Source organism: Marinobacterium ramblicola (assembly GCF_019084545.1).
Taxonomy (GTDB): domain Bacteria; phylum Pseudomonadota; class Gammaproteobacteria; order Pseudomonadales; family Balneatricaceae; genus Marinobacterium_D; species Marinobacterium_D ramblicola.
This window is the reverse complement of sequence record NZ_JAHREP010000018.1, coordinates 62,369-107,355: the sequence shown is the minus strand read 5'-3', so window position 1 is coordinate 107,355 and position 44,987 is coordinate 62,369. Positions and strand designations below refer to the sequence as shown.

At 60.4% G+C, this 44,987-nt stretch carries 36 protein-coding genes and 1 pseudogene; 20 read left to right on the top strand and 17 right to left on the bottom strand.

Annotated features, from left to right (window positions below):
• Positions 1-174: 174 nt before the first annotated feature.
• From KQ940_RS14825 to KQ940_RS22755, 5 genes and pseudogenes are all read left to right on the top strand, one after another.
• Entirely contained in the window at positions 175-1,611 is a 1,437-nt protein-coding gene (locus KQ940_RS14825; RefSeq protein WP_217414514.1) for a Mu transposase C-terminal domain-containing protein, read from the top strand.
• Positions 1,604-2,584, top strand: coding sequence for a TniB family NTP-binding protein (locus KQ940_RS14820; protein WP_217414513.1), 981 nt, complete (start codon positions 1,604-1,606; stop codon positions 2,582-2,584). Before KQ940_RS14825 ends, KQ940_RS14820 begins: the two co-directional genes overlap by 8 nt.
• Positions 2,575-3,504, top strand: a complete 930-nt coding sequence (locus tag KQ940_RS14815) for a TniQ family protein (protein WP_217414512.1) — start codon at positions 2,575-2,577, stop codon at positions 3,502-3,504. The genes KQ940_RS14820 and KQ940_RS14815 overlap by 10 nt, the downstream gene beginning before the upstream one ends.
• Positions 3,491-3,880: pseudogene (locus KQ940_RS23270) on the top strand (TniQ family protein); the annotation flags it as partial. The gene KQ940_RS14815 and the pseudogene KQ940_RS23270, both read left to right, overlap by 14 nt.
• A gap of 303 nt (positions 3,881-4,183) precedes the next feature.
• The gene (locus KQ940_RS22755) at positions 4,184-5,320 is read left to right on the top strand and encodes a MerR family transcriptional regulator (protein WP_246590089.1); all 1,137 of its coding nucleotides are present in this window, start codon (positions 4,184-4,186) and stop codon (positions 5,318-5,320) included.
• Here KQ940_RS22755 and KQ940_RS14805 read toward each other — a convergent pair.
• Positions 5,297-6,202: a DUF6216 family protein gene (locus tag KQ940_RS14805; RefSeq protein ID WP_217414510.1), complete on the bottom strand. Its 906-nt coding sequence runs from the start codon at positions 6,200-6,202 to the stop codon at positions 5,297-5,299. The two genes, KQ940_RS22755 and KQ940_RS14805, sit on opposite strands and share 24 nt — an antisense overlap.
• Before the next feature lie 808 nt (positions 6,203-7,010).
• Here KQ940_RS14805 and KQ940_RS14800 point away from each other — a divergent pair.
• The 4 genes from KQ940_RS14800 (at position 7,011) to KQ940_RS14785 (ending at position 13,208) form a co-directional block, all read left to right on the top strand.
• Positions 7,011-8,675: a transporter substrate-binding domain-containing protein gene (locus KQ940_RS14800; protein ID WP_217414509.1), complete on the top strand. Its 1,665-nt coding sequence runs from the start codon at positions 7,011-7,013 to the stop codon at positions 8,673-8,675.
• The gene (locus KQ940_RS14795) at positions 8,672-10,093 is read left to right on the top strand and encodes a sigma-54-dependent transcriptional regulator (RefSeq protein ID WP_217414508.1); all 1,422 of its coding nucleotides are present in this window, start codon (positions 8,672-8,674) and stop codon (positions 10,091-10,093) included. Before KQ940_RS14800 ends, KQ940_RS14795 begins: the two co-directional genes overlap by 4 nt.
• A 291-nt stretch (positions 10,094-10,384) precedes the next feature.
• On the top strand, positions 10,385-11,875 hold the full coding sequence (locus tag KQ940_RS14790; RefSeq protein ID WP_217414507.1) for an aspartate ammonia-lyase: 1,491 nt from the start codon (positions 10,385-10,387) through the stop codon (positions 11,873-11,875).
• 49 nt (positions 11,876-11,924) lie between these two features.
• On the top strand, positions 11,925-13,208 hold the full coding sequence (locus tag KQ940_RS14785; protein WP_217414506.1) for a dicarboxylate/amino acid:cation symporter: 1,284 nt from the start codon (positions 11,925-11,927) through the stop codon (positions 13,206-13,208).
• A gap of 398 nt (positions 13,209-13,606) precedes the next feature.
• Here the strand turns inward: KQ940_RS14785 and glyS are convergent, their stop codons facing one another.
• The gene (gene glyS, locus KQ940_RS14780; RefSeq protein ID WP_217414505.1) at positions 13,607-15,676 is read right to left on the bottom strand and encodes a glycine--tRNA ligase subunit beta; all 2,070 of its coding nucleotides are present in this window, start codon (positions 15,674-15,676) and stop codon (positions 13,607-13,609) included.
• Positions 15,676-16,650: a glycine--tRNA ligase subunit alpha gene (gene glyQ, locus KQ940_RS14775; RefSeq protein ID WP_217414504.1), complete on the bottom strand. Its 975-nt coding sequence runs from the start codon at positions 16,648-16,650 to the stop codon at positions 15,676-15,678. The genes glyS and glyQ overlap by 1 nt, the downstream gene beginning before the upstream one ends.
• A gap of 187 nt (positions 16,651-16,837) precedes the next feature.
• Between glyQ and KQ940_RS14770 the strand changes: the two genes are divergently transcribed.
• The gene (locus tag KQ940_RS14770; RefSeq protein ID WP_217414503.1) at positions 16,838-17,743 is read left to right on the top strand and encodes a lysophospholipid acyltransferase family protein; all 906 of its coding nucleotides are present in this window, start codon (positions 16,838-16,840) and stop codon (positions 17,741-17,743) included.
• A gap of 19 nt (positions 17,744-17,762) precedes the next feature.
• On the opposite strand, the gene KQ940_RS14765 is transcribed toward KQ940_RS14770, so the two are convergent.
• The 5 genes from KQ940_RS14765 to def form a co-directional block, all read right to left on the bottom strand.
• Positions 17,763-19,211 (bottom strand): TrkH family potassium uptake protein, encoded by a 1,449-nt coding sequence (locus tag KQ940_RS14765; RefSeq protein WP_217414502.1) that lies wholly within the window; start codon positions 19,209-19,211, stop codon positions 17,763-17,765.
• 34 nt (positions 19,212-19,245) lie between these two features.
• On the bottom strand, positions 19,246-20,622 hold the full coding sequence (trkA, locus tag KQ940_RS14760; RefSeq protein WP_217414501.1) for a Trk system potassium transporter TrkA: 1,377 nt from the start codon (positions 20,620-20,622) through the stop codon (positions 19,246-19,248).
• A 34-nt stretch (positions 20,623-20,656) separates the two neighbouring features.
• Positions 20,657-21,958, bottom strand: coding sequence for a 16S rRNA (cytosine(967)-C(5))-methyltransferase RsmB (gene rsmB, locus KQ940_RS14755; protein WP_217414500.1), 1,302 nt, complete (start codon positions 21,956-21,958; stop codon positions 20,657-20,659).
• A gap of 4 nt (positions 21,959-21,962) precedes the next feature.
• Positions 21,963-22,910 (bottom strand): methionyl-tRNA formyltransferase, encoded by a 948-nt coding sequence (gene fmt / locus KQ940_RS14750; RefSeq protein ID WP_217414499.1) that lies wholly within the window; start codon positions 22,908-22,910, stop codon positions 21,963-21,965.
• 129 nt (positions 22,911-23,039) lie between these two features.
• A complete protein-coding gene (gene def / locus KQ940_RS14745) occupies positions 23,040-23,555 on the bottom strand; it encodes a peptide deformylase (RefSeq protein ID WP_217414498.1) in 516 nt (171 codons plus the stop codon).
• A 164-nt stretch (positions 23,556-23,719) separates the two neighbouring features.
• On the opposite strand from def, the gene KQ940_RS14740 reads away from it, so the two are divergent.
• The 6 genes from KQ940_RS14740 (at position 23,720) to KQ940_RS14715 (ending at position 30,789) form a co-directional block, all read left to right on the top strand.
• Complete coding sequence (locus KQ940_RS14740; protein WP_217414497.1) at positions 23,720-24,760, top strand: LysM peptidoglycan-binding domain-containing protein; 1,041 nt, start codon at positions 23,720-23,722, stop codon at positions 24,758-24,760.
• Positions 24,761-24,790: 30 nt separating this feature from the next.
• The gene (gene dprA, locus KQ940_RS14735; RefSeq protein WP_217414496.1) at positions 24,791-25,891 is read left to right on the top strand and encodes a DNA-processing protein DprA; all 1,101 of its coding nucleotides are present in this window, start codon (positions 24,791-24,793) and stop codon (positions 25,889-25,891) included.
• A gap of 86 nt (positions 25,892-25,977) precedes the next feature.
• Complete coding sequence (gene tsaC / locus KQ940_RS14730; protein WP_217414495.1) at positions 25,978-26,535, top strand: L-threonylcarbamoyladenylate synthase type 1 TsaC; 558 nt, start codon at positions 25,978-25,980, stop codon at positions 26,533-26,535.
• A gap of 25 nt (positions 26,536-26,560) precedes the next feature.
• Complete coding sequence (hemF, locus tag KQ940_RS14725; RefSeq protein ID WP_217414494.1) at positions 26,561-27,475, top strand: oxygen-dependent coproporphyrinogen oxidase; 915 nt, start codon at positions 26,561-26,563, stop codon at positions 27,473-27,475.
• 14 nt (positions 27,476-27,489) lie between these two features.
• Positions 27,490-28,323: a shikimate dehydrogenase gene (gene aroE / locus KQ940_RS14720; RefSeq protein ID WP_217414493.1), complete on the top strand. Its 834-nt coding sequence runs from the start codon at positions 27,490-27,492 to the stop codon at positions 28,321-28,323.
• A gap of 96 nt (positions 28,324-28,419) precedes the next feature.
• Positions 28,420-30,789: a Lon protease family protein gene (locus KQ940_RS14715; protein WP_217414492.1), complete on the top strand. Its 2,370-nt coding sequence runs from the start codon at positions 28,420-28,422 to the stop codon at positions 30,787-30,789.
• Positions 30,790-30,945: 156 nt separating this feature from the next.
• Here KQ940_RS14715 and KQ940_RS14710 read toward each other — a convergent pair whose 3' ends face one another.
• The 5 genes from KQ940_RS14710 to KQ940_RS14690 all read right to left on the bottom strand — a co-directional run bounded on the left by KQ940_RS14710 (position 30,946) and on the right by KQ940_RS14690 (position 36,691).
• Positions 30,946-32,055 carry a DUF1513 domain-containing protein gene (locus KQ940_RS14710; protein WP_217414518.1) on the bottom strand — a complete coding sequence of 370 codons (1,110 nt, stop codon included), beginning with the start codon at positions 32,053-32,055 and terminating at the stop codon, positions 30,946-30,948.
• Positions 32,045-33,157 (bottom strand): imelysin family protein, encoded by a 1,113-nt coding sequence (locus KQ940_RS14705; protein ID WP_217414491.1) that lies wholly within the window; start codon positions 33,155-33,157, stop codon positions 32,045-32,047. Before KQ940_RS14705 ends, KQ940_RS14710 begins: the two co-directional genes overlap by 11 nt.
• Positions 33,154-34,617 carry a di-heme oxidoreductase family protein gene (locus tag KQ940_RS14700; RefSeq protein WP_217414490.1) on the bottom strand — a complete coding sequence of 488 codons (1,464 nt, stop codon included), beginning with the start codon at positions 34,615-34,617 and terminating at the stop codon, positions 33,154-33,156. The genes KQ940_RS14705 and KQ940_RS14700 overlap by 4 nt, the downstream gene beginning before the upstream one ends.
• 4 nt (positions 34,618-34,621) lie before the next feature.
• Positions 34,622-35,920 (bottom strand): imelysin family protein, encoded by a 1,299-nt coding sequence (locus KQ940_RS14695; RefSeq protein WP_217414489.1) that lies wholly within the window; start codon positions 35,918-35,920, stop codon positions 34,622-34,624.
• Positions 35,921-36,142: 222 nt separating this feature from the next.
• Positions 36,143-36,691, bottom strand: a complete 549-nt coding sequence (locus KQ940_RS14690) for a gamma carbonic anhydrase family protein (protein WP_217414488.1) — start codon at positions 36,689-36,691, stop codon at positions 36,143-36,145.
• 116 nt (positions 36,692-36,807) lie between these two features.
• Here KQ940_RS14690 and prlC point away from each other — a divergent pair, with 116 nt between their 5' ends.
• From prlC to KQ940_RS14675, 3 genes are read left to right on the top strand one after another with little or no spacing between them, the layout of a single operon-like run.
• Positions 36,808-38,841, top strand: a complete 2,034-nt coding sequence (prlC, locus tag KQ940_RS14685; protein WP_217414487.1) for an oligopeptidase A — start codon at positions 36,808-36,810, stop codon at positions 38,839-38,841.
• Between the two features lie 53 nt (positions 38,842-38,894).
• Entirely contained in the window at positions 38,895-39,893 is a 999-nt protein-coding gene (locus KQ940_RS14680) for an alpha/beta hydrolase family protein (RefSeq protein WP_217414486.1), read from the top strand.
• An 18-nt stretch (positions 39,894-39,911) separates the two neighbouring features.
• Entirely contained in the window at positions 39,912-40,196 is a 285-nt protein-coding gene (locus KQ940_RS14675) for a YheV family putative zinc ribbon protein (RefSeq protein ID WP_217414485.1), read from the top strand.
• A gap of 106 nt (positions 40,197-40,302) precedes the next feature.
• Here the strand turns inward: KQ940_RS14675 and KQ940_RS14670 are convergent, their stop codons facing one another.
• The 4 genes from KQ940_RS14670 to KQ940_RS14655 are packed head-to-tail and all read right to left on the bottom strand — an operon-like array spanning position 40,303 to position 43,736.
• Positions 40,303-41,652 (bottom strand): MATE family efflux transporter, encoded by a 1,350-nt coding sequence (locus tag KQ940_RS14670; protein ID WP_217414484.1) that lies wholly within the window; start codon positions 41,650-41,652, stop codon positions 40,303-40,305.
• Positions 41,653-41,661: 9 nt separating this feature from the next.
• Positions 41,662-42,456 carry a zinc ABC transporter permease subunit ZnuB gene (gene znuB / locus KQ940_RS14665; RefSeq protein ID WP_217414483.1) on the bottom strand — a complete coding sequence of 265 codons (795 nt, stop codon included), beginning with the start codon at positions 42,454-42,456 and terminating at the stop codon, positions 41,662-41,664.
• On the bottom strand, positions 42,449-43,246 hold the full coding sequence (znuC, locus tag KQ940_RS14660; RefSeq protein WP_217414482.1) for a zinc ABC transporter ATP-binding protein ZnuC: 798 nt from the start codon (positions 43,244-43,246) through the stop codon (positions 42,449-42,451). The genes znuB and znuC overlap by 8 nt, the downstream gene beginning before the upstream one ends.
• Positions 43,233-43,736 (bottom strand): Fur family transcriptional regulator, encoded by a 504-nt coding sequence (locus KQ940_RS14655; RefSeq protein WP_217414481.1) that lies wholly within the window; start codon positions 43,734-43,736, stop codon positions 43,233-43,235. The genes znuC and KQ940_RS14655 overlap by 14 nt, the downstream gene beginning before the upstream one ends.
• Before the next feature lie 110 nt (positions 43,737-43,846).
• Between KQ940_RS14655 and znuA the strand changes: the two genes are divergently transcribed.
• Complete coding sequence (gene znuA, locus KQ940_RS14650) at positions 43,847-44,842, top strand: zinc ABC transporter substrate-binding protein ZnuA (protein ID WP_217414480.1); 996 nt, start codon at positions 43,847-43,849, stop codon at positions 44,840-44,842.
• Positions 44,843-44,987 lie beyond the last annotated feature (145 nt).

Sequence of the window (44,987 nt, the reverse complement as noted above, 5' to 3'; positions counted from 1 at the left end):
AAGTCGGTTTATTGATGCCTCGGTGGAGGGGACATCTCAAGTTGCGATTTTGGGGACTTTAGCAACCGGCACTGACATTGGTGGAGGCGGTGGCTAGAATCCGGCCAAGACCTGATGTGTTTGGTCCCCCAATACCAAAAGCCTTCTCCTCAAAGAAAATTCTCCAAAGACCTGATGGATGAACTACATGCAATCGTTGAGCGCTTATGGTTCTCCAGGGAAAAGCTACCGATACAGGCTGTCTATGACGCCTTTCGCCACCGTATCAACGAGCTTAATGCTGAGCGGCTCAAGCCCTTAAAGATTCCGAGCCGCGCCCAGTTCTACCGAATCGTAGATCAGATCGATAAATACGATGCCATGGCCGCCAGGGAGGGAAAGCGTGTTGCCGAGAAGCATTTTCGGGCAACCGGCGCCGGTGCAGTGACACACCACATCCTAGAGCGGGTTGAAGTCGATCATACCCCTCTGGATGTGATCGTTGTTAACGAGCGGACAGGCCTCGCGGATGGGCGGCCCACGTTGACCCTCCTGTTGTGCCGCCATTCGCGTATGGTGTTGGGCTTTTCCATCGGGTTTGAGCCACCCTCTGAACTTTCGGTGATGAGGGCCTTACGTCACGCGATTCTGTCCAAAGCCTACGTCAAAGAGCAGTACCCGGATATTCACCATGAATGGCCAGCGTACGGGATTCCCCACACGCTGATCTGCGATAACGGCCTGGAGTTTCATTCCCATCAGCTGCGGCGCGTCTGCGCGGAGCTCAATATTGAGCTTCAGTTCTGCCCCAAACAGCAACCCCACTACAAAGGGGCCGTGGAACGCTTTCTGGGCACGTTAAACCGTGCGGTCTGCCACCGTATTCCCGGCACTACATTCTCCAACATCGCGCATCGTGGTGACTACAACTCCGCCGACATGGCGCGGATCACCCTGGCTGATCTGAAATCGCTTATCCATGAGTGGGTTATCGATATCTACCATCAGGAAGTGCATAGAACCACGCATCGAATGCCAACAGCGATGTGGAAGGATGGACTCGGTATGGTGGAGCCACTGCTGCCTGAGAGCCTGATGCAGCTGAGTTTGATCCTCACGAAGGAAACGACCCGCCGACTTTCCCACCAGGGCGTGCAGGTTCATCACCTGTTCTATAACTCGGCGGAGCTTGGGCTTTTGCGCATACGCTCGACCGCTCGCTATGACGTGTCGGTGCGTTACGACCCGAAGGATATGGGTGCGGTATGGGTCTACGACGAGCTGCAGGGTGATTACATTCATGTGCCCTGTACCAATCCTGACTACGCGCAAGGCCTGACGCTACGTCAACACGACCAGATCCTAAAGGACACCAAGCAGCGAGGATTGGACGAACAGGACGAGGAGGAGCTGCTGGAGAGCAAGGCCAGGTTCCAGCAGAAGATCGAGGATCTGAGCCGTAACAAGCTGATCCGCGAACGCAAGAAAGCCGCCAGGGACGCTATGCCTGTTCCTCCTTCCTGGAGCTCAAACCCGGCGCTGGAACGACCCAAGGAGCCTGACACGACCGCTGAGTCGCTATTTGAGCCCCTGAACTTCAAGGTGGTGACGAGGGGGCAAGGCGATGACTGACAGCCTAAGTATCCATCAAAAAATCGCTGAGCTCCGCAAAGTCGTGATCTTCCACCCTCAATGCCAGGTGGCTTTCGATGCTATTCGGGATGCCTACCAGATGAGTGCCCAGGTCGGCCTTCCTCAGCACCTGTTGTGCGTTGGTCAGTCCGGTACCGGTAAATCGACGTTGAAGTCTCTGATATTCGATGAATATCCACCGGAACCCCTGTCAGACCGTGAGCTACTGCCCGTGCTATGCGTAGATACTCCTTCACAGCCAACCATCCGCAATATGGCTGAGGCGATGCTGGTTCAGCTCGGGGAGCCCTGTTTTATGCGGGGTTCCGCCATCGACAAGACCAACCGGATTCTCAACCTGATCAAAGAGAAGCAGGTGCGCCTGATCATCGTGGATGAACTCCAGCACTTCATCGACCGCGGCCGCCGCAGAGCGCCTTTGGAGGTTTCTGATTGGCTGAAGACACTGATCGACCAATCGAAGGTTTCGACGGTGCTGATGGGCCTGCCGCGCTGTGAACAGATCCTCCAGGTGAACGAGCAACTGAGGCGGCGCTACGGGAGGCGCCTGGAGTTGAATCCGTTCTCCATCGAATCGCCGCATGAACAGTCGATTTTCGCCGGTGTGATTACTCACTTCGATCATAAGCTAGGTTTAAAAAGGCCGTTGCAGCTGGATGGCGACCTGTTGAGGCGTTTTCATTTCGCCACTAACGGGATTATCGATTATGTCGTTCGATTGATGACGGGGAGCTACGCCTGGGCTACTCAGCACTCGGTGCCGGCCATCGATCGCTCCGTACTTGGAAGGGCATTTGTCGATTGGGTATGGCACGAAGGCAAGGACGCTCTGAACCCCTTCAATGAGGGGTTCCGCTGGAAACGGCTCGATAGCCCCGGAATGCCATTCAATCTGTTTGAGCCTGCTTCTGCTGTGCGGGCTTCCAAGTCAGGAGGAGAGTCATGGAGTTGATCAAACCACCGCTGCATCCAGATCGCTTCCCGGACGAACTGCCTTATGGCTATTTGAAGCGTCTGGCGGAACTGAATCAGTACGAAAGCCCAGCCTGGTTATTTCGGAATCTTTCGTCTCGAAGCTCGCTTCAAACTCCTGCGCTTTCCATTGCTGTGCTATCAGCCGCTGAGTGGGCGGGCAATCAGCCAACAGCCAGTGCAGTGGGTGCGAATACCCTGCACCTCAGATATTGTCCGCTCTGTATCGCGGAGAGAGGCTATTGGCGTAGCGCCTGGCAAAGCTGGGTGTCCTGTGCCTGCACCAAGCATCAAATCTGGCTGGTTGATCGGTGCCCAAGCTGCCATTCTCGGCTCCCGTTGGCATCAACGAATCTATCGCACTGTGCCTGTGGTGCGCGGTTAGCAGACGCGCCTGTGGAGATTATCGATAGTCCCGTTGAGCAGATGCAGATGTTCCTGGATGAAGGGAGTGTGCCGGAAGGGTATTCCATACTCCCCAGAGAACACGGTCTGGAGGACTCGGCTCGGGCAGCGCTGATTAGCTTGTTGTGTAACTGGTTGGACTACCCGAAGCTCACCGTGCATAACTTCAATCGCGAGCTTAAGCAGTGCGGCACGGCGCGGATTCACTTGGTGAATGCTGCTGAACTGCTGTTTCAGCCTGAGGGGTTGGATACCTTTCTGTTCCGTTTGTCTCAACGAGATAGTCCCGAGTTTTACACGTCGCTGGTCCTGAAATTTGTTCTGCGGCTGAATATCGACTTTCCACAACCGTGCTTCGACACCCTGAAGCACCAGGCTCTCAGCTACTGGGTGCACCTGAGAAAAGCCTTAGACCAGGAACAAGGCCAGTCATCTGATATCGCCGACCTATGGGAGTACGCCGAGTGGCAGGTGCTGCCGCATGACCCGAAGTAAGGGCCAGGAGGGTATGCGGGCGCCCGTCAGAAGTCACGACTGTGCGCTGATATACCCTCCGATCCATCCTGCCAGCTGCCCAGACGAGTCACCGATAGGCTATTTGGTTCGCTTGGCGGAGCTGAATAGCTATGGCTCTACCTGCTGGATGTGCGCAGTGGGGCAACTACCGCGACTATCTGAGATGCATTTGTACCAGGACCTGCTCGCAGGGGCCGATTGGACCGGTTGGCGTACGGAAACAGCATCGATCTCGACAGCGGTCTGTTTGCTCGATCAGAGCAGCCGCCTGGGTCGCTTACGTTATTGCCCGGCCTGTATCAGGGAAACGCAACGCTGGAAGGCTGCGTGGCATCTGAAAGCGTCAGTGGTGTGTGCTGAACATGGAGGCTGGCTTAGAGATACCTGTCCGGCCTGTGACAGCCCGATTCCGTTCAAGGCTCGCAGCACCAGGTTGTGTAATTGTGGTGCCGATCTATCTGAATCAGCCCTGTGCCTGGCACCTGATACGGTAAGGCGGCAGCAAGAATGGTTGGAGCGAGGCTTTGTGTCGGGGTCGTTGATAGCCGCAGGGCACAACCTGGATCTCCAAATTCGATCAGAGCTCATTCTGTTGTTTGCTCGTTTTGTCGGTCGCGATGGCATAGGTAAAACCGGCATCGATACGCGGGTGCTTCAGATGGATACGACAGCCAGCGTAATGACCCTCGTAGCAGATGCAGTGTTTGGTGGGGCCGAGGGCTTTACCAGGTTCCTCGGTACGTCTTTTTCGGTGGGCGCCTCTGAGCAGGGAGAGCGGCGGCTGAATCGATTCTATAAAGCGTTCTACAGGGTTTTTGAGGATGGCTGCTTCGACCCCTACAAGCACCTGCTGGAACAGTACCTCAATCAACACTGGCCAGAGGCGTTGAGCCGCCGGAACTCACTTTTCAAGGACCGAACCATCCAGTCCCACCCATGGTTAGCGTTGCAAGCTGCTTGCCGGAAGTTCGCAGTTCCCAAATCTCACATAAGGACTGCTATCGCGGGCGATGACGTACGCAGTATGTCGGTACAGGGGCCAAAGCGAGAATCGGTACTGGTGTGGAAGCCTGACGTGTTGAGGCTTAAGGAGAGGTTGGCGGACTCGCTGACAGCTAAAGATGCGGCCGACTATCTCGGTGTTACCAAGAAGCAGTTTGGGCAGCTACGCCAGAGTGGATATTTCAGACACCAGAGGGCTCCGGGATCGGCATCCAGGTGCGTGTGGGCATTCTCAAAGGATGAGCTGTCCAGGTTTCTGACGTCGCTTGTTCACAGCAGCTCAGCACCTCCCGAGGCTATGACCCTGAGCCAAGTTCTGAGACGGTTTCGAGCAGGGGTAAAAGAGCCGTTAGTGATCATCATCGAGGCGATCAAACAGGGCTCGTTGGGTGCATATGCGTCGAGCCCAAAACCAACAATCCGGGAGCTGGTTTTCGATAGTCACCAGTTCGAGGATTGGTATCGGGAGCGATCTTCCGATTCTGAGCTCTTTTCGATAACCGAAGCCGCGAAGCATCTGGGGATTCACCAGGAGTTTGCTTACCAACTCGTCAATGCTGGTCTCCTTGAGACGGACCATAACGATACCCAGCTTGGGCGCCTCGTCAGCCAGCATGCGATAGACAAGTTCCGCTCGGAGTATGTCTTGCTGCGTGATCTGGCCCGAGAAGCCGGTAGGAGCTCAGCCAGTGTAATGAGCGACCTGGCTTCTCGGGGGATTTCGCCGGTTGATGCTGATTGGAATCAGCAGCTGCGGCAGAAGGTGTACCTAGCTAGCGAGATCCTCCTGTAGTTGAGAAAACTCGTTGTCAGTATCTTCTGAGTCCACAGCTTGATCCCGTGATGCTTTGTCTCCGAGTTTCTTCTTTAAGTAAGTCTTGGCGTGGTGCGCAGAGCTCGTTCGTAGAGCGGAGTTAAAGGCGTAGAGACCGATCAAAAGCAAGCCCAATGCAAGCCACATGAATGACTTCTGGCTGTTGATTATTTCATCAACATGTTGGATGTCTTTTGGGTTTGTGAAGGATTTGCAGATATTCAAGATATTTGCAGGCTTCAGCTTGGCCTGCTCAGCAAGTGAATCTGTGTCCAATGGTGTTTGGGAACAGGTATCTGCTGTCAGTCGCCAGTCTTGACCTTGGTTACGGGTTGGGTTGAACGTTGCACTGTATGCAGCATCATGGTTCAACCACATCCACTGTGTTTCGTCATTGAATTTGACCAAGGCGGCATCTTTCAGCGCTAGCCCTACTAGATAGAGAGAAAATACACTCAGTACAAACGCGACGGCTAAGAAGAAAGTGGTGGCTAGGCGGTACCAGCCTTTCTTGACCTCCCTTTTTTCCATATCAAAGAGGGCATTCAACCTAGCAAGCTTCCGGAGGTCTAAGTTATTTCTTTCAACCCACTTTATAAATAGGTTCACTTCTTTGAGTGACTTGGCTCTGGTATTGAACAGCGCATTGAAACGCTCAACGTCTTTCCGTTCATTCCAGAAATCTGTGACAGAATGATCATGGAACTCCCTGCCGCCGATCATTATGGCATAGAGCCTGTTTAGCAACCCGTAAGATGTTCCGGTTCTGAGGCGAAACCAGATCACGGTGGATAGAGTCAAAAGGACAAATGATAGCCAGGGTGATATATCGGCTAGTAGCTTTAAGGTTTCGACTTCCATGGCGGTTAATCCTTGTATGGAGATTAGATTCTAAGGGCTGCTAGCTTATCCGGGAGAGGCAATTTGCGGAATCCCGCGTACTCGACTTAACAAAAGAGGCTTGAAGGTGAGCTACCAGCGTCTAACAGAGCAAGAAATAGAAGACCTCAGGAATGAGATGAAGCAGGCAGGCCAATGGATGAAAGAGGAACTCAGGCGCCGGAGGCAGAGTAAAGATTCAGATTTTGATGAACCGAGCTCTCCAGCTGATCTGAAACCTCAGCGGGAAAAGCCATGACCTCCTTGGAATTGCTCAAGTCACTAGGCGTGTTCATAACTGACTGAAACTTAAGGCGTTTCATGAGTTATGAGATTTCGTGAGATTCATTGCAACATCGATGAGATTTTTCGTGCGCACGAAGGCCGATAAGTAGCTGTTTTTATTGAGTGGTGATTCTCAGAGGGAGTGAGATCCGACAATCTCGGTTAGTGCGACAGATAAGAGCGGCCCAATGGGCTGCTCGGGATATAGACGAACCCCGGTCTTTTTGATCGGGGTTTTGTTTTTCTCGAGAGGAGGAGCTGATCGACTCAGCATCGGCTCCCCTCGATAGTCGATACAAGCCGCGCTCCGAGCAGACAGGTGATGAGCTTGTTCCACGTGAAACCATTCAGGAATGGCACGTCCGCTCAACTGCTGGTATATCTGCTCTGTTGTACAAACCCAGGGTCTCTTTCATCTCATAACGTGGTGCGCATGTCTCATATCGGTAGATGGCAGTGCATGTTCAGGTGCGGGCGGAAATCGTTGCGGTGGGTGCCTGTGCTTATGCTGGTGCTAATGTCAGGGTTCGTCTCGGCCGCGCCCAGAGGGCAGGCGACGGATCATTCCAATGTCATCGTCGTGGCCGGTGACCACAACTACCCGCCCTATGAGTTCATCAACGAGGATGGCGAGCCGGATGGCTACAACACCGAGCTGACCCGCGCGATCGCACAGGTGATGGGAATCAAGGTCGAGATACGCCTGGGTAGTTGGTCGGAGATGCGTGACGCGCTGGAGGCCGGTGAGGTGGGTGTGCTGCAGGGGATGTCGTATTCGGCGGAGCGTGCCGAGCACTACCTGTTTTCGCCGCCGCACGCGCTGATCCATCAGTCGATTTTCGCGCGCAAGGGGGCCGAGGAGATCGATGACCTGAGCGAGCTGCGCGGCAAGGAGGTGATCGTGCAGAACGAAGGGATCATGCATGATCTGCTGCTCAGGAGTAATGTCGGCGCTACGTTGATAACGGTGGATACCCATGCCGATGCGCTCCGCCTGCTGGCCTCGGGCAAACATGACTATGCCTTGGTGGCGAACCTGCCGGGGCTGTACCTGGGGCGGGAGCTGTCGCTGCTTAACCTGGTCCCGATCGGCAAGCCCTATGCGACCCAGCGCTACGGTTACGCGGTGGTGAAGGGGGATGAGGAGCTGCTGGCTCAGTTCAGCGAAGGGTTGGCGATTCTGAAGAACACCGGGCGCCAGCAGGCGATCTATGACAAGTGGTTCGGGCCGCTGGAGAACTCGGGGTTTCCCTGGAAGGAGGTGGGCAAGGTCGCCGCCGTACTGTCCGCACTGCTGACACTGGTGCTGGGCGCGATCATGGTCTGGAACCGGATGCTGACCCGGGAGGTGGGGCGACGCACCGAGGAGCTGCAGCTGCAGCAACAGAAACTGATCCAGGCCGACAAGATGACCTCGCTCGGTATCCTGGTGTCGGGGGTGGCACATGAGATCAACAACCCCTGCAGCCTGCTGATGATGAACCTGTCGGTGCTCCGAGGGCTGCTGCAGGACAGTGAGGAGGTATACGAGACCTACTATCGCGAGCATGGCGAGTTCGAACTCGGACGGCTGCCGTACAGCCGGATGAAGGAGGAGATCCCGCGCATGCTTGAGGATATGGATGACGGTGCGCAGCGCATACGGCGTATCGTCGACGATCTTCGCGACTTCGCGCGTCAGGGCGTGGTGGAGTTGAACGAGAGGGTGGACCTGAACGAGGTGCTGGCCACGGCGATCCGGCTGACCGACAGCAGCCTGCGCGAGGCGACGGATAGGTTCAAGGTCGACTACCAGCAGCCGATGCCGCCGGTCAAGGGTAGCCTGCAGAAGCTGGAGCAGGTGGTGATCAACCTGCTTATCAACGCCTGCCAGGCGTTGCCCGATCGCGAGCGGGGGATCTCGGTGGAGACCCGGGTCGATCCGCAGGGTAAGCGTGTGCAGCTGGTGGTCGAGGACCAGGGCTGCGGTATCGAGCGGGAGAACCTGGCCCAACTGAGCGATCCGTTTTTTACCACCAAGCGAGAACTGGGCGGCATGGGGCTCGGACTTGCCGTATCCTATGGCATCGTGCGCGAGCACGGCGGCACCCTGGAGTATGAATCGGAACCGGGACAGGGCACGCGCGCGATTCTGTCGATACCGGTCTGCAGCGATACAGGTCAAGCATGAAACAAGCACTCTATCCCAATTTCGGTGTCCTGTTGGTCGACGACGAGGCCTCCTTTCTGCGCTCCTTCAGCCTGATGCTGGAGACGCGCGCCGGTATCAACAACCTGTTTCAGTGCCAGGACGGTCGCGAGGCGATGTCGATCATCGAGCGCGAGCCGATAGGGCTGGTACTGCTCGATCTGACCATGCCGCACCAGTCGGGCGAAGTGCTGCTGCGCCGGATAGTCGAAGAGCACCCCGAGATCGGCGTGATCATCGTCAGCGGCCTGAACCAGTTGGAGACCGCGGTCAACTGTATCCGTCAGGGCGCGTTCGACTACTTCATCAAGACCACCGAGGAGGATCGGCTGATCGACGGTATCCGCCGTGCGATACGGATGCTGGAGATGCGGCGCGAGAACCTGGAGATGCGCCGACGCTTCATGACCGACACGCTGGAGCGGCCCGAACTGTTCGAGTCGATCGTTACGGCGGACAAGGGGATGCGCTCGGTATTCCAGTATCTGGAGGCGATCGCCGGCAGCAGTCAGCCGGTACTGATAACCGGCGAGAGCGGCACCGGCAAGGAGCTGATCGCCAGGGCTATCCACGACCTGAGCGGGCGTACGGGGCCGATGGTCAGCGTCAATGTGGCGGGGCTGGATGACAACATCTTTGCCGATACGCTGTTCGGACACCAGCGTGGCGCCTTTACCGGAGCCGACAAGGGGCGTGCCGGGATGATCGAGCAGGCCGGCGCCGGCACGCTGTTTCTGGATGAGATCGGCGATCTGAGTCAGGGCTCCCAGGTCAAGCTGCTGCGTCTGCTGCAGGAGGGCGAGTACTACCCCCTGGGCAGTGACCGTGCCAAGCGGTGCCGAGCACGGGTGCTGGTGGCGACGCACCAGGATTTGGAGCGGAAGCAGCGCGATGGCAGCTTCCGCAAGGACCTGTACTACCGACTGCGTACCCATCAGGTCGAGTTGCCGCCGCTGCGTCGACGTCGGGAGGATATCGGCCTGCTGCTCGAGCACTTCCTCGCCGAGGCGGCCGAGGAGTTGGGGCGGGCGAAGCCGACGGTGCCTCGCGAGCTGCCGACGCTGCTGATGAACTACGCCTTTCCCGGCAACGTGCGCGAGCTGCGTGCGCTCTGTTACGACGCCCTGGGCCAGCATCGTGGCGGCGTGCTATCGATGGAGGTGTTCAGGCGTGCCGTGGTACAGAGCGGCGCATCGGCCACACCCGAGCCTGCAGCCGACGCGAGTGCGCCTCTGTTTGCCTCGGACCAGCAGCTGCCGACACTGCAGCAGGCGGCCGATCTGCTGGTGGCTGAGGCGATGCGCCGAGCACAGGGCAACCAGTCGCTGGCGTCTCGGCTGCTGGGTATCTCGCAACCGGCGCTGAGCAAGCGGCTGAAGCGGTCGTCGCAGCCGGAGTAGAGCCGCCGACCCCTATAACCGGGGTTATAGTTCGACAAAGGTTATAGACTCGCTAACTCATTGTTTTTAATAGAATGGTTTTCTGCCGATCGACCGGGCTATAAGTTCCGTTATAGTCCCGGCTGCGCCTCCTTCCGTGCTGCCCATCAGACTAAAAGCTTGTTGCTTCAAGCACTTGGGAGGCGTTTTCCGCCTCTGGCACCCTCCTTGCTCTATATCACTCAGCGATGACCCCTCCACTTGCCGGATGGTGGTCGCCGTATCCCACGACCCATAACAAGAGTGCAAGCAATGGAACAGAGTTCATCGAAACAGGTGCCGAGCGGGCGGAGACGAGAAAAGGATCTGCTGGGCGAGGCCTGGGTACCGGCCGAAGCCTACTACGGCATCCAGACGCAACGGGCACGGGAAAACTTCGATCTCAGCGGCGTGCGGCTGAGCCTGTTCTCGCAGTTGATCAAGGCGCTGGCGCTGGTCAAGATGGCCTGTGCCAAGGCCAATAATCGGTTGGGGCTGCTGGACGACAGCAAGGCCGATGCGATCGAGGCTGCCGGCAGGATGCTTCTCGACGGCCGCTACCATGATCAGTTCATCGTCGACATGATACAGGGCGGGGCCGGTACTTCGACCAACATGAACGCCAACGAGGTGCTGGCCAACATCGGGCTGGAATATCTGGGCTATCAGCGGGGCGAGTATGCCCACCTGCACCCCAACAACGACGTCAATATGTCGCAGTCGACCAATGACGCCTATCCCACGGCGGTACGCCTGGCGATCGTGCTCAAGCATGGCGAGCTGGTGCAGGCGCTGGCCTCGCTTCGGGATGCCTTCGCGGCCAAGAGCGAAGAGTTCGCCGACATCATCAAGATGGGCCGTACCCAGCTGCAGGACGCGGTACCGATGACGCTGGGCCAGGAGTTTCGCTCCTTCGCCAGCACACTGGGCGAGGATATCGAACGCATCGCCGGGCTGTCCGATCTGCTCAAGGAGGTAAATCTTGGCGGTACCGCCATCGGTACCGGGATCAATACCGATCCCGAATACGCCCAGCTGGCGGTGGGCTACCTTTCGCAACTGAGCGGCTTCGAGTTCAAACGCGCTTCGGACCTGGTCGAGGCCAGCTCCGATATGGGCGCGTTCGTGCTCTTCTCCGGCATGCTTAAGCGGCTGGCGGTGAAGCTGTCCAAGATCGCCAATGACCTGCGCATGCTCAGCATGGGGCCGCGCTGCGGATTGAACGAGATCAACCTGCCACCGCAGCAGCCCGGCAGCTCGATCATGCCCGGCAAGATCAACCCGGTGATTCCCGAAGCGGTCAATCAGGTCGCCTACCAGGTGATCGGCAACGACATCGCCATCACCCTGGCGGCGGAAGCCGGGCAGCTCCAGCTCAACGCCATGGAGCCGTTGATCGCCTACAACGTGCTGGAGTCGATCCGCATGCTGACCCAGGCGATGGATATGTTCAGGAACCGCTGTGTGCGCGGTATCACTGCCAACGCCGAAGTCTGTCAGGCGATGGTGGATCGCAGCATCGGCATCATCACCGCCGTGAACCCCTATATTGGCTACGAGAACGCTACCCGCATCGCCAAGCAGGCGTTGGAGAGCGGACGGGGCGTGCTCGAGCTGATACGTGAGGAGGGGCTGATGAGCGAGGCGGAACTCAACGAAGTGCTGAAGCCCGCCAACATGATTCGCCCGCGGCGCCGCACGACGGCATCGCCGGTCCCATCCGTTCCGGAGCCTGTTCAGGATCTCGTGCCCGCAGGGCAATAGACCGTTGGAAGGCTTCAACACCGCAGATAACAACAAAGAGGAGAAATAAATGCTGGATACGACCCTGGAACAAAAACGCGCCGGTTTCTGGCGCGGACTGTCGTTGTGGAAAAAGATCCTGATCGGCATGGGGTTGGGGATGCTGGTCGGCCTGATGCTGGGGCCCGAGGCCGAACTGCTGAAGCCGATCGGCACGCTGTTCGTCAATGCGATCAAGATGCTGATCGTGCCGCTGGTGTTCTGTTCGCTGGTGGTGGGCGTCACCTCGATGCAGGACACCCGGAAGCTGGGCCGGATCGGCCTGAAGTCACTGGTGCTCTACCTGGGTACCACAGCGGTGGCGATCAGCATTGGCCTCGGTATGGGTATCCTGTTCACGCCGGGTGACGGCATCGGCATGGTGGCCGGCGACAGCGCCGCCGTTGCCAAGGAGGCACCGACCCTGGTGCAGACGCTGCTGAACATGATTCCGAAGAATCCGATCGATGCCCTGGCGGCCGGTAATATTCTGCAGATCATCGTGTTCGCGCTGGGATTGGGGATTGCGCTGAACCTCAGCGGCGACAAGGCCAGGCCTGCGGTGGCGATGTTCGAGAGCCTGGCCGAGGCGATGTACAAGATGACCGAACTGGTGATGAAGCTGGCGCCCTACGGCGTGTTCGGGCTGATGGCCTGGGTGGCGGGCAAGTATGGCATCGATATCCTGCTGCCGCTGATCAAGGTGATTGCCGTGGTCTATATCGGCTGCCTGATCCATGTCGTGGTCGTCTACTCCGGACTGATCAGTACCCTGGGGCGTCTCAATCCGGCGCGTTATCTGAAGGGGCTGGCCAATCCGGCGGCAGTGGCCTTCACCACCACCAGCAGCTCCGGCACTCTGCCGGCGACGATGAAGGCGGCGCAGCAGGAGCTGGGCGTTTCCAAGGGGATCTCCAGCTTCGTGCTGCCGCTGGGTGCGACCATCAACATGGATGGTACCGCGCTCTATCAGGGCGTCTGTGCGCTGTTTATCGCGCAGGCGTTCGGTATCGATCTCGCCTTCTCGGATTACCTGCTGATCATCATGACCTCGACCCTGGCCTCCATCGGTACCGCCGGTGTGCCGGGCGCGGGGCTGATCATGCTGTCGCTGGTGTTGACCACCGTCGGCCTGCCGATGGAAGGCCTGGCGATCGTCGCGGGGATCGATCGTATCCTCGATATGGCACGTACCAGCGTAAATGTGTGCGGTGACCTGATGGTCTCGGTGCTGGTCGCCAAGAGCGAAAACGAGTTGGACGAGTCTGCATACAATTGCCCCAGCTACAACGGTAGTCGGGCAGACCTGGCCTAACTGTTACGCGACAAGGCCCAGCGGCCGGCTATCGATGAAGCCGGTCGTCTGGGCCTTTCCCCTCACCGCCTACCATTGAAGTGGTTAGCCCCCGCATCCCTGTTACCCTATAGGCAGCGCGTGGCCGAATATGTTTCACGTGGAACCTGAGTGAGCTGCCGGTTTCAGCCTGTGCGGGTAAGAGATAAAGCAGTGTGATGTTTCACGTGGAACAACGTCGTTCCTGCGCATGGCCGTCATGGATGACGGAATCCTGCGTTTGCGGGTGTAAGCGGCTGGGACCGTACATCCTGCACATGGCCGCTCTTGTGCATCCATGCACTCGCGGCATACCGTACTTCCCGTACATAAAAAAGGCTCCCGTGGGAGCCTTTGTCTTTTGCGGAGGCTTCTGCCTGTCAGGCGGCGAGTACCGAGATATCGGCGACGCCGAGGAACAGATTGCGCAGACGCTGCAGCAGTGCGAGGCGGTTGTTACGCACCGCGTTGTCGTCCGCCATCACCATGACATCCTCGAAGAAGCGGTCGACCGGCGCCTGCAGTCCCGCCAGCGCTTCGAGTGCCTGTTCGTACTGGCCGGACTGGAACAGTGGCAGCAGCTGCTCTTCCAGCGCTGTTACCTGCCGAGCCAGTGCCTTCTCGGAATCGCCGGACAGCAGCGCCTCGTCGACATCGGTGCCCACCTGCTCAGCCTTGCCGAGAATATTGCCGACGCGCTTGTTGGCTGCTGCCAGCGAGGCCGCCTCCGGCAGAGTGCGGAAATGGGCCACAGCGCGTACGCGTCGATCGAAGTCGAGCGGTTTGCTCGGCTTTAGCGCATGTACGGCCAGATAGTTGTCGACGCTGATCCCTTTCTCTTCGTACCAGGCGCGGAAGCGCTCCAGCATGAACTCGAGTACCTGCTCGGCAGCACTGTCCTGGGCCGGCAGGCCGCTGTACTGGGCCGTGGCGGCTTCCAGCAAGCTGCGCAGGTCGAGATCCAGCTCGCGCTCGACGATGATGCGAAGCACGCCCAAGGTGGCGCGGCGCAGTGCGAACGGGTCCTTGGAGCCTGTGGGCGGCTGGTTGATGGCGAATAGGCCGATCAGCGTGTCGATACGGTCGGCGATCGCGACCGCGATGCCGGTGCGGCTCTGCGGCAGCTCGTCGCCGTGGAAGCGCGGCATGTAGTGCTCGTTCTGCGCCAGTGCCACCTCTTCCGGTTCGCCGTCGTTCTGCGCGTAGTGGTAGCCCATCAAGCCCTGAAGCTCGGGGAACTCGAGCACCATCTCGGAGACCAGATCGGTCTTGCACAGTAGTCCGGCACGCTCGGCCTGGGCGGCGTCACCGCCGATCTGCGTGGCGACCAGAGCGGCCAGCTTGCCGATGCGAACAGACTTCTCGTAAATGGTACCGAGCTCCTTCTGGAACACGATCTTCTTCAGCGCATCGACGCGGGACTCGAGGCTGCGCTTCTTGTCGGTCTCGAAGAAGAACGCGGCGTCGGACAGGCGCGGGCGGATCACCTTCTCGTTGCCTTCGATCACCTGCTGCGGATCGCGGGATTCGATATTGGCCACGGTGATGAAGTACGGCATCAAGTTGCCGGCGTCGTCGAGCAGGTGGAAATACTTCTGGTTGTCGGCCATGGTGGAGATCAACGCTTGGGCCGGCACCTCGAGGAAGCGCTCCTCGAACCGTCCGGTCAGTGCCACCGGCCACTCGTTGAGAGCGGTCACTTCGTCCAGAAGAGCCTCATCGATGACTACCTGGCCGCCGACCCGGGTCGCTTCGCCAAGCAGCTGGGAGCGGATCAGTTCGCGGCGCTCGGCGAAGTCGGCCAGTACCTTGCCCTTCTCCTTCAGCACCGCGACGTACTCGCGGCCGGCGAACAGCTCGATCGGCTCGTTGTAGTGGAAGCGGTGGCCGCGGCTGTGGCGGTCGGCCTTGTGGCCGAGAATCTCGCACGGCACGACCTCGTCGCCGAACAGCATGACTACCCATTTTACCGGGCGTACGAACTCGGCGCGGGAGGCGCCCCAGCGCATCCGCTTCGGAATCGGCAGCTTGTCGAGCGCCTGAGTGACGATCTCCGGCAGCAGCGGCGCGACCGGCTGGGCCGGATTGACCTGCTCGAAGCTGATCTTGCCGTTGACTTCGGTGAGCTGATCCAGGCTTGCGCCGCACTTGCGGGCGAAGCCCTCCAGTGCCTTGCTCGGGTTGCCGTCCTTGTCGTAGGCGATGTTGGCGGGCGGGCCCTGGACCAGGGTGCGGCTCTCGGCGACCTCGGTGGCGAGGTCGGTCACCAGCAGCGCCAGGCGACGCGGTGCGGCGTATGAGGTGAAGACGGACTGCTTCAGCGTTTCCTCGCCCAGTAGCGCGGCGAGCCCCGCACGGACTTCGCTTTCCAGGGCGTCGGACAGTGTCTTCAGCGCCTTCGGCGGCAGCTCTTCGGTGCCGAGCTCAAACAGAAAATCCTTGGCGGACATCAGTGCTTCTCCTCCTGGCTTGCGGCAATCACCTCGTCACGCAGTTCGGGGTCTGCGAGCGGGAATCCGAGCTTTTTACGGGCGTTAAAATAAGCGTGGGCCACGTCACGGGCCAGGGTGCGTACGCGCAGTATGTAGCGCTGGCGCTCGGTAACCGAGATGGCGTGGCGAGCATCGAGCAGATTGAAAGTGTGGGAGGCTTTCAGTACCTGTTCGTAGGCCGGCAGCGGCAGCGGCGTGTCCAGAGCCAGTAGCTTGTTGCACTCCCGCTCATGGTAATCGAAGTTGCCGAACAGGGTGTCGACGTCCGCGTGTTCAAAGTTGTAGGTGGACTGCTCCACTTCGTTCTGATGGTACACGTCGCCATAGGTAACGACGGTGCCGTCGGGGCTGCGTGACCAGACCAGGTCGTAGACGCTTTCCACCTTCTGAATGTACATGGCGATACGTTCGAGGCCGTAGGTGATCTCGCCGGTCACTGGATAGCACTCCAGGCCGCCGGCCTGCTGGAAGTAGGTGAACTGGGTCACCTCCATGCCGTTGAGCCAGATCTCCCAGCCCAGGCCCCAGGCACCCAGGGTTGGCGATTCCCAGTTGTCCTCGACAAAGCGGATATCGTGCACCAGCGGATCGATGCCGATGCGGGCCAGAGAGGCCAGGTAGAGTTCCTGGAAATTATCGGGGTTGGGCTTCAGTACGACCTGAAACTGGTAGTAGTGCTGCAGACGGTTGGGATTCTCACCGTAGCGGCCGTCGGTTGGGCGACGGCTCGGCTGGACGTAGGCGGAACGCCAGCGCTCAGGACCGATGGCCCGCAGGAATGTGGCCGGGTGGAAGGTGCCGGCACCGACCTCAAGATCCAGCGGCTGAACAATGACGCAGCCCTGCTCGGCCCAAAACTGCTGCAGGGCGAGGATCAGTCCCTGGAAAGTGCTAACGTCTGGATTAACCTTGTCAGTCACGCAAATCACCATTGAATTCGAAGTGGACAAAATAAGGCCCGAATTATACATGATTGGCGCTGTTTAGTGGTTCCATCGGGTGCCATAACGGCTGGAATTCCCGGAGAGAATGGTTTGGTGGGTGGTCCTGTTTGTGCTTGGCAGCTCACTCTGGGGGTTTATAATGCCGCCAAACGTTAATACTGGATGTGGTGCTGTCTTGAAGGAGCTCAAAGTTCTGCCCGCCATCCTCGCAATGGCCATGATATCCATTTTGCCGCTTGGCTGGGCCCAGTGGTTGGGACGTGCCCTGGGGCGCAGAGTCTATGTCAAGGGTGAAAGCAGTCAGCTGCATAATGTTACGCGTATCAATATCGGGATCTGTTTTCCCGAGCTCAGCGAGGTTTCACGTGAAACATTGATTCGTGAGAGCCTGGAACAGACCGGCTGTTCTCTTGCCGAGATGGGGCTGTCCTGGTTCTGGTCCCCGAAGCGGGTGTTGAAAAAGGTACGCCGCGTAACGGGCGTAGAGCTGATCGAAGAGGAGTTGAACGCGGGTAGAGGCATACTGCTGATCGCGCCCCACCTGGGGAATTGGGAGGTGATGAATCTCTATCTGTCGCAGCACTATCCCGTCACCGCGATGTATAAACCGCCCAAACAGAAGCTGCTGGATAACCTGATTCTGAAACGCCGGGCGCGTTTGGGATCTCGAATGGCGCCGGCCGATGCCAAAGGGGTGCGGATGGTGATCAAGGCGCTGCGTAAGGGCGGAATCGTCGGCATCCTGCCCGATCAGGAGCCCGAACGTAGCGGCGGCGTTTATGTGCCGTTTTACGGCGAGCCCGCGCTGACGATGAAGCTGCTACCCCAACTGGCGGCGCAAACCGGTGTCCGGGTGTTCTGCGGTTACGGAATGCGTTTGGATAAGGGTGAGGGTTTCGAGCTGCGCTTTTCACCGGCGGACCCCGAGGTCGGGAGCAAGGATCTGTTGACGGCAGCCCGGGCAATGAATGCGAGCATCGAGCGCTGCGTCGATGAGTGTCCTGCGCAATACCAGTGGGAATACAAGCGTTTCAATACCCGCGAAGACCGCTCGCGAGGGCCTTACTCGCGTAAGCATTAAACATCCAGGCAGGCGAACACTAGCGGCGCCAGAAGGCTGGCGAGAGCAGCACCAGCAGCGTGAATACCTCAAGACGGCCCAGCAGCATCGCCAGGCAGAGGATCCATTTCGCCGAGTCATTCAGATCGCCGTAGTGCAGTGCCACGCCGCCGAGGCCCGGACCCAGGTTGTTCAACGTCGCGCCGACCGCGGACCAGGCGGTCACCTGGTCCAGCCCTGTTCCCAGCAGGCCAATCAGCATGATCACAAACACGATCAGATAGACCGAGAAGAATCCCCACACCGCCTCCAGCACGTTATCCCCTATCGGCCGCTTGCCGAGCTTGACCGGGATAATGGCGTTGGGGTGGATCAGGCGCAGAATCTCGCGGTGCCCCTGTTTCAGGATCAGCAGTATCCTGATCACCTTCATGCCGCCGCCGGTGGAGCCTGCGCAGCCGCCGGCAAACGCCGCCACGAACAGCAGGAACGGCAGCATCGAGGGCCAGTGGGAGAAGTCTGAGGTGGTGAACCCGGTGGTGGTGGCAATGGAGACCACCATGAAGCTGGCCTTGCGCAGGCTGTCGAGCGGATCGAAGGCGGCCGTCAGAACCAGCGAGATAAAGGTGAAGGCGGTAATACCCAGCAGCAGCACCAGGTAGAACTTGAACTCCGGATCCTTCAGGTAGTGCAGCAGCGTGCGCTGGCGCCAGGCGAAGAAGTGGAGGCCGAAGTTGATCCCGGATACGGCCATGAAGAATATGCAGATCGCTTCGATCAGCGGGCTGTCGAAGTAGGCCATGCTTGCATCATGGGTGGAGAATCCGCCAATGGCAACGGTGGAGAAGCTGTGTCCGATCGCGTCGAACAGTGACATGCCGGCGGCCCAATAACCCAGGGCGCAGGCGACGGTCAGCGATAGATAGATGTACCAGAGCGCCTTGGCGGTCTCGGTGATGCGGGGGGTCAGTTTGGAGTCCTTGACCGGGCCGGGTGTCTCGGCGCGATAGAGCTGCATACCCCCGATGCCGAGCATCGGCAGTATTGCCACGGCCAATACGATAATGCCCATGCCACCAAACCACTGTAGCTGTTGGCGGTAGTACAGAAGCGATTTCGGCAGCGTATCGAGGCCGGTCATCACCGTAGCACCAGTGGTAGTGAGGCCGGACAGTGACTCGAAGATGGCATCGGTAAAGCTAAGGCTGGGAGACTGAGAGAGCTGCAGCGGCAATGAACCCGCCGCTGCCAACACGCTCCAGAACAGCACGGTGATCAGGAAACCATCTCGCGTGCGCAGATCCTGGCGAACGTTAAATACGGGTAGCCAGATGATAAAACCCATCATCAGTGTGATAGCAAATGCGATCGCAAAGGCATGTACGGTGCCATCGTTGTAATAGAGCGATACCAGCATCGGGGGGATCTGGGTAAGGCTGAAGATCATCAGCAGAATCCCGAGGATGCGCAGTATCACTGTAAAATGCATCGTATACTTCCGTTGTTGGTGCCGATGAGCTGGGTTAGAAGAAGGTCAGGCCGACCTGGAACAGCCGCTCCACATCGTTAATACGGCGATTGTCGACCAGGAACAGGATGACATGGTCACCGTTCTCCACTACCACATCGTCGTGTGCGATCAGTACTTCATCCTCGCGCACGATGGCGCCGATGGTGGTGCCCGGCGGTAGCGCGATCTCCTCGATGGTGCGGCCGACCACTTTGGAGCTGCGCGGATCGCCATGAGCAACCGCTTCCAGTGCCTCTGCGGCCCCGCGGCGTAGTGAGTGCACCGCTGCCACGTCGCCACGGCGGACATGGGTCAGCAGTGCGCCGATGGTGGTCTGCTGCGGTGAAATGGCGATATCGATAACGCCCCCCTGCACCAGATCCACATAAGCGGGGTTGTTGATCAGCGTCATCACGGTACGGGCGCCGAGCCGTTTGGCCAACATCGAGGCCATGATATTGGCTTCGTCGTCGTTGGTCAGTGCGCAAAAAACATCGGTATCCTCGATGTTTTCCTCCAGCAGCAGTTCACGGTCGGACGCGCTGCCGTGCAGAACGATGGTGTTGTCCAGATGGCGGGCCAGCTGGTTGCAGCGGTTGATGTTGCGCTCGATGATCTTGACCTGAAACTGGCCTTCAATGGTGCTGGCCAGGCGCGCACCTATATTACCGCCCCCGGCGATGATGATCCGCTTATACGGGGTATCGAGTTTGCGCAGTTCGCTCATCACCGAGCGGATGTCACGTTGAGCGGCGATGAAAAACACCTCGTCGTCCGCTTCGATCACGGTATCCCCTTTCGGGATGATCGGCCGGTCCTGGCGGAAGATGGCCGCCACGCGGGTGTCGACCTTGGGCATGTGCGAGCGCAGGTAGGCGATCTCGCGGCCGACCAGCGGGCCGCCGTAATAAGCGCGTACGGCAACCAGCTGTGCCTTGCCGCCGGCAAAATCGAGTACCTGCAGTGCCCCCGGGTGCTGGATCATGCGCTTGATATGCATGGTTACCAGTTCTTCCGGGCTGATCAGCACGTCGATCGGGATCGCCTTGACGTCGAAAATCGCCTTGTCTTTCTGCAGATAATCGTGCTCACGAACGCGGGCGATCTTGGTGGGGACATTGAACAGTGTGTGGGCGACCTGACAGGCGATCATATTGACCTCGTCACTGTTGGTCACGGCGATCAACATATCGGCATCCTGGGCGCCAGCCTGATCCAGCACGCTGGGATAGGAGGCCTTGCCCTCTACCGTGCGTATATCGAGCCGGTCCTGAAGCTCGCGCAGTCGGCCGGTGTCCGTGTCAACGACGGTGATGTCGTTGGCTTCGTTGGCCAGGTGGTCGGCCAGAGAGCCCCCGACCTGGCCTGCACCCAATATAATGATCTTCATTCAAGGTCTCTGTCGTTGCGTGCCGTCGCAGTCGCTAGGCATCCTTTGTCAGAATGGCGTAGTAAAAACCGTCGTGCTCCCCTGCTGCCGGGAAAAGCTGGCGTCCGTATGGCCTTTCGATGCCGCATGTCAGAGGCACAGGCAACGACTTGGCGTCGGCGTGGAGTTTAACAAAGCGCTCCACAATACGCTCATTCTCTTGCGGGAATACAGAGCAAGTGGCATAGACCAATCGACCGCCGGGTGCGAGCATCTGCCATAGATTGTCGAGTATGCCCAGCTGCAGATTGGCCAGCCCTAGAATGTCTTCGTTGCGACGCAGCAGCTTGATATCCGGATTTCGCCGGATAACCCCCGTGCCGCTGCAGGGGGCGTCGACCAGGATGCGGTCAAAGGGTGTGCCGTTCCACCAGTCACGAGCACTGGCATCGCCCAGATGGAGCACGCATTCATGCGATAGCTTGAGCCGCTCCAGATTGTCGCGCACCTTCTCCAGTCTCGAGGGCTCCATCTCCACCGCAATCGCTTCGCACAGCGAAGGCTGGGTTTCCAACAGGTGACACAGCTTGCCTCCCGGTGCGGCACAGGCGTCAAGCACACGCTGGCCGGGCTTGGCATCAAGCAGGATGCAGGCGAGCTGGGCCGCTTCGTCCTGTACGCTGAGCAGTCCCTGGCTGAAGCCCGGCAACTTGGATACATCGATCGCTTCAGCCAGCGTGAGCGCTTGTGGCGAATGCTGTCCAGGTGTAACTGTGATCTGGTTTTGCGTGAGCTTTTTGATCGCCTCTTCCCTGGTGAGTGAGCGCTCATTAACCCTAAGTGTCATAGGACCTGGTGTGTCGTTCTCCTGCAGTATCGACTGCCAGTGATCGGGCCAGTTGTGACGGAGTTTGTCGATCATCCACAGCGGATGGTTGTACTGGAACTGCTCATCCTGCGCCAACGAGGACTCGATCTCCTCCTGCTCCCGTTGGTAGCGGCGCAGAACGGCATTGAACAGTTTGCCTGCCCACGCCTTGTTCAGTTCGCGCGTGCCTTCGACGGTTTCACTGACCGCGGCGTGTGCCGGAATCCGCATGCTGCGCAGCTGGTACAAGCCAACCAATAGCAGCGCTTGAAGATCCTGGTCCTGCGCCTGCAGCGGGCGTTTGAGCAGGGCGTTGGCGATCGCGCTGAGCCGGTAAAAATCGCGCAAGGTGCCGTAGCACAGCTGGCGCAGCAGTGCTCTGTCCTGTGTCGGGCACTGCACCAGTGCCTCCGGTAGCGTCGACTTGAGCGAGCCGCGGTGGTTGATCAGTGGTTCCAGTACGCGTGCCGCCAGTACCCTGATATTCATCGCATTAACCCAGTTGTGTGCCGATTGCGAAGCGTTCCCGGTGCGCGTTCAATAGCGCCGAAACCGGAGTGGGTTTGCCTCCGGGCAACTGCAACAGCGTCAGTACCAGGCGGTCGCGACCGGTCGAGATCACAACGCCATCGCTGCTGTGCGCCACGACCGTGCCGGGCATCTGGTCGTCAGCGCCCGCCTCGGTACGTGCCCCCCAAACCCGAATCGTCTGCCCACTTATCTCAGTGTAGGCGACAGGCCAGGGATTCAAGCCGCGCACCTGGCGCTGCAGACACTCAGCGGGTTGGCTCCAGTCCAGCTTGCCCTCCTGCTTCTCCAGCTTGGCGGCATAGCAAGCCAGGCTGTCATCCTGCGCTGTCGGCTCCAGCGTGCCTTCGGCGAGCGGGGCCAGTGTCTGAACCAGGGTCTGGGCACCGAGTTCGGCGAGCCGGTCGTGCAGGGCGCCGCTGGTGTCGTCGGCCAGGATCGGGCAGCGGGCAATACTGAGCATGGCACCGGTATCGAGACCGGCGTCCATCTGCATGATGGTAATGCCGGTTTCGGTATCGCCGGCCAGCAGGGCACGATGGATAGGCGCCGCGCCGCGCCAGCGCGGCAGCAGGGATGCATGGACGTTGATGCAGCCCAGGCGCGGCGCGTCCAGCACCGCCTGCGGCAGGATCAGACCATAGGCGACAACGATCATCAGGTCGGCGCCGAAGGCGGCAAGCTGCTGCTGTGCCTCGGGGTTGCGCAGCGATGTCGGCTGGCAGACCTCGATCTGGTGTTCCAGTGCCAGTTGCTTGACCGGGCTGGGCGTCAGCTTGCGCCCTCTTCCGGCGGGCCGGTCGGGCTGGGTGTAGACGGCGACGACCTCATGTTCCGTGCTCAACAGGGCCTTGAGGCTGGCGGCGGCGAATTCGGGGGTTCCGGCGAAGATGATCTTCAGGCGCTTGGTCATGGGGCAACCTTATCCAGTGGGTGCATCGCCGCTCCTGCGCATCCATGCGCCCGCGGCACACTGTACTTCCTGTACATGAACAGGCTTGCCTGGGCAAACCTGCTTTCCTGCTTGTATCTCGGCTGAGGATCAGCCGCTGACGACTTCCTGCCGGTGTTTCTTCTCCAGCTTGCCGCGGATGCGGTTGCGCTTCAGGGCGGAGAGGTAATCGACGAACAGCTTGCCGTTCAGGTGGTCCAGCTCGTGCTGGATACAGACCGCGAGCAGGCCCTCGGCAACGAAGTTCTGCGCTTCACCGTTGCGATCGAGAGAGCTGACCTGGATCTTCTGCGGCCGGTTGACGTTGTCAAAAAAGCCCGGAACCGACAGACAACCCTCCTGCATCTCTTCAAGTGTGTCGTCCAGTACCGTATATTCGGGGTTGATCAAGGCCAGGGGTTCCGATTTATCCTCCGACAGGTCGATGGTAACGACCCTTTTGTGGACGTTGACCTGCGTGGCTGCCAGGCCGATGCCCGGTGCGTCGTACATCGTCTCGAACATGTCATCGATGAGTTGTTTAATCTCCTCATCGACTACATCCACCGGTTCGGCGATTGTGCGCAGTCGAGGATCTGGGAATTCAAGAATCTTGAGCTTGGACATAGTATCTGCTTAAACGGATGTTCGACGGGGGCGTCGGATGGAGTAAAGTACGATAAGATGCGTCCTATTATACTGATAATGTTGTCTAATGCATGCTCAGACGCCTTTGAACCTGCCGACCTGGCCGGGATGCGGAGGTTGTTTGCGTTACAAGGGAACTGAAAATGAACCGATTGCTTTGCGCAACGCTGACCGCGGCAGTTCTGCTGTTGGGCAGTCCGGCTCAGGCTGAGGTCCGTAAGGACCGGATCGAATTGGCAGAGGGGCATCCGACGGAGTATGTCGTTGTTAAAGGCGATACGCTCTGGGACATCTCCGGCCGCTTCCTGAAATCCCCCTGGCTCTGGCCCGACGTGTGGTACGTGAACCCGCAGATCGATAACCCCCATCTGATCTATCCCGGGGATATCATCTACCTGACCTGGGTGGACGGTCAGCCTCGGCTGAGTCTCAAGCGCGGCATACGCAAGCTGAGCCCCCAGGCACGGGTGACGCCGCTGGATCAGGCGATTCCGGCGATCCCGCTGAAGGATATCGCCGGTTTCCTGAACGATAACATCGTCATGGAGCAGGATCTGCTGGAGCGTGCGCCCTACGTTATCGGCGGCAAGAATGAGCGGATCATCGCCGGCAGCGGCGATCGCGTGTATGCCCGCGGGGAGCCGGTTGAAGACGTTTCCCTGCAGGGGATCTATCGCCCGGCCAAGGCCTATAACGATCCGTTCACCAACGAACTGCTCGGCTACGAGCTGTACCGCGTCGCCGATGGACGCATTACGGCGCGCGACAGCGGTTCGCAGGTGTTGACCATGGACCTGCTGGACACCAACGAAGAGGTGCGCGTACGTGATCGTGTGGTGCCGAACGACGAGAGCCGTATCGAATCGGTTTTCTACCCGTCAGCCGGTCCGCAGCTCGACAACGCCGTGATCATGGATGTGCTGGGCGGGGTGGCCAAGATCGGCCAGTTCGATGCCGTTACCTTGAACGTCGGTGCCCGTGAAGGGTTGGAGGTCGGCAACGTATTTGCGGTCTTCAACAAGGGTGAGACGGTGAAAGACCCGGTGACCGAAGAGATGATCACCCTGCCATCGGAGAAGGCCGGCACCCTGATGGTGTTCAAGGTGTTTGACAAGGTTAGCTACGGCCTCGTCATGCGCGCCACCAACGTGATCTCGGTGGGCGATAGTCTGCAGAGCCCCTGAACGACCGCCAGTACCTAAGGAAGTTAAAGCATGCGCGATCCAAGGGAGTGGATCGCTGCAACCCTGCTACCAGGGATAGGCCCAGCGACGCTGGGCCGGTTGCGTACAGCCGGGATTGCAGCACCAGATCTTTTTACCACCAATCTTTCGTTGGCCAAGGCTCTCAAACTGCGGTCTGAGACCCTGGCCGCCATTCGCGAGTATCAGACCGGCGGAGCCCTCTACCGCCGCGCCGATGAGCTCAACGCTCAGGCCATCCAGCATGGCTGGCAGTTGTTGGCAATCGACTCTCCTCTCTACCCCGACCTCCTCAGGCAGATATCGGATCCGCCGATTTTGCTGTGGTTGAAGGGCGATGCCGATCTGCTGTCGCTGCCACAACTGGCGATCGTCGGCAGCCGTCATGCCAGCCGTGGCGGTGTCGATCATGCCTACCGATTCGCCGCGGATCTGGCCGCGGGTGGCTTCGTGGTGACCAGCGGACTGGCCCGGGGTATCGATGCTGCCGCCCATCAGGCCTCGGTGGAACTGCCGCGACCGACGCTGGCCGTGTTGGGCACCGGCCTCGATCGCTGCTATCCGGCCGCCAACAGGGGGCTTGCCGAGCGCATAATCGCGACCGGTGGAGCCCTGGTATCCGAATATCCGCCCGGCACAGCACCCTTGCCGCAGAACTTCCCCCGCCGCAACCGCATCATCAGCGGCATGAGCGTGGGTACTTTGGTCGTCGAGGCGGCGCCGCGCAGCGGTTCGCTGATTACGGCGAGACAGGCGTTGGAGCAGGGGCGAGAGGTGTTTGCGCTGCCCGGATCGATCCATAACCCCCTGAGCAAGGGCTGTCATAGCCTGATCAGGGAGGGCGCCAAGTTGGTGGAAACCAGCCAGGACATTCTCGCCGAACTTGCTCCACTGCTCGGTACCTATCTCGCGCCGGCCTGCGACGATAGTGGTGTCGAGGTCGATGAGTCTGAGGAGCCATTGCTCGGGCAGATACCCTATGACCCCATCGGATTCGACCAGCTGATCGGTCGGGTGGCGATGCCGGCGGCTCTCTTGCAGCAGGAGTTGATGCGTTTGGAGCTGGAGGGGCATGTAGAGCTCAGAGGAGCGCTTATACTGAGACTTAGGTAAAACCCCCTCTGGCCCTCTCTGCCAGTTGCAAAGCGTCCTGCAAGCCGTTAGTTTGCCCTTTTTCGATTGCGATGGGGCGATAAAACGTGAATGACTGGCATCTGCGTCAAGCTATCCGGGTGCTGCGCAACGGGGGGATCATCGCCTACCCGACCGAGGCGGTTTGGGGGTTGGGCTGTGATCCGTTTAATCCCGAGGCGGTACGACGCTTACTGGAGATCAAACGGCGGCCGGAGCATAAAGGGTTGATCCTGGCGGCGGCGAGCGAGCGGCAGATAGACGCCCTGCTCTCTCCCCTGTCGGCCGAACAACGCGCCCGGCTGAGTGAGACCTGGCCGGGGCCCAACACCTGGCTGGTGCCCGATGCGAAGCAGCTGATACCTCACTGGATCAAGGGCCGCCACTCTGCCGTTGCGCTAAGGGTCAGTGCCCATCCCGTGGTGCAGGCACTGTGCGATGCGTTTGGTGCGCCCCTGGTCTCTACATCGGCAAATGTCAGCAGCGCGCCACCAGCCAAAAGCAAAACCAAAGTAAGGGCTTACTTCGGCGCTGAAGTCGATTTTATCGTGGATGGTGCATTGGGTGGCCTGGAAAAGCCCACCACTATCAGAAGCCTGTTAGACAATGCGGTCGTTAGAACGTAAGTGAATGCACACTTCGGAGGTTATGATGTCGGCACCGGATAAGGCGGCGGTTAAGTCCTATCTTATTGATCTGCAAGATCGTATCTGCTCTGCCTTGGAAGATGCGGATGGGCGGGAGAGCTTCGTCGAAGATAGCTGGCAGAGAGAGCAAGGCGGCGGCGGTCGCAGCCGCGTGATCAAGGGCGGCGCGCTGATCGAAAAGGGTGGCGTCAACTTCTCCCATGTATTTGGTGACGGCTTGCCCGGCTCGGCCACCGCGCATCGTCCTGAGCTGGCCGGGCGTCGGTTTGAAGCGATGGGCGTGTCGCTGGTGATCCACCCGCATAACCCCTATGTACCGACCTCTCACGCCAATGTGCGTTTTTTCATCGCCGAGAAGGAGGGCGAGGAGCCGGTCTGGTGGTTCGGCGGCGGCTTCGATCTGACCCCCTACTACGGTAACGATGAAGATTGCGTACATTGGCACCGGACCGCGAAATCGGCCTGCGAGCCGTTCGGCGAGGAGATCTATCCCCGCTTCAAGTGCTGGTGCGATGATTACTTCTATCTCCGCCACCGCGACGAGCCGCGCGGTATTGGCGGTCTGTTCTTCGATGACCTGAATGAACTGGGCTTCGAGCGCAGTTTTGCGCTGATGCGGTCGATCGGTGATGCCTATGTCCCTGCCTACCTGCCGATCGTCGAGCGGCGTCGCGACACCGCTTATGGTGAGCGGCAGCGGGACTTCCAGTTGCACCGTCGCGGTCGTTATGTGGAGTTCAACCTGGTTTACGACCGGGGCACGCTGTTCGGCTTGCAGTCGGGTGGGCGCACCGAGTCGATCCTGATGTCCCTGCCGCCGGAAGTACGCTGGGATTATAACTGGGCACCCGAGGCGGGCAGCGAAGAAGCGGAACTCTACGAGCGCTACCTGAAGCCGCGCGAATGGGCCGAGATCTGATGGCAGGGGGAAAAATGGCAGACCGTTACGCCGTGTTCGGCAACCCGATCAAACACAGCAAGTCACCCCGTATCCATACTGCCTTCGCCGAGCAGACCGGGGAAGCGGTGGAGTACAGTGCACAGCTTGTCGAGCTGGACGAGGGGGCTTTCGAGCAGCAGGTCGAGCAGTTCTTCGCCGAAGGCGGCAAGGGGCTGAATATCACCGTGCCGTTCAAGCAGAATGCCTGGCGCCTGGCGCGCTGGCGCTCGCCGGCAGCGGAGCGGGCCGGTGCCGTCAATACCCTGTACCGCAACGAGGCGGGTACCCTGTGTGGCGATAATACCGACGGTGTCGGTCTGGTCTGCGACCTGCAACAAAACAATGGCATCGCGATCAAGGGCGCACGGGTGCTGATGCTCGGCGCCGGTGGCGCGGTGCGGGGTGTGCTTGAGCCTTTCCTGAAGTCCGGTGCCGCGGAGATCGTCATCGCCAACCGCACACCGGCAAAGGCACAGGCGCTGGTTGATCTGTTCGCCGATCTGGGACAGCTGTCCGCCTGCGGCTTCGACGATATCGCGCCGCGCGCCTTCGACCTCATCGTTAACGGTACCTCCGCCAGTCTGCAGGGAGAGTTGCCGCCGCTGCCCGATGGGGTTATCGGCGCCAACACCGCCTGCTATGACATGATGTACGGCGCGGAGCCGACCCCCTTCTGTCGGTGGGCAGCCCGGCTTGGAGCGGCGAAGGTGATCGATGGGCTGGGGATGCTGGTCGAGCAGGCGGCGGAGTCGTTCCGTATCTGGCGTGGCATTAAGCCCCAAACCCGGGAACTGATTGCCCGGATAAGAACGGAGCTCAATGGCTAAGACCCGGCTCCCGACTTCGTCGGTTCAACCTTCCCTTGCATAATCAAAGCGTTGGGCGGTATAACGGGGTGAAACTCTCTGCTTTAGGGTCGCCCTATGGAAAAGCACGCTCCGTTACCGCCCGAGGCTCTCTATCGCACCTGCGATACCGATCTGCTGCCCTTCCGCACCACCGAAACCCTGGAGAACTTCACCGGCTTCTTCGGCCAGGAACGTGCGATCGAGGCGATGGAGTTCGGCATCGGCATGCAGCGCCCCGGCTATAACCTGTTCGTCATGGGCAACCCGCATACCGGGCGCTTCTCTTTTGCCACGGTGAATCTGAAAAGCGTTGCCAAGAAGCAGCATAAGCCCCATGACTGGTGCTATCTGAACAATCTCAAGGACAACCGCTACCCGGTTTCGCTGAAGCTGCCCGCCGGCAAGGCCGCGCGTTTCCGCCGCGACCTGGGCAAACTGTTCGATACCATTCTCAGCGAACTTCCGGCCGCGTTCGAAAGCCCCGGCTACCAGCGCCTTAAAGGGCGTATCGAACGCGATTTCAACCGCCGCTACGACAGCGCGGTGGAGGAGATCGAGAAGCGTGGCCGCGAGTACAGCATTGCGGTCTATCGCGAGGCGGGTCAGATCGGCTTTACACCGGTGGCCAATGGCCAGGCGATGGATGAGGCGCAGTTTTCCGCGCTGCCCGAGGAGGAGCGCGAGGCGTTTCAGCGTAACATCGCCGAGCTGGAGGATCTGCTCAACGACAACCTGACCGAACTGCCTAAATGGCGTCGCGAGGCTGCCGAACAGATGCGCGAGCTGGAGCGGGATACGGCGCGCCAGGCGGTATCCGCGCCGATCCAGGCGTTGAAGGACAGCTATACCAATCTGCCCGGCGTCCCGGCCCACCTGGATCATGTGGAGCGTGATCTGATCAAGCACGGAGCCGAACTGGTCGGCGACGGCACCATCGAGGTGAAGACCGATGCGGGCCGCCGCGCCTGGCTGGAGGATAACTACGGTATCAACCTGCTGGTGGATAACGAGAAGACCAAGGGCGCGCCGGTGGTGTTCGAGGCTCACCCGAGCTACGACAACCTGTTCGGCCGCATCGAGTACACCAGCGAGATGGGCGCCATGGTCACCAACTACCAGCTGATCCGCCCCGGCGCCCTGCATCGTGCCAACGGCGGTTACCTGGTGCTGGAGGCGGAGAAACTGCTGGAGCAGCCGTTCGTGTACGGTGCGCTTAAGCGTGCTTTGAAGGCGCACGAGATCCGCATCGAAAACCCGGTCAGCGAGTTTACCGGCGTTACCACCATCACCCTGAATCCGGAGCCGGTACCGTTGACCGTCAAGATCGTGCTGATCGGCGGACGCGACACCTACTACCTGCTGCAGGAGCTGGATCATGACTTCGAAAAGATGTTCCGCGTCGTGGTCGATTTCGACGAGGATGTCAGCCGTACACCGCACTCGATCCGCCAGTATGCGCGATTGATGAAAACCCTCTCCAGTGAAGAGCACCTGGCCTCGTTGACCCGCGAGGGGGTCGCAAGGCTGGTGGAGCACAGCTCCCGCCTGGCGGAGGACCAGGAGCTGCTGTCGGCGCATATCGGCGAGCTGGTCGACCTGCTCTGTGAGGCCGACTATCGTCGTCGTGAAAGCGGGGACGAGCAGATCAACGCCATCCATGTGGAGCAGGCGCTGGCGGCCAAGGAGCGGCGCACCGGACGGCTGGCTCAGAAGATACTGGACGGCATCCTCAACGAAACCGTGTTGATCGATACCGAAGGTGAGGCGATCGGCAAGTCCAACGGTCTGACCGTGCTGCAGGTCGGCGATGTCTCCTTTGGTACGCCGGCCCGTATCACCGCGACGGTTCACCCCGGCAGTCGCGGTATCGTCGATATCGAGCGTGAGGTGACGCTGGGACAGCCGATCCACTCCAAGGGGGTGTTGATCCTGTCCGGTTATCTTGGCCACAAGTATGCCCGCGACTTCCCGCTGACACTCTCGGCCAGCATCGCGTTGGAGCAGTCCTACGGCTACGTCGATGGCGACAGTGCTTCCCTGGCCGAGATCTGCACGCTGATCTCGGCGCTGACCCATATCCCGATCCGTCAGCAGTATGCGCTGACCGGCTCGATCAACCAGTATGGCGAGGTGCAGGCGATCGGTGGCGTCAACGAGAAGATCGAAGGCTTCTTCCGCCTGTGCAGGACCCGGGGGCTGACCGGTAACCAGGGGGTGATCATCCCCCAGGCCAACGTGCGCAACCTGATGCTCAAGCGTGAGGTGGTGGATGCGGTCAGGGACGGTTTGTTCCACGTCCATGCCGTGTCGACCGTGGATCAGTGCCTGGAGATTCTGACCGGCAAGCCGGCCGGGCGACTGAAGGAGGATGGCCAGTTTACCCAGCGCAGCATCGGTGCGCAGATCGTTAAACGTCTGCGCGAGATCGCCAAGGCGAAGGCGTAAGGTTGGTGGGATACGGGCCGATACAGTCTCTTGCGTCTGACACGCCGTGAACCCTTCCGTGGGGGCTCCACTGCGACATCCATGTCGCAGGGGGTCAGTCGCAAGAGACTGCATCGTCCCTCGGGAGCTCCTACCGGCGACAAGTAACCAATGCTGTTACCCGACGGCCCGGAACAGCGCCATATGGTTGTCCCAAGCCAGGCTGCTTAGCTGTGGCGGCAGTCGCAGGGGCTCACGGTAATCCTCGCGCGGGTAGAGGGTATAGCAGTGGCCGCGCCCGCTGCTGGCGATGAACACCTCGGGCTCCTCGGTGGCGGCCAGACCGCAACCATCCGCTGTCTTCAGGCTGGTCAGGTAGCGGTTGTTATCCACATCCCAGAAGGTGACCAGGTTGCCGCGCGGAGCACTCACCGCCGCGATGCGGCCACTGCTGTCGAAGCGAGCACTGCCACAGTACTGGGCCATCTGCCGATTGATCTCCGCCGGCGCCTTCATCAACCGTATCTCACTGCCCCGGCGGTGCAGCGCGACCAGCGGCTTATCGTCTGCCCTATCCCCCTGGTACTGCAGTGCAATGATCACCTCGTTGCGCGCATTGATATCGATATGGCGGATGCTGAGCTGGTGGTCCCGATCGGCCAGGAAACGCTGCTCCAGGATCCTGCCCGAGGACGGCTCGAGATAGGCCAGGGAGGGGCGCATGCTGTCGATGTTGAGCTTGTCACGCCCATCGGTAAGTATTCCGCCGTTAGCAACCACTAACGCACCATCGGGCGAGAGCAGGAGTTCGTGCGGTCCGATGCCGCCGCTGCTGAAATCGCGCACCGGCTGCTGCGGCCGCGCGAGGTCGCGCAGGGTTAGCCTGCCCTCGCCGCTGGCCACATCCATCTCCGTGGCCCAGAGCCCTTGCCCATCCGCAGTGAAGATGGCGTGGCCATAAAAATGGCGCCCCGGCTGGGGCTCTATACGGTGCAGCAGCCAACCTCTGCTATAGTCGACCAGGTCGATGTAGTGGCCAGGGCGCCTGGCAACAGCGGCGACCCAGGGCCTGGATGGGTGGGCGGCAACATGATGCGCACGGTCTGGAAGCGTATGCCGGAGCCGCTCGCTTCCCAGCTCGTCCATGACGATCAGCAGATGACCGCCATCGCCGGTGTCGGCGGCACTGGCGATCAGAACAGGCTCCTGCCCGGCAATGACGGGCAGCGCTGCCAGCAGCTGGGCGCCCCCCAGTAACTGCAGCAGACGGCGGCGGTTAATCTCCATCACGGCTGTTGAACCCCAGCTGTATACCCAGTGTTTTCATCGCCATGCCGAGCAGGTGGTCTAGAACCTTGAGCGAATCGGCGATCGTGACCAGCTCGGCGTAGTGCGCGTCGAGCGCACCGGTTAACGAGTCCCCCAGCGGTTGCAGCTGTTCATCCAGCAGTAGGAACTGCTGCTCGATCGCCTTGGCCCGCTCCTCCTCGCCGCGTTGACGCAACAGTTGCTCCAGGCCGGCGTTGCTGCCCTTGTACAGCGCCTGGGCCGCATCCAGGTTGGTGCGAATGTTGGCAAGTGAATGCTCACTCATCCAGCTTTCCGCGCGGTGTGGATAAGTGCTGTCAGCACCCTTGCCCAGTACGGCAAGTAGCTTGGTATCACGAATCAGCTCGATCGGCTCCACCAGGGATTTCATCAGATCGATGCTGAATGCCGGGACGGTGCTGGCTTGCACGTCATCTTCCGCAGCGATATCGCTGCCGCGCAGCAGGGTTTCACCCTCCCGCTTCCAGTCCTGGTAGATGCCGTCGGCCATGGTCGAGAGGTTGCCCGCAATCGCCTGGGTCAGGCGGCAGTCGACACCGATGCCTTGTAGCTGCTCCAGGGCATCGGTTCGGAACAACAGCTGTTCCAGCGCCGGCAACCCCTTGATCGATACGCTGGCCTGGTGGAAAAACTCCGCATCGAAGACCGAATCCGCGGGCAGCGCCAGTGCCGATTGCAGCTGCTTACGGCCGATGCTTTTGCGGTCCGGCCAGAACTGGATGCTGTAGTTACGCATCAGGTAGGTTACCGGGCCGAACTGAAGGTGGGAGACGCCCTGCCAGGCAGTCAACGTATCCCGATAGGCTTGCCGGGTCGATGCCAGATTGGCACTGTCCGTCGTATTGCACAGGGCGTTGCTGGCCTTGGCCAAACCCTCGGCGGCAGACGCAAAGTGTGCGTAGGCGGGCAGGATATCCTCATGCAGCGTCTCTTCGTTATAGGCCTGCCAATTGACCGACTGTGCAGCCGCATGATTGCCATGGAGCAATCCTGCCAGCAGAAACAGGGCGCTGGCACCCACCAGCGTGGGCAGCAGACTGGTGTTGATTCTGCGCTTCATAGTGACTCCAGAAACCGGATCAGTGCGCTTCGATCCTTTTTGCTCATATTGATCACCTTGCTCCGTGCCGGTTCGGCTTCGCCGCCGTGCCAGAGAATTGCTTCCAGCAGTGTGCGTGCCCGTCCGTCATGGAGGTAATAACCATTGTTGCTTACCGATTGTGTCAATCCCAACCCCCACAGTGGTGCCGTGCGCCATTCGCTGCCAGCTGCATCGAATTCGCTATGCCGATCGGCCAGTCCCGGGCCCATGTCGTGCAGCAACAGGTCGGTATAGGGCTGGAACCGCTGATGCGCAAGCGCCGGCCATTGTGGCGAGTCAGCGGTACGCTGAGTCGGGGTATGGCATGCGGCGCAGCCGTTGTCGTGAAACAGCCGGCGACCGCGGACAACCTCCGGCCGGCTCTGCTCGCGGGCGGCCGGTACGGCAAGGTGGGCGGTGTAGAAGGTCAACATCGCCATCATCTCCGCTGATGCCTCCAGGCCGCCCTGCTGCTCGGTATTGCCGTTGGGCAGCGCCAGGCAGGCCGTCTGGCGGGCGGTACAGTTACCGCTGGCCGCGGGGTGGATCGGGTTACCGATGCCGATATCGTTGGTCAGAGCGCTGGCGTTTTGCTGGGCCAGCGTCGGCTGCCCCGCTTTCCAGCCGAAGCGTCCAGGCCGCATGGTACCGCTAACCCGGTCGTAGACCCGGTTGATACGGCCCGAAATACCGTCGCCGTTGGCATCGTCCGGGTCCGCCAATGCCTCGAGATCCTGTTCCGGGATCCGTTCCAGCAGACCCAGGCCGATCATCGGCGGTGCGATACGAAAGGAGGTTCGCAACGCCGGATCGAAATCGCCGTAACCGGTCTGGATAACCCGGACCACGGGGGTTCTAAGCTCAACGGACTCGTTGCCGGCAAGCGCTACCCGGTGGTAGGAGTAGTCGATCTCAACCCGGCCTTCGGCCGGTACCCCGGCGATGGCAAAGGGCTGCAACTGGGTGCCGTAAACCGGGTCGCCGGCCAGACCTGCGGTACGGGCCTCCGCCTGACGCTCGGCATTGTTCAGCGGCACGCTGAGCCTGAGCAGCGACGACAGCTTGTTTTCGTCGATCCCGGTGATCGGGTTACCGCGGCCGTCATTGACATGGCACTGGCTGCAGGCGCGAGCGTTGTGCAGTGGGCCGAGGCCATCGCTGGCGGTGGTGGACGAGGGTGAGGGCACCCAGATCTTGTTGAAGATCGCTTCGCCGAGCACGAACGACATGCGTGTCTGCAGGTCCAGGTTCGCCGCGGGCTGGGAGAAGGGGTGGCGGCCAGCTGGGCTTGGCAGGGGGCCCCGGAAGGTGGTATCGCCTCCCGCCGCAACCGCTGGGGTGCTTTCGGCGAGTGCCGTGCCCACCTGGCTCGCACCGAGTGTCAGGGCAAGCAGGCAGGCGGGAATGTCACGGCGTTTAACGGCTACAGCAAACGCCATCGGTTTACTTGGCGCCGACGGCCGACGGGTTATCCAGGCTGTCGGAACCCTCGATGGCGACGCCGTCCAGCCCCAGCTTGGCGATGATCTCTTCGGTCACACCGGTCTGTGCCACCAAGGAATCGACGAAGTTCTGCACCAGCTTTCCACCCTCACTGTTGCCCGGCGCGATCATCACGTCAAACGGTGCGCCCTGGTTGGCGGAATCCACCATCGCCTTACCGGCCGCCTGGGTGGCATCCAGTTGTGCCCGCATCTTTTTGTCCAGGTCGGCGTCGGTGGCCGCAACCAGGGCGGACAGTGAGGGGCCTTGCATCTGGCTGCCGTCGATACGGGTGTACCGCCCCAGGTAGACGTTCTGAATCCCCTTGGCGTCGTAGTAGTGGGAGTTGTGGGTGTTGTCGGAGAAGCAATCATGCTCCTCTTCCGGGTCGTGCAGCATCAGGCCGAGCTTGGTGCGTTCGCCGCCCAGCTCGCCGTAGGCCAGACTGCCCATACCGGTGGTGATGCTGGCCAGGCCCTCGGAACTGCTTTTGGCCTCCAGTTCGGCGCGAGCGGCACCCCCCTGCTGCCAGTTGGCGACCATCTCTTCAAGATCGGCGATCAGCAGCCGGGTTGCGCTCTCCAGATACTGGGCGCGGCGCTCACAGTTGCCGCCGGTGCAGTTGCTGGTATCGAAGTCGGTATAGGGGCGCTCACCGGCGCCCGGTTCGGTACCGTGCAGATCCTGACCCCAGAGCAGGAATTCGATGGCGTGATAGCCACTGGCCACGTTGGCCTCGACGCCGTCGATCTCATGCAGCTGCTGGATCAGTTCTGGCGTAATGGTACTGGCATCGACAGTCTGTCCGCTGATGGTCAGCGAAGGGTTGGCGATGATATTGGCGGTGTAGAACGGATTCTCGTAGGACTCGGAGCCGTAGCTGTCCGTGTCGACATAGTCGATCAGGCCCTCGTCCAGTGGCCAGGCATTGACGCGTCCCTCCCAGTCATCGACGACGCTGTTGCCGAAGCGGAACGCCTCCGACTGCTGGTAGGGTACGCGGGCGGCGATCCAGGTTTCGCGGGCACGCTGCAGTGTCGCTTCCGACGGTGTCTCGATCAGCGCCTTGACCGCCTCGTGCAGGGTGTTGGCGCTGCTCAGCGAGTCGCCGTAGACGGCGAGAGCCAGGTCGGCGTAATGCTGTACGATTGCGTCTGCACTGGGGGCTTGGTTAGCGGCCTGCACGGCACTGCTCAGGGTCAACGGGGTGGCCAGGGCGGCGCTGATAAGGCTGGCGTGGAGGACGCGTCGAAAGGTCATGCGGTTGGCTCCTTAAATCCGGTCTGAATTGCAATACACGCTAATCTAAATGAAAACCGTTATCAATATCAATATTTGGGCGGCGAATGAACGCAAAAAACATGTGGGATAAGGCTTGCGGAGTACTGGGGATAATCAAGTCAGAAGGCTGAATAAACCGTATGACGGGGCTTCCAGGGAGATGGAGGCCGAAGCAGCGGCACTGCCCCAGCCTGTGAGTGCTCAGTCGAGACTGGCCCACTCTTCGCTGAGGTGCTTGTCTTTGAGTCTGACGTAGTTGTTGGCGGTATAGGTAAAGAACTCCCGCTCCTGTTGGGTCAGCTCGCGTTGGGGCTTGGCCGGACGGCCGACATAGAGGTAGCCGCCCTTCAGGTGCTTGCCCGGCGGCACTAGCGAACCGGCGCCGATAATCACCTCATCATCGACCACGGCGCCATCCATCACCATCGCGCCCATGCCCACCAGTACCCGGCTGCCGATCTTGCAGCCGTGCAGCATCGCCTGATGGCCGACGGTGACATGGTCGCCGATCTCGAGTGGGAAACCGTCCGGGTTATAGGGGCCAGCATGGGTGATATGCAGCACGGATCCATCCTGAATGCTGGTGGAGTGGCCGATACGGATGCGGTGCATATCGCCGCGGATCACCACCAATGGCCAGATCGAACAATCGTCACCAATCTCCACATCCCCCAGCACCACCGCGCTGGGATCGACAAATACGCGTTCGCCCAGTTTCGGGGTCATCCCCTGATAGCTGCGGATCTTCATTCTATCGCTCCTGTTGAAAAGGCCCTGAATGCGCTCCATTGTATAGCAATAGGTCCAGGCTTTGACGCCGTTGTTGTGAGCGTCGGCCGGTTACACAATCTCCAAGGAGCGTTTCCATGTCCAATCCCCTGCTTGAGCCGCATCATCTACCACCGTTCAGCAGCATACATCCAGAGCACGTGGAGCCGGCCATCGATGAGCTGTTGGCCCGCAACCGTGCGCGTATTGCGCAGCTGACGCAGGATAGCGCTACGCCGAGCTGGGAATCACTGGTGGAGGTACTGGAGCAGATCAACGACGAGCTGAGCCAGGCCTGGTCGCCGGTATCGCACCTTAACTCGGTGATGAACTCCGACGAGCTGCGTGAAGCCTACAACCGCTGTCTGCCGAAACTGTCGCAGTACTGGACCGAGCTGGGCCAGAATCAGGCCCTGTATCAGGCATTCAAGGCGCTGGCCGACAGCGATGCCTATACCGGGCTGAGCCAGGCGCAGAAAACCGTGGTCGATCACTCCCTGCGTGATTTTCGTCTATCCGGCATCGCGCTGCCCGAGGCGGGGCAGAAACGCTATGCCGAACTGCAGCAGCGGCTGTCGGAACTGACCACCAAATTCTCCGAGAATGTACTCGATGCGACCCATGGCTGGTACCGTCATATCACCGACGACAGCCAGCTGGCGGGGCTTCCGGCCCATGCGGTCAGTGCGGCGAAGGAGGCGGCACAGGAGCGCGAACTGGAGGGCTGGGTGATCACCCTCGACTTCCCGGCCTACTACGCCGTGATGACCCATGCCGAGGATCGCAGCCTGCGCGAGGAGCTCTACCGCGCCTACAGCACCCGAGCCTCCGATCAGGGGCCGACCGCCGGGCAGTGGGACAACTCGGCGATCATGACCGAGATACTGGAGCTGCGTACCGAGCTGGCCAAGCTGCTCGGCTTCGACAATTACGCCGACTACTCGCTGGCCACCAAGATGGCGCAGTCGTCAGACCAGGTGATCGGCTTTATCCGGGATCTGGCCGGCAAGAGCCGCACCATGGCCGAGCGTGAACTGGGTGAGCTGAAAGGCTTTGCGCTGGAAACCGATGGTCTGGACGAGCTCTGCGCCTGGGATCTCGGCTTCTACGCCGAGAAACTCAAGCTCGCGCGCTTCGATATCTCCCAGCAGGCGCTGCGCCCCTACTTTCCGCTGCCTAAGGTGCTCGATGGGCTGTTCGCCGTGGTCGGTCGTCTGTTCGATGTGCAGTTCGAACAGATCCTGGAGTTCGACAGCTGGCACAAGGATGCGCGCCTGTATCGACTGAGCCGCGACGGCGAGGCGATCGCCTACTGCTACCTCGACCCCTTTGCCCGCGCCCAGAAGCGCGGCGGCGCCTGGATGGACGATTGCCGGGTACGCCGTCGTCTGCCCGATGGCTCATTGCAGCTGCCGGTGGCCTACCTGGTGTGCAACTTCACGCCACCGACCAGCGATCATCCGGCGCTGCTGACCCACGACGAGGTCACCACCCTGTTCCACGAGTTCGGCCACGGTTTGCACCATATGTTGACCAAGATCGACGTTTCCGATGTCAGCGGTATCAACGGTGTGGCCTGGGACGCAGTGGAGCTGCCCAGCCAGTTCCTGGAGAACTGGTGCTGGGAGCCCGAGGCGCTGGCGCTGATTTCGGGGCATTACGAAACCGGTGAGCCGCTGCCGCAGGAGCTGCTCGACAAGATGCTGGCGGCGAAGCACTTCCAGGCCGGCATGACGATGCTGCGTCAGCTGGAGTTCGCGCTGTTTGATTTCCGTCTGCATGGCGAGTATGAGCCGGGTAAAACCCAGGTGCAGGCGGTGCTCGACAGTGTGCGCGAAGAGGTTGCGGTGTTCCAGCCACCACGCGAAAACCGCTTCCAGAACGGCTTCACCCATATCTTTGCCGGTGGCTATGCGGCGGGATACTACAGCTACAAATGGGCCGAGGTGCTCTCCGCCGATGCCTTCTCGCGCTTCGAAGAGGAGGGGATCTTTAATCCCGAGACCGGCCTGGCGTTCCGCCAGGCGATACTGGAGCAGGGCGGTTCGCGCGAGGCGATGGAGCTGTTCGTCGAGTTTCGTGGCCGTGAGCCACGTGTTGATGCCCTGCTGCGTCACTCGGGCATCGAGTAAATCAAGTCGGTGGGTGAGCTGGCCCACCGATCCACCGATAGAAAGGGATAGGTATGAACCAGGGAAAGGCAGTTTTTTCCGCGCTGCTGGCGTTGTTAGTTTGCATTGTTTCGGGCTCGGCCGGTGCCGTCGGTTTCACCCGGCTAACGGCCGATGGACCGGCAGGGATGGCGATGGGTATCTGGTATCCCTCGGATAGCCCGGTGCCGGATAGCCCCAACTCCCCTTTTCGCCAGGCGTTGGCGCTGGATGCGCCGGTTGCCGGAGATAACCATCCTCTGGTGGTGATTTCTCACGGTTATGGTGGCTGGATGGGTGGACACGCCGATCTGGCTCTAACGCTGGCCGAATCCGGTTATGTAGTGGTGGCGCCGGAGCATCCGGGCAATAACAGCCAGGATCAAAGTGCCGTCCCGGCGCAGTGGCTGGTATCGCGTCCGGCCGATATCCACCGGACGTTGGACTTCATGCTCCAGAGCTGGCCGGATGCGCCGCGCATCGACGCCGGTCGTATCGGTGTGTATGGCTTCTCGGCGGGCGGTTATACCGCGCTGGTGGCCGCAGGTGGCAAGCCCGACTTCACCTTGGCATCGCGCCACTGCTCCGCGGCACCGGGCGAGTTTCTCTGTGCTGAAGGTATGCTTGACGCGATAGAACCCGTTGCGCAGACAGCGCGTGTCGCCGAGCTGGCGGGTGACAGCCGTCTCGGTGCTGTCGTTGTTGCCGCTCCGGGCCTGGCGTTTGCCTTCGACAGCGAGGGGCTGGAGGGGATAGGCGTTCCGGTGCAGATCTGGTCGGGCGAGCGGGACCTACGAGTGCCCGATCTCAGCAACGGCGGGCCATTGGCAGAAAATTTGCCGCCTGGCGCCGACCTGCGCCGGGTGGCGAACGCCGGACATTTCGCTTTTATGGTACCCTGTAACCCTCGGCTGAAAGAGATCAATCCCCGTATCTGGCAGATGGTGTGTATCGACAACGAAGGTTTCGATCGCGCCGCCTTCCACACCGAGCTTAATCGTGAGATCCGGGATTTTTTCGACCGTAGTCTGTAACAGCCGCGGAGAGAGAGCATGAGTGTGACGAAACGATTTATTGCCGGAGCCGTGTGCCCGCGCTGTGCGCAGATGGATTCGGTGCGCATGTATCGCGACGAGGAGCGCGAATACCGTGAATGCGTCAAATGTGGCTTCGAGGACTCGCTGCGCCTGGATGGCCGTCCCGAGCACGACGAGCTGCAGACGCGGGTCAACCAGCCCCGCGCCGACAGGGCGCCGACAGCCAGTGATGCGGAGCGAGACCAGGTTCAGGTGATCAACTTCAATCCCGATCCCGGGCAGAACCGGCGCGATCACTGACTCTCAGTCTGATCGTGACGGCAGGAAATCATTATCCATAACCTCTGAGATAGGCGGTATGTGAATACTTACATATCGCCTATCTATCGCCAATTGGATAAGCAGTCTAGCCATCTATCCACGCGTTGCGTCGACTCAGGCGCCAATACACATAGCCGCCACTGATGCCGCGCGCGGCGAACAGACTCAGAAACGCCAGCCACAAACCATGGTTACCCAACGGTTGGGCCAGCCACCAGATCGGCGCGAACACGCAGAATACCGAGAACAGCATGGTGTCCTGCATCGCCCGCACTTGGGTGGTGCCGATGAACACTCCATCGAGCAGAAAACTCCAGATCCCGACCAGCGGTAGCGCCACCAGCCAGGGCAGGTAGCGCCCCGCCTCTTCACGCACCGTGTCTATCCCGGTCAGCAGCGCGATGATCAGATTGCCGCCCAGCGCGAAGATCAGAGTCAGAATCAGCGCGCTGACCAACGACCAGATGCCGGCGCCGACTACGGTGCGATAGAACCTGTCCGTCTCTCGCTTACCGAGTGAGCGTCCACATAGCGCCTCGGTAGCGTGGGCGAAGCCATCCAGCGCATTGGAGATCAGCATCAGGAAGTTCAGCAGCACCGCATTGGCGGACAGAATATCGGTGCCCTGCTTCGCGCCCTGGGCGGTAAAGAAGGCAAAGGTAAGCAGCAGCGTCACCGTCCGCACGAACAGATAACGGTTGACCCGAATCATCGCCGCATAGGCCTGGAGTCGCCGCAGCGGTTCAAACTGCCAATTGCCTGGAATATCGCCGAGCAGACGTCGGCAGAACCAGAGCCCCAGCGCCAGGCTTGCCCACTCGGCGATCACGCTGCCCAGCGCCACGCCGGCGGCATTCAGGCCGAAACCGTAGACGAACAGCAGGTCCAGCAGCATGTTGAGCAGGTTGCCGACGGTCAGCAGCAATAACGGAACGCGGGTGTTCTGGTTGCCGACGAACCAGCCCAGCAGGGCGTAGTTACACAGTGCGGCGGGTGCGCCGAACACTCGGATGACGCCATACAGGCGCGCCTCGTCGAGCACGTCGGGGGCCGGGTCCATCAGTCGAAGCGCAAGCTCCAGCAGCGGCGTACGCAGCAGGATCAGCGCGGTGCCGATCAGTGTGGCCAGAATCAGCGACTGCGCCAGCAGCGTGCGCACGGATGTGCCGTCGTCCCGTCCCGACGCCTGCGCCACCAGGCCGGTAGTGCCCATGCGCAGAAAGCCGAAGGCCCAGTACAGGATCGAGAAGATCATGGCGCCGACGGCCACCGCACCCAGGTAGTGTGGCGAGTCCAGATGACCGATCACGGCAGTGTCCACCAGCCCCAGCAGGGGCACGGTGATATTGCACAGCATCATCGGCCAGGCCAGAGACCAGATGCGGCGGTGGAGTGTCCTGTCGGGCCAGTAACGCCAGTTCAGGATCGCCCTCATGCTCCGTGCTTAGGCTCTGGATAAGCCGCGTGGCGCAGCATAGAGCAGCAGGAACTCGGTCAGCGCCGCGACCACGACGGAGGGGCCGGCCGGGGTGTCCCAGAACCAGGAAGCGGTAATACCACCTACCACCGCCAGCATCCCCAGCAGCGAAGCATAGATCGCCATCTGCTCCGGCGTATGCGCCAGGCGCCGGGCGGCGGCGGCGGGGATGATTAGCAGCGAGGTGATCAGCAGGATGCCGACCAGCTTCATCGCCACGGCGATCACGGTGGCGATCAGCAGCATCAGTGCCAGACGCACGCGCAGGGTGTTGATCCCTTCGACCTGGGCCAGCTCCTCGTTGATGGTGATCGCCAGCAGCGGGTTCCAGAGCTTCCACACCAGCAGCAGCACCAGTGCGCCGCCGCCGTAGATCCAGTACAGATCCGCCGGTGCGATCGCCAGCAGGTCGCCGAACAGATACTCGATCAGGTCGATGCGGACGTTATCCAGCAGCGCCACGGCGACCAGGCCCAGCGACAGCGAACTGTGCGCCATGATCCCGAGCAGGGTGTCGGTGGCGACGAGGTGTTGCCGCTGCAGACTGACCAGCAGCAGCGCCAGCAGCACACAGCAGGCGACAACCGCCAGGTTGAGGTTGATGTCGAACAGGAAGCCCAGCGCGATGCCGAGCAGCGCCGAGTGGGCCAGGGTGTCGCCGAAGTAGGCCATGCGGCGCCAGACCACGAAGGCGCCCAAGGGGCCTGCGATGGCGGCGATGCCCACGCCTCCGGCAAGCGCCAGTATCAGGAATTCAGCCATGGTGTCGGTGTCCGTCGCAGCAATCCGTGGAAGAGTGCACGGAGGGTTGGCCCTCGACCACGTCGCCGTGGATATCGTGCCGGTGGTTGTGGTGGTGGCTGTACAACGCCAGCGCGTTGGCCTGGGCGGGGCCGAACAGTTCCAGGAACGACGGGTCGTTGCTGACCGCCTCCGGATGGCCCGAGCAGCAGATATGGTGGTTCAGACACACCACATGGTCGGTCGAGGCCATCACCAGATGCAGATCGTGCGAGATCATCAGTACACCGAGTTTGCGCTCGCGGCGGATCCGCGCAATCAGTTCGTACAGCTCGATCTGACCGTTGATATCGACCCCCTGTACCGGCTCGTCGAGCACCAGCAGTTGCGGATCGCGCAGCAGCGCTCTGGCCAGCAGCACGCGCTGGGTCTCCCCTCCCGACAGGTCGTGGATCGACTTCTGCAGCAGGTGCTCGGCGCCCACCGAGGTCAAGGCCGCCAGCACCCGGTCGGGGGCGCTGCGGTGCGGCACCTGCATGAAGCGGGACACCGTCAGCGGCAGGGTGCGGTCGATATGCAGCTTCTGCGGCATGTAGCCGACACGCAGATTGGGCTGGCGCCAGATATTGCCGCGGGTGGGCTTGAGCAGCCCAAGCACCACTCGCACCAGCGTGGTCTTGCCGGCGCCGTTAGGGCCGATCAGCGTGGTGATACAGTCGGTGTGCAGGTTCAGGTTGATGTTGCTCAGTACCCTGTCTTCACCGAACTGCACCTCGATCTGACTGAGTCGGATCAGATCACGATTGGGCATGCGCACCTCCGGTAGCCCGGCAATCGGGGCAGAGTCCCACTACCTCGACCATCTCTTGCTCGATCTCGAAGCCGAGTTCATCGGCGCTGGACTTGAGCGCAGTGTGAACCATACCGGTGTTGAGTTCGACAGCACGCCGGCAGCCACGACAGATCAGAAAGCCGCTGCGATGAGGGCGATCCGGATGCGGGCAGCCCACATAGGCGTTGAGCGAAGCGATGCGATGCACGAACCCCTGCTCCTGCAGGAACTCCAGCGCCCGATACACCGTCGGCGGCGCCGAGTTGAAGCCGGCATTGGCCAGTGCCGGCAGCAGGTCATAGGCTCCGAGCGGCTGGTGGTTGTGCCACACCAGCTTGAGCACCAGTTCGCGGATCGGCGTCAGCCGCTGCCGACGCTCGCGGCAAAGTGCTCGCGCGGTCTCGAGTGCCTGCACAATGCAATGCTGATGGTCGTGATTGGATTCGAATCCGGGGTCTTCCTGGCTCATCTTGACACTTCCGATAAAAATCGTTGTTATAATATAACATAATGTAACTTCAGTTTCGCGAGGCTTTCGTGGTTTTCATTCGTAAAGAATATAGGGGCTGGATAAGCCGTATGGCGGGGGCTGTGGCCCTGGCATCTGCTTTGGGCAGTACATTTTTGCCGCTTTCCGCTAGTGCCGGGCAGGCGGTTGCGCAGGGGGAGGTGATAGCCAGCATCAAGCCTCTGGGATTGATAGCCGCCGCGATCGGTGACGGCGTCAGCGAGCCAGCGATACTGATCGAAGATGGTGCTTCACCCCACCACTACGCGCTCAAGCCCTCGTCCATGCGTGGCCTGATGGAGGCTAAATTGGTGTTCTGGATCGGGCCGGAGCTGGAGCGCTCTCTCGACAAACCGTTGGCCCGTACCTCGGCCCACAAGCTTGCGCTGATCTCCGAGGGTGTGCACGACGAACACGAACATAATGAGCACGACGAGCACGACGAGCATGCACAGGAGGCGGATCACGAAGGGCATGATGCCGAGCACGAGCACGACGTCACCGAAGAGGATCATGATCAGGCCGAAGAGGGAGATGCGCATGACCATGGCGGTCTGGATGTTCACCCCTGGCTCGACCCTATCAAGGCGTTAGGGATGGCAAGGGCGATGCATCGCGAGATGGTGGAGCTGTATCCGGCCGGGCAGGCGCAACTGGACCGAAATCTGGCGCGCTTCGAAGCGTCGATCATTGAAACCGACCGCCGAATCGGCGAGATGCTGAGCCCGCTGCAGGATCGAGGCTTCTACGTGTTTCACGATGCTTACACCGGCTTTGTCGAGCATTACGGTCTGAATCAGCTCGGCTACTTCACGCTGGAGCCTTCGCAAAAGCCCGGTGCCCGCCATCTGGCGGAGATCCGTGCCCAATTGGAAGCGCAGCAGGCGGTGTGCGTCATGAGCGAGCCGCAGTTCAGCAGCGCACTGGTCGAGTCGGTCACCAGTGGGCTAGAGTTGAAGCAGGGCGAGGTGGATCCGTTGGCGATCGGCGTCACACTGGGCCCCGATGCCTACACCCAATACATGCTTGACCTCGCCCGACGTTTCCAAAGTTGTTTAAGTCCATAGGAGGAAAAAGTTTTCACGAGGGGGCTTCACAACAAAAAGCCGCCTCTATATAATGCGCCCCACTTTCGACGCAGATGTGGTGGAATTGGTAGACACGCTAGCTTCAGGTGCTAGTGCCTTCACGGGCGTGGGAGTTCGAGTCTCC

Excerpts from the sequence above, each read along its gene's own strand:
- KQ940_RS14825 (WP_217414514.1), top strand. The coding sequence starts at position 175 with ATGGATGAACTACATGCAATCGTTGAGCGCTTATGGTTCTCCAGGGAA.
- KQ940_RS14820 (WP_217414513.1), top strand. The coding sequence starts at position 1,604 with ATGACTGACAGCCTAAGTATCCATCAAAAAATCGCTGAGCTCCGCAAA.
- KQ940_RS14815 (WP_217414512.1), top strand. The coding sequence starts at position 2,575 with ATGGAGTTGATCAAACCACCGCTGCATCCAGATCGCTTCCCGGACGAA.
- KQ940_RS22755 (WP_246590089.1), top strand. The coding sequence starts at position 4,184 with ATGGATACGACAGCCAGCGTAATGACCCTCGTAGCAGATGCAGTGTTT.
- KQ940_RS14805 (WP_217414510.1), bottom strand. The coding sequence starts at position 6,202 with ATGGAAGTCGAAACCTTAAAGCTACTAGCCGATATATCACCCTGGCTA.
- KQ940_RS14800 (WP_217414509.1), top strand. The coding sequence starts at position 7,011 with ATGCTGGTGCTAATGTCAGGGTTCGTCTCGGCCGCGCCCAGAGGGCAG.
- KQ940_RS14795 (WP_217414508.1), top strand. The coding sequence starts at position 8,672 with ATGAAACAAGCACTCTATCCCAATTTCGGTGTCCTGTTGGTCGACGAC.
- KQ940_RS14790 (WP_217414507.1), top strand. The coding sequence starts at position 10,385 with ATGGAACAGAGTTCATCGAAACAGGTGCCGAGCGGGCGGAGACGAGAA.
- KQ940_RS14785 (WP_217414506.1), top strand. The coding sequence starts at position 11,925 with ATGCTGGATACGACCCTGGAACAAAAACGCGCCGGTTTCTGGCGCGGA.
- glyS (WP_217414505.1), bottom strand. The coding sequence starts at position 15,676 with ATGTCCGCCAAGGATTTTCTGTTTGAGCTCGGCACCGAAGAGCTGCCG.
- glyQ (WP_217414504.1), bottom strand. The coding sequence starts at position 16,650 with ATGGTGATTTGCGTGACTGACAAGGTTAATCCAGACGTTAGCACTTTC.
- KQ940_RS14765 (WP_217414502.1), bottom strand. The coding sequence starts at position 19,211 with ATGCATTTTACAGTGATACTGCGCATCCTCGGGATTCTGCTGATGATC.
- trkA (WP_217414501.1), bottom strand. The coding sequence starts at position 20,622 with ATGAAGATCATTATATTGGGTGCAGGCCAGGTCGGGGGCTCTCTGGCC.
- rsmB (WP_217414500.1), bottom strand. The coding sequence starts at position 21,958 with ATGAATATCAGGGTACTGGCGGCACGCGTACTGGAACCACTGATCAAC.
- fmt (WP_217414499.1), bottom strand. The coding sequence starts at position 22,910 with ATGACCAAGCGCCTGAAGATCATCTTCGCCGGAACCCCCGAATTCGCC.
- def (WP_217414498.1), bottom strand. The coding sequence starts at position 23,555 with ATGTCCAAGCTCAAGATTCTTGAATTCCCAGATCCTCGACTGCGCACA.
- KQ940_RS14740 (WP_217414497.1), top strand. The coding sequence starts at position 23,720 with ATGAACCGATTGCTTTGCGCAACGCTGACCGCGGCAGTTCTGCTGTTG.
- dprA (WP_217414496.1), top strand. The coding sequence starts at position 24,791 with ATGCGCGATCCAAGGGAGTGGATCGCTGCAACCCTGCTACCAGGGATA.
- hemF (WP_217414494.1), top strand. The coding sequence starts at position 26,561 with ATGTCGGCACCGGATAAGGCGGCGGTTAAGTCCTATCTTATTGATCTG.
- aroE (WP_217414493.1), top strand. The coding sequence starts at position 27,490 with ATGGCAGACCGTTACGCCGTGTTCGGCAACCCGATCAAACACAGCAAG.
- KQ940_RS14715 (WP_217414492.1), top strand. The coding sequence starts at position 28,420 with ATGGAAAAGCACGCTCCGTTACCGCCCGAGGCTCTCTATCGCACCTGC.
- KQ940_RS14710 (WP_217414518.1), bottom strand. The coding sequence starts at position 32,055 with ATGGAGATTAACCGCCGCCGTCTGCTGCAGTTACTGGGGGGCGCCCAG.
- KQ940_RS14705 (WP_217414491.1), bottom strand. The coding sequence starts at position 33,157 with ATGAAGCGCAGAATCAACACCAGTCTGCTGCCCACGCTGGTGGGTGCC.
- KQ940_RS14700 (WP_217414490.1), bottom strand. The coding sequence starts at position 34,617 with ATGGCGTTTGCTGTAGCCGTTAAACGCCGTGACATTCCCGCCTGCCTG.
- KQ940_RS14695 (WP_217414489.1), bottom strand. The coding sequence starts at position 35,920 with ATGACCTTTCGACGCGTCCTCCACGCCAGCCTTATCAGCGCCGCCCTG.
- KQ940_RS14690 (WP_217414488.1), bottom strand. The coding sequence starts at position 36,691 with ATGAAGATCCGCAGCTATCAGGGGATGACCCCGAAACTGGGCGAACGC.
- prlC (WP_217414487.1), top strand. The coding sequence starts at position 36,808 with ATGTCCAATCCCCTGCTTGAGCCGCATCATCTACCACCGTTCAGCAGC.
- KQ940_RS14680 (WP_217414486.1), top strand. The coding sequence starts at position 38,895 with ATGAACCAGGGAAAGGCAGTTTTTTCCGCGCTGCTGGCGTTGTTAGTT.
- KQ940_RS14675 (WP_217414485.1), top strand. The coding sequence starts at position 39,912 with ATGAGTGTGACGAAACGATTTATTGCCGGAGCCGTGTGCCCGCGCTGT.
- KQ940_RS14670 (WP_217414484.1), bottom strand. The coding sequence starts at position 41,652 with ATGAGGGCGATCCTGAACTGGCGTTACTGGCCCGACAGGACACTCCAC.
- znuB (WP_217414483.1), bottom strand. The coding sequence starts at position 42,456 with ATGGCTGAATTCCTGATACTGGCGCTTGCCGGAGGCGTGGGCATCGCC.
- znuC (WP_217414482.1), bottom strand. The coding sequence starts at position 43,246 with ATGCCCAATCGTGATCTGATCCGACTCAGTCAGATCGAGGTGCAGTTC.
- KQ940_RS14655 (WP_217414481.1), bottom strand. The coding sequence starts at position 43,736 with ATGAGCCAGGAAGACCCCGGATTCGAATCCAATCACGACCATCAGCAT.
- znuA (WP_217414480.1), top strand. The coding sequence starts at position 43,847 with ATGGCGGGGGCTGTGGCCCTGGCATCTGCTTTGGGCAGTACATTTTTG.